The 56,878-nt window shown below is 72.0% G+C and carries 50 protein-coding genes and 1 riboswitch (1 of these 51 running past the window's edge); of the genes, 28 read left to right on the forward strand and 22 right to left on the reverse strand.

Features of this window, described 5'->3' with window-relative positions:
* The 3 genes from AB0D85_RS19100 to AB0D85_RS19110 form a co-directional block, all read left to right on the forward strand.
* Positions 1-64: the end of a HupE/UreJ family protein gene (locus AB0D85_RS19100; protein WP_362321466.1), read on the forward strand. Its footprint begins 1,307 nt before the window's first position; the window shows 64 of its 1,371 coding nt (coding positions 1,308-1,371); the start codon falls outside the window, past its left edge; its stop codon occupies positions 62-64.
* Positions 65-159: 95 nt separating this feature from the next.
* Positions 160-1,578 (forward strand): lamin tail domain-containing protein, encoded by a 1,419-nt coding sequence (locus tag AB0D85_RS19105; RefSeq protein ID WP_362321468.1) that lies wholly within the window; start codon positions 160-162, stop codon positions 1,576-1,578.
* A gap of 190 nt (positions 1,579-1,768) precedes the next feature.
* Positions 1,769-2,854, forward strand: coding sequence for a hypothetical protein (locus AB0D85_RS19110; protein ID WP_362321470.1), 1,086 nt, complete (start codon positions 1,769-1,771; stop codon positions 2,852-2,854).
* A gap of 30 nt (positions 2,855-2,884) precedes the next feature.
* Here AB0D85_RS19110 and AB0D85_RS19115 read toward each other — a convergent pair whose 3' ends face one another.
* A complete protein-coding gene (locus tag AB0D85_RS19115) occupies positions 2,885-3,514 on the reverse strand; it encodes a helix-turn-helix domain-containing protein (protein WP_362321473.1) in 630 nt (209 codons plus the stop codon).
* A gap of 146 nt (positions 3,515-3,660) precedes the next feature.
* Here AB0D85_RS19115 and AB0D85_RS19120 point away from each other — a divergent pair, with 146 nt between their 5' ends.
* From AB0D85_RS19120 to AB0D85_RS19135, 4 genes are all read left to right on the forward strand, one after another.
* Positions 3,661-4,395 (forward strand): SDR family NAD(P)-dependent oxidoreductase, encoded by a 735-nt coding sequence (locus AB0D85_RS19120; protein ID WP_362321475.1) that lies wholly within the window; start codon positions 3,661-3,663, stop codon positions 4,393-4,395.
* Between the two features lie 26 nt (positions 4,396-4,421).
* Positions 4,422-4,616 (forward strand): hypothetical protein, encoded by a 195-nt coding sequence (locus AB0D85_RS19125; RefSeq protein ID WP_362321477.1) that lies wholly within the window; start codon positions 4,422-4,424, stop codon positions 4,614-4,616.
* A complete protein-coding gene (locus AB0D85_RS19130; RefSeq protein WP_362321479.1) occupies positions 4,613-5,281 on the forward strand; it encodes a DsbA family oxidoreductase in 669 nt (222 codons plus the stop codon). Before AB0D85_RS19125 ends, AB0D85_RS19130 begins: the two co-directional genes overlap by 4 nt.
* Before the next feature lie 117 nt (positions 5,282-5,398).
* On the forward strand, positions 5,399-6,424 hold the full coding sequence (locus tag AB0D85_RS19135; protein ID WP_362321481.1) for an alcohol dehydrogenase: 1,026 nt from the start codon (positions 5,399-5,401) through the stop codon (positions 6,422-6,424).
* On the opposite strand, the gene AB0D85_RS19140 is transcribed toward AB0D85_RS19135, so the two are convergent.
* Positions 6,411-8,156 (reverse strand): SpoIIE family protein phosphatase, encoded by a 1,746-nt coding sequence (locus AB0D85_RS19140; RefSeq protein ID WP_362321483.1) that lies wholly within the window; start codon positions 8,154-8,156, stop codon positions 6,411-6,413. The genes AB0D85_RS19135 and AB0D85_RS19140 overlap by 14 nt on opposite strands.
* A gap of 215 nt (positions 8,157-8,371) precedes the next feature.
* Here AB0D85_RS19140 and AB0D85_RS19145 point away from each other — a divergent pair, with 215 nt between their 5' ends.
* On the forward strand, positions 8,372-12,481 hold the full coding sequence (locus AB0D85_RS19145; protein ID WP_362321485.1) for a bifunctional nitrate reductase/sulfite reductase flavoprotein subunit alpha: 4,110 nt from the start codon (positions 8,372-8,374) through the stop codon (positions 12,479-12,481).
* A gap of 18 nt (positions 12,482-12,499) precedes the next feature.
* On the opposite strand, the gene AB0D85_RS19150 is transcribed toward AB0D85_RS19145, so the two are convergent.
* Positions 12,500-13,585 carry a helix-turn-helix domain-containing protein gene (locus tag AB0D85_RS19150; RefSeq protein WP_362321487.1) on the reverse strand — a complete coding sequence of 362 codons (1,086 nt, stop codon included), beginning with the start codon at positions 13,583-13,585 and terminating at the stop codon, positions 12,500-12,502.
* Between the two features lie 225 nt (positions 13,586-13,810).
* On the opposite strand from AB0D85_RS19150, the gene AB0D85_RS19155 reads away from it, so the two are divergent.
* Together AB0D85_RS19155 and AB0D85_RS19160 are read left to right on the forward strand one after the other, a co-directional pair.
* The gene (locus AB0D85_RS19155) at positions 13,811-15,868 is read left to right on the forward strand and encodes a molybdopterin cofactor-binding domain-containing protein (protein ID WP_362321977.1); all 2,058 of its coding nucleotides are present in this window, start codon (positions 13,811-13,813) and stop codon (positions 15,866-15,868) included.
* Positions 15,869-15,916: 48 nt separating this feature from the next.
* Complete coding sequence (locus AB0D85_RS19160; RefSeq protein WP_362321489.1) at positions 15,917-16,375, forward strand: (2Fe-2S)-binding protein; 459 nt, start codon at positions 15,917-15,919, stop codon at positions 16,373-16,375.
* Between the two features lie 15 nt (positions 16,376-16,390).
* On the opposite strand, the gene AB0D85_RS19165 is transcribed toward AB0D85_RS19160, so the two are convergent.
* Positions 16,391-17,365 carry an alpha/beta hydrolase gene (locus tag AB0D85_RS19165; RefSeq protein ID WP_362321491.1) on the reverse strand — a complete coding sequence of 325 codons (975 nt, stop codon included), beginning with the start codon at positions 17,363-17,365 and terminating at the stop codon, positions 16,391-16,393.
* A gap of 205 nt (positions 17,366-17,570) precedes the next feature.
* Between AB0D85_RS19165 and AB0D85_RS19170 the strand changes: the two genes are divergently transcribed.
* Positions 17,571-18,452 (forward strand): LLM class F420-dependent oxidoreductase, encoded by an 882-nt coding sequence (locus AB0D85_RS19170; protein WP_362321493.1) that lies wholly within the window; start codon positions 17,571-17,573, stop codon positions 18,450-18,452.
* Between the two features lie 58 nt (positions 18,453-18,510).
* On the opposite strand, the gene AB0D85_RS19175 is transcribed toward AB0D85_RS19170, so the two are convergent.
* Entirely contained in the window at positions 18,511-19,068 is a 558-nt protein-coding gene (locus AB0D85_RS19175; protein ID WP_362321495.1) for an NAD(P)H-dependent oxidoreductase, read from the reverse strand.
* A gap of 102 nt (positions 19,069-19,170) precedes the next feature.
* On the opposite strand from AB0D85_RS19175, the gene AB0D85_RS19180 reads away from it, so the two are divergent.
* The 3 genes from AB0D85_RS19180 (at position 19,171) to AB0D85_RS19190 (ending at position 22,532) form a co-directional block, all read left to right on the forward strand.
* Positions 19,171-19,851, forward strand: a complete 681-nt coding sequence (locus tag AB0D85_RS19180; protein ID WP_362321497.1) for a helix-turn-helix domain-containing protein — start codon at positions 19,171-19,173, stop codon at positions 19,849-19,851.
* 75 nt (positions 19,852-19,926) lie between these two features.
* Positions 19,927-20,973 (forward strand): LacI family DNA-binding transcriptional regulator, encoded by a 1,047-nt coding sequence (locus tag AB0D85_RS19185; protein ID WP_362321499.1) that lies wholly within the window; start codon positions 19,927-19,929, stop codon positions 20,971-20,973.
* Positions 20,974-21,095: 122 nt separating this feature from the next.
* Positions 21,096-22,532, forward strand: a complete 1,437-nt coding sequence (locus AB0D85_RS19190) for a benzaldehyde dehydrogenase (protein WP_362321501.1) — start codon at positions 21,096-21,098, stop codon at positions 22,530-22,532.
* 27 nt (positions 22,533-22,559) lie between these two features.
* Here AB0D85_RS19190 and trxA read toward each other — a convergent pair whose 3' ends face one another.
* The gene (gene trxA, locus AB0D85_RS19195; protein WP_362321503.1) at positions 22,560-22,940 is read right to left on the reverse strand and encodes a thioredoxin; all 381 of its coding nucleotides are present in this window, start codon (positions 22,938-22,940) and stop codon (positions 22,560-22,562) included.
* A 134-nt stretch (positions 22,941-23,074) separates the two neighbouring features.
* On the opposite strand from trxA, the gene AB0D85_RS19200 reads away from it, so the two are divergent.
* A complete protein-coding gene (locus tag AB0D85_RS19200; RefSeq protein WP_362321505.1) occupies positions 23,075-24,502 on the forward strand; it encodes an NAD(P)/FAD-dependent oxidoreductase in 1,428 nt (475 codons plus the stop codon).
* Positions 24,503-24,590: 88 nt separating this feature from the next.
* On the opposite strand, the gene AB0D85_RS19205 is transcribed toward AB0D85_RS19200, so the two are convergent.
* A complete protein-coding gene (locus AB0D85_RS19205) occupies positions 24,591-25,235 on the reverse strand; it encodes a peptide deformylase (RefSeq protein ID WP_362321507.1) in 645 nt (214 codons plus the stop codon).
* Between the two features lie 123 nt (positions 25,236-25,358).
* Here AB0D85_RS19205 and AB0D85_RS19210 point away from each other — a divergent pair, with 123 nt between their 5' ends.
* The 3 genes from AB0D85_RS19210 (at position 25,359) to AB0D85_RS19220 (ending at position 28,210) form a co-directional block, all read left to right on the forward strand.
* Complete coding sequence (locus tag AB0D85_RS19210) at positions 25,359-26,771, forward strand: PepSY-associated TM helix domain-containing protein (protein WP_362321509.1); 1,413 nt, start codon at positions 25,359-25,361, stop codon at positions 26,769-26,771.
* A gap of 95 nt (positions 26,772-26,866) precedes the next feature.
* Entirely contained in the window at positions 26,867-27,283 is a 417-nt protein-coding gene (locus tag AB0D85_RS19215) for a BlaI/MecI/CopY family transcriptional regulator (protein ID WP_362321511.1), read from the forward strand.
* Between the two features lie 6 nt (positions 27,284-27,289).
* Positions 27,290-28,210 (forward strand): M56 family metallopeptidase, encoded by a 921-nt coding sequence (locus AB0D85_RS19220; RefSeq protein WP_362321513.1) that lies wholly within the window; start codon positions 27,290-27,292, stop codon positions 28,208-28,210.
* 48 nt (positions 28,211-28,258) lie between these two features.
* Here the strand turns inward: AB0D85_RS19220 and AB0D85_RS19225 are convergent, their stop codons facing one another.
* From AB0D85_RS19225 to AB0D85_RS19250, 6 genes are read right to left on the reverse strand one after another with little or no spacing between them, the layout of a single operon-like run.
* Positions 28,259-28,606 carry a tetratricopeptide repeat protein gene (locus AB0D85_RS19225; protein ID WP_362321515.1) on the reverse strand — a complete coding sequence of 116 codons (348 nt, stop codon included), beginning with the start codon at positions 28,604-28,606 and terminating at the stop codon, positions 28,259-28,261.
* A 53-nt stretch (positions 28,607-28,659) separates the two neighbouring features.
* Complete coding sequence (locus AB0D85_RS19230) at positions 28,660-29,508, reverse strand: STM4011 family radical SAM protein (RefSeq protein ID WP_362321517.1); 849 nt, start codon at positions 29,506-29,508, stop codon at positions 28,660-28,662.
* A gap of 10 nt (positions 29,509-29,518) precedes the next feature.
* The gene (locus AB0D85_RS19235; RefSeq protein WP_362321520.1) at positions 29,519-30,865 is read right to left on the reverse strand and encodes an STM4012 family radical SAM protein; all 1,347 of its coding nucleotides are present in this window, start codon (positions 30,863-30,865) and stop codon (positions 29,519-29,521) included.
* Positions 30,862-31,677 (reverse strand): STM4013/SEN3800 family hydrolase, encoded by an 816-nt coding sequence (locus tag AB0D85_RS19240; RefSeq protein WP_362321979.1) that lies wholly within the window; start codon positions 31,675-31,677, stop codon positions 30,862-30,864. The genes AB0D85_RS19235 and AB0D85_RS19240 overlap by 4 nt, the downstream gene beginning before the upstream one ends.
* Before the next feature lie 7 nt (positions 31,678-31,684).
* A complete protein-coding gene (locus AB0D85_RS19245; RefSeq protein ID WP_362321522.1) occupies positions 31,685-32,887 on the reverse strand; it encodes an STM4014 family protein in 1,203 nt (400 codons plus the stop codon).
* Positions 32,888-32,898: 11 nt separating this feature from the next.
* Positions 32,899-33,858 carry an STM4015 family protein gene (locus AB0D85_RS19250; protein WP_362321524.1) on the reverse strand — a complete coding sequence of 320 codons (960 nt, stop codon included), beginning with the start codon at positions 33,856-33,858 and terminating at the stop codon, positions 32,899-32,901.
* 217 nt (positions 33,859-34,075) lie between these two features.
* Between AB0D85_RS19250 and AB0D85_RS19255 the strand changes: the two genes are divergently transcribed.
* Complete coding sequence (locus AB0D85_RS19255) at positions 34,076-34,921, forward strand: chitosanase (RefSeq protein WP_362321526.1); 846 nt, start codon at positions 34,076-34,078, stop codon at positions 34,919-34,921.
* A 56-nt stretch (positions 34,922-34,977) separates the two neighbouring features.
* Here AB0D85_RS19255 and AB0D85_RS19260 read toward each other — a convergent pair whose 3' ends face one another.
* Genes AB0D85_RS19260 through AB0D85_RS19270 form a run of 3 tightly spaced genes read right to left on the reverse strand, consistent with a single transcriptional unit; the run spans position 34,978 to position 36,969 of the window.
* The gene (locus tag AB0D85_RS19260) at positions 34,978-35,784 is read right to left on the reverse strand and encodes an SAM-dependent methyltransferase (RefSeq protein ID WP_362321528.1); all 807 of its coding nucleotides are present in this window, start codon (positions 35,782-35,784) and stop codon (positions 34,978-34,980) included.
* 52 nt (positions 35,785-35,836) lie between these two features.
* A complete protein-coding gene (locus AB0D85_RS19265) occupies positions 35,837-36,097 on the reverse strand; it encodes a DUF397 domain-containing protein (protein WP_362321530.1) in 261 nt (86 codons plus the stop codon).
* Positions 36,094-36,969 carry a helix-turn-helix transcriptional regulator gene (locus AB0D85_RS19270; RefSeq protein ID WP_362321532.1) on the reverse strand — a complete coding sequence of 292 codons (876 nt, stop codon included), beginning with the start codon at positions 36,967-36,969 and terminating at the stop codon, positions 36,094-36,096. The genes AB0D85_RS19265 and AB0D85_RS19270 overlap by 4 nt, the downstream gene beginning before the upstream one ends.
* A gap of 236 nt (positions 36,970-37,205) precedes the next feature.
* On the opposite strand from AB0D85_RS19270, the gene AB0D85_RS19275 reads away from it, so the two are divergent.
* Positions 37,206-37,646, forward strand: a complete 441-nt coding sequence (locus AB0D85_RS19275; RefSeq protein WP_362321534.1) for an ATP-binding protein — start codon at positions 37,206-37,208, stop codon at positions 37,644-37,646.
* A 247-nt stretch (positions 37,647-37,893) separates the two neighbouring features.
* Positions 37,894-38,109, forward strand: coding sequence for a hypothetical protein (locus AB0D85_RS19280; RefSeq protein WP_362321536.1), 216 nt, complete (start codon positions 37,894-37,896; stop codon positions 38,107-38,109).
* 106 nt (positions 38,110-38,215) lie between these two features.
* Here AB0D85_RS19280 and AB0D85_RS19285 read toward each other — a convergent pair whose 3' ends face one another.
* From AB0D85_RS19285 to AB0D85_RS19305, 5 genes are all read right to left on the reverse strand, one after another.
* Positions 38,216-39,913 carry an ABC transporter ATP-binding protein gene (locus tag AB0D85_RS19285; protein WP_362321538.1) on the reverse strand — a complete coding sequence of 566 codons (1,698 nt, stop codon included), beginning with the start codon at positions 39,911-39,913 and terminating at the stop codon, positions 38,216-38,218.
* Complete coding sequence (locus AB0D85_RS19290; RefSeq protein ID WP_362321541.1) at positions 39,910-40,836, reverse strand: ABC transporter permease; 927 nt, start codon at positions 40,834-40,836, stop codon at positions 39,910-39,912. Before AB0D85_RS19290 ends, AB0D85_RS19285 begins: the two co-directional genes overlap by 4 nt.
* Complete coding sequence (locus tag AB0D85_RS19295) at positions 40,833-41,792, reverse strand: ABC transporter permease (protein ID WP_362321543.1); 960 nt, start codon at positions 41,790-41,792, stop codon at positions 40,833-40,835. Before AB0D85_RS19295 ends, AB0D85_RS19290 begins: the two co-directional genes overlap by 4 nt.
* Positions 41,793-41,795: 3 nt before the next feature.
* The gene (locus tag AB0D85_RS19300; protein ID WP_362321545.1) at positions 41,796-43,415 is read right to left on the reverse strand and encodes an ABC transporter substrate-binding protein; all 1,620 of its coding nucleotides are present in this window, start codon (positions 43,413-43,415) and stop codon (positions 41,796-41,798) included.
* A gap of 206 nt (positions 43,416-43,621) precedes the next feature.
* Positions 43,622-43,795: a putative leader peptide gene (locus tag AB0D85_RS19305; protein WP_362321547.1), complete on the reverse strand. Its 174-nt coding sequence runs from the start codon at positions 43,793-43,795 to the stop codon at positions 43,622-43,624.
* Positions 43,774-43,887: riboswitch (SAM riboswitch) on the reverse strand. Its footprint overlaps the gene before it by 22 nt.
* Before the next feature lie 392 nt (positions 43,888-44,279).
* Between AB0D85_RS19305 and AB0D85_RS19310 the strand changes: the two genes are divergently transcribed.
* The 5 genes from AB0D85_RS19310 to sbnA all read left to right on the forward strand — a co-directional run bounded on the left by AB0D85_RS19310 (position 44,280) and on the right by sbnA (position 53,392).
* Positions 44,280-46,844 (forward strand): Pls/PosA family non-ribosomal peptide synthetase, encoded by a 2,565-nt coding sequence (locus AB0D85_RS19310; RefSeq protein WP_362321549.1) that lies wholly within the window; start codon positions 44,280-44,282, stop codon positions 46,842-46,844.
* A gap of 13 nt (positions 46,845-46,857) precedes the next feature.
* Positions 46,858-50,148, forward strand: a complete 3,291-nt coding sequence (locus AB0D85_RS19315; RefSeq protein WP_362321551.1) for an amino acid adenylation domain-containing protein — start codon at positions 46,858-46,860, stop codon at positions 50,146-50,148.
* Positions 50,149-50,234: 86 nt separating this feature from the next.
* Complete coding sequence (locus AB0D85_RS19320; protein WP_362321553.1) at positions 50,235-51,239, forward strand: TauD/TfdA family dioxygenase; 1,005 nt, start codon at positions 50,235-50,237, stop codon at positions 51,237-51,239.
* Complete coding sequence (gene sbnB, locus AB0D85_RS19325; protein ID WP_362321555.1) at positions 51,236-52,306, forward strand: 2,3-diaminopropionate biosynthesis protein SbnB; 1,071 nt, start codon at positions 51,236-51,238, stop codon at positions 52,304-52,306. The genes AB0D85_RS19320 and sbnB overlap by 4 nt, the downstream gene beginning before the upstream one ends.
* A gap of 36 nt (positions 52,307-52,342) precedes the next feature.
* Positions 52,343-53,392 carry a 2,3-diaminopropionate biosynthesis protein SbnA gene (gene sbnA / locus AB0D85_RS19330; RefSeq protein WP_362321557.1) on the forward strand — a complete coding sequence of 350 codons (1,050 nt, stop codon included), beginning with the start codon at positions 52,343-52,345 and terminating at the stop codon, positions 53,390-53,392.
* Positions 53,393-53,527: 135 nt separating this feature from the next.
* Here the strand turns inward: sbnA and AB0D85_RS19335 are convergent, their stop codons facing one another.
* Complete coding sequence (locus AB0D85_RS19335) at positions 53,528-54,295, reverse strand: hypothetical protein (protein WP_362321559.1); 768 nt, start codon at positions 54,293-54,295, stop codon at positions 53,528-53,530.
* Between the two features lie 885 nt (positions 54,296-55,180).
* Here AB0D85_RS19335 and AB0D85_RS19340 point away from each other — a divergent pair.
* Both AB0D85_RS19340 and AB0D85_RS19345 read left to right on the forward strand, forming a co-directional pair.
* Complete coding sequence (locus tag AB0D85_RS19340; protein ID WP_362321561.1) at positions 55,181-55,756, forward strand: helix-turn-helix domain-containing protein; 576 nt, start codon at positions 55,181-55,183, stop codon at positions 55,754-55,756.
* A gap of 34 nt (positions 55,757-55,790) precedes the next feature.
* Entirely contained in the window at positions 55,791-56,759 is a 969-nt protein-coding gene (locus AB0D85_RS19345) for an alpha/beta hydrolase (RefSeq protein ID WP_362321563.1), read from the forward strand.
* Positions 56,760-56,878: the final 119 nt, after the last annotated feature.

Here is a 56,878-nt window from a genome sequence, read left to right on the forward strand (position 1 = left end):
GCTCCGGATGGCCGTCAGCCGTGGCCACCCGCGTCGATCTTGGCGTTTCGCTCACCGTTCATAACGCCCTCACCTGCGCGAAGGAGGTTGTTCGGGAGGCGTAGGAAAGGTCCTGGCGGCCTGTCAGAACGAAGCCCCAGGAACCCCAGGACGGATTTCGTGACCGAATCACGCGTACGCCGGTGGCGCCGCAGCCTCCGTGTCCTGCTCGTCGCCGTCGCCGGACCGACGCTCGCCGTCGGTGCCCTGACCGCGTCGCCCGCCCACGCGGCGGCGGCCGACGACATCCGGATCAACGAGGTGGTGACCACCGGGAGCGTCAACGACTCGGTGGAGCTCTACAACAAGGGCACCGCCTCGGTCGACCTCTCCGGCTGGATCCTCAAGGACGACAACAACAGCTCGAAGTACGCGATAGCCTCCGGGACCACCCTTGCGCCCGGCGGCTTCGTGGCCTTCGACGTGCACAACGCCTTCGGTCTCGGCTCCTCCGACCAGGCGCGCCTCTACCTCGCCGACGGCACCACCCTGGTCGACAGCTTCGGCTGGACCCAGCACTCCGCCCCCTCGTGGTCGCGCTGCCCCGACGGCACCGGCGACTTCGGCTCGGCCGCCGTGACCCTCGGCGCCGCCAACGACTGCGGCAGCGGCGGTGTCTCGGCGACGGCGTGGCCGGGCGGCAGCTCGATCGCCACCGCCGACACCAAGAACGCCTTCGGCTCGGACATGAGCGGCCTCTACCAGGAGGGGAGCGTGATGTGGGCGGCACAGAACAGCGGCAAGCTCTGGCGTCTGGTGCCGAACGGCACCACCGCCTGGAAGGCCGACACCAGTAACGGCTGGACCTCCGGCAAGACCCTCAAGTTCCCGAGCGGCTCCGGCACGCCCGACGACGAGGGCGTCACCCTGACCGGCGCCGGCTCCGCCGGGGGTGTGTACGTCAGCAGTGAGCGCAACGCGGACTCCTCCGGCACCAGCCGCCTGTCCGTCCTGAAGTACGACGTGAGCGGCACCGGCACCACGATCAACGCCACCACCGAGTGGAACCTGACCTCCGACCTGCCGGCCGTGGGCTCCAACCTCGGCCTGGAAGGCATCACCTGGGTCCCCGACGCCACCCTGACCGCCGCCGGATTCAAGGACGCCTCCACCGGCGCCGCCTACAACCCGAGCGGCTACGGCTCCCACACCGGCGGGGTGTTCTTCGTCGGCGTCGAGGGCACCGGCATGATCTACGGCTACGTCCTCAAGGACGACGGCACCTACACCCGTATCGCCTCCGTCAGCAGCGGCATGGCCGGTGTCATGGAACTCCAGTGGGAGCCGCAGGCCGCCCGCCTCTGGGTCGTCTGCGACGACACCTGCTCAGGACAGCACCGCACCCTGGGGATCAACTCGTCCGGCGTCTTCGCCACCACGGCGATCTACAACCGCCCGGCCGGCATGGACAACTTCAACAACGAGGGCTTCAGCGTCTCCGGGTCCGACGCGTGCAGCGGTGGCACCAAGCCCGTGTACTGGTCCGACGACAGCAACGACAACGGTCACGCACTGCGCCGGGGCACGATCACCTGCTGAGACCGGCGGACACCCGCCGAGACCGCGCATTCCGGCGCGGCCGGACGCGCTGTATCGTACCCGCGGCACCTCACGCACCACCGGAACACGCGTCAACTCCCGTACCGGCACGTCGAGTTCATCGGCGTGCCGGTTCCTTTCGCCGCTCCCCGGAGGAATCGTGGCAACAAGCCGCCCGCACCGTTCCCGTGTGCCGCTCACCCGACGCAGATCCCTCGCCCTGGCAACCGGCCTCGCCGCCGTCTGCTGCCTCGCCCTCACCCGGCCCGCCCCCGCGCACGCGGCCACCGCCGACGACCGCGCCGCCCTCGCCCAGTGGTGGGCCCCCGTCAACTTCCAGGACGTCGACTCCACCGGCGAGACCGCGCTCGGCGGCAAGTCCGACTACATCACGTCGTACGACTACGACGGCGACCTCAACGGCCGCAACAACTGGGAGAACACCAGCCAGTTCCCGCTCGCGGCGCATGTCTACTACTCGGTCGTCCAGACCCCGTCCTTCTCCTACCTGCTGTACATGTACTTCCACCCGCGCGACTGGTCGGACGGAATCCTCGACAACTACCAGGAGGACCTGACCGAGCACGAGAACGACGCCGAGGGCGTGCTGGAAGTCGTGGCCAACGACGGTTCGGAACACGGCCGGTTGAAGGCCGCCATCACCGTCGCGCACAGCAACTTCTACTCCTGGGTGCCCTCGGGCAGCGACTTCACGAGCGGGCAGGAGAGCGTCGACGGCACGCTCAAACTGCAGGGCGACCCGCACGACGACGGCCACGGCCGCCCGTTCACGACCCAGCAGCCCAACACCCATGCCGCGTGGGCCGAGGGATACCTGTCCAAGGAGCGCGACCAGTACGCGAACGGCGACGGCATCGTCTACTACCCCGGCTCCACCGCCGAGGTGCCCGACGGCTCCGACGACCGTGATGTGCAGTACACGCTGACCGACATCTTCGCCCCGAACGGGATGTGGGCCAACCGCACTCTGACAACGTTGTTCGCGACCCCCGACAACTTCGCCGGCGACGACAGCTCCAACCCCTACGGAGCAGCGTGCGGCGCGGGCGGCGTCCTCGGCCCCGCCTACGGCGCCTGCGACACCGACGCGGCCAACCCGCCCTGGGCCTGGGACGACGCCGACGACCTGCCCGGCCGGGGCTACCTCGCCACCAACCCCGCCGAACTCGTCTGGGACTACTTCGACTGGACCGGAAAGCCCTCCGCGCCCGACCTCGCCTACACCTGGGACCAGTACAACGGCATCACGTCCTGACCGGTCCGGGCCGACCGGTCCGGACACCCCCTAGGACGCCCCGGTGAGGTCGGTCATCACCTGGCTCAGCTGCTCCTCCGACAGGGCAGCCGCCGGCAGCGGATGGGCGGCCGCCGTGCGCAGGCCGTCGAGCATGAAGGCGACCCCCCGGCGCCAGGCGTCGGGGGCGGAGTCCTGCACGGCCCGGGCCAGCAGGGCGTTGGTGCCGAAGAAGTACAGCAGGTCCGCGTGTCTGAAGTCGGGGCGCAGCGCGCCGGCCTGCTGGGCGCGCTCGATGATCCGCGCGGCGGCGGCATGCGACCGCTCGCAGACGGTCATAAGGCGGGTGGCGTCCGGATAGCGGCCGGTGACCACGTCGCTGATCGCGGGATCCGTGACCTGCAGCTCGCAGATCGTCTCGATGTAGTACGCGAAGCCGTCCCACGCGTCGTCGTGGGCCAGGGCCTGCTCGGCGGCCTCGTCGAGCCGGCTCGCGGCCAGCTCGGTGACCACCTCGTCGATGAGCGCCTCGCGGGTGCCGAAGAGGTTGTAGAGGGTGCCGTGGCTGACGCCGGCCCGGCGGGCGATCTCCTTCAGCGGGGCCTGGAGGCCGCGCTCCTGGAAGAGCTCGGCCGCCGCTGCCCGCAGCTTCTCCGCGTTGCGTTGCGCGTCGGCCCGCATCCGGCGCTCCTCCTCGTCGTGTGGTCGGTGTCCATGGTCCCATCTCCGTCGCGCGCCATAACTTGACCCTCGGGTCAAGTTATGTGTTACGGTCGCCAGGAAACTTGACCAGAGGGTCAAGATAGTTCTGTGCGAGGAGCAGCCCCATGTCCAAAGTGATCGCCGTCTTCGGCGCCGGTACCGGTCTGGGCGTGTCGGTCGCCCGCCGCTTCGGCAAGGAGGGCTTCCGGGTCGCCCTGGTCGCCCGCCGCAAGGAGCGGCTGGACGACCTCGTCGCACGCCTCGCCGACGAGGGCATCGAGGCCGCCGCCTTCCCCGCCGACCTGTCCGACCCGACGGGCGTGCCCGCCCTGGTCGACGCCGTCCGCGCCCGCTTCGGCAGGATCGACGTCGTCGAGTATGGCCCGATCGGCGCCGACGCGGCCTTCACCCCGGCCGCCGAGCTGGACGCGGCCACCCTGGAGAGGTTCGCCCGGGTGCTGCTGTTCACCCCCGTCGAGCTGTTCCGCACGGTGCTCCCGGAGCTGACCGGGCGCGGCGACGGCGCCCTGCTGATGACCACCGCCCTGACCGCCGTACACCCCACGCCCCGGCTCAGCGGTCCCGGTCCGGTGATGGCCGCGGCCCGCAACTACCTGTACTCCCTCCACGGCGAACTCGCCGGCACCGGCGTCTACGCCGGCACCCTCACCATCGGCGCCATGATCACCGGCAGCGAGGCGGCCGAGCGGGTCGCCGAGACCCAGGTCGAGGACGACATCCGGGACGCCGGCATGGCGACGCCCGCTGTCCACCCCGACGAACTGGCCGAGCACTACTGGGACATGTACACCCGCCGCGACCGCGTCGAGCAGGCCCACCCCGCTGCCGCCGCCGTATGAGCACCCCTACGACGAGGAGACCCCTCATGCCCGACTCCCCACGGCGGGACGAGACCGCCCCCGACGTCCTCCCGGAAGGCGTCCTCCCGGAAGACGACCTTGCGGAAGACGCCCGTTCGCACAGCCGCCTTCCGGAAGCCGAGGAGGCCGCCGTCCCCGCCCTCACGGTCCTCGGCTCCGGGGCCGCCGCCGTCTGCACGGACGGGGTGTGTGCCCTGTGAGTACGCTCCGCACGCTCCGGGTGGACGTCTGGTCCGACGTCGTCTGCCCGTGGTGCTACATCGGCAAGCGGCGCCTGGAGGCGGCGCTCGACCGGTTCGGGCACGCCGACGAGGTCGAGGTGCACTGGCACAGCTTCCAGCTCGACCCCGCCCACCCCCGGGGCGAGCGCCGGCCCGTCTTCGAGACGCTCGCGCAGAAGACCGGGGCACCGCCCGCCCAGGTCCGGGCCATGACCCGCCAGGTCACCGAGCTCGCCGCCGCCGAGGGGCTGCGCTACGACCTCGAGCGTGCCGTCGCCGTCAACACGATCGACGCCCATCGCCTCGGCCACCTCGCCGAGGCGCACGGCCTGGGCGCCCGGATGCACGAGCGGCTGCTCCGCGCCCACCTGGGCGAGGGCGAGGTCGTCGACGACCCCGACACGCTGGTGCGGCTCGGCACCGAGGTCGGCGTGCCCGAGGACGAGATACGGCGGATGCTCGCCGGCGACGCGTACGCGGACGCCGTCGAGGCCGACATCCGCGAGGCACGCCGCTACGGCGTCACGGGCGTGCCGTTCTTCGTCCTCGACCGCACCTACGGCCTCTCCGGCGCCCAGCCCGCCGACACCTTTCTCTCCGCCCTGCGCACCGCCCACGCGGACGCCGCCTCCGCCCAGCGCTGAGCGCCCGGGGGCTCGACGCGCGCGATCGCCCCGGAGCTGGTGTGCTGGGTGAAGGGGTTCCGAACCGTTCCCGTGGCACCAGCTCCGGGAGATTCCGGAAGATTCCGGGAGAGACGCATGAGTACCTACCGAGTCGCGCAGGTGACCACCGCAGGCGGGCCGTTCGAGATCGTCGAGCGGGAGGTGGCGCGGCCGGGCCCCCGTCACGCGCGGGTCGCCGTGGAGGCCTGCGGCGTCTGCCACAGCGATTCCCTCTTCGTGAACGCCGCGGTACCGGGCATCACGTTCCCGGTGGTGCCCGGACATGAGATCGCCGGGCGGATCGATGAACTCGGCGAGGGCATCGACGCCTGGGGCTGGCGGGTCGGCGACCGGGTGGCGGTGGGCTGGTTCGGCGGCAGCTGCGGCCACTGCACGCAGTGCCGGCAGGGCGACTTCATCGTCTGCCAGAACCTGAAGACACCCGGCTGGAGCTACGACGGCGGCTTCGGCGAGCAGGTGATCGCACCGGTCGACGCCCTGGCCCGGATCCCCGAGGGGCTGACCGCGGCCGACGCCGGGCCCATGGCCTGCGCGGGTGTGACCACCTTCAACGGGCTCAGGCGCAGCCCGGCCGAGCCCGGTGACCTGGTCGCCGTCGTCGGTCTCGGCGGGCTCGGCCACCTCGGCGTGAAGTACGCGGTGGCCATGGGCTTCGAGACGGTGGCCGTCGCCCGCGGCGCGGAGAAGGCCGACTTCGCCAAGCAGCTCGGCGCCCACCACTACGTCGACTCCACGGCCGCGACCCCGGTCGCGGAGGCGCTCCAGTCGCTCGGCGGCGCCAAGGCCGTGCTCGCCACCGCGGGCAACTCCCAGGCCATCACCGCGGCCGTCGATGGGCTGGCACCCCGGGGCGAGCTGGTGGTGATCGGCGCCGACCCCGAGCCGCTCGGGATCAGCCCGCTCCAGCTGCTCATGAGCGGGCGCGTGGTCCGCGGCCATCCGTCCGGCACCGCGCAGGACGTGCAGGACACCATGGAGTTCAGCGCCCTGCACGGGATCCGCCCGACGATCGAGACCGTACCGCTGGAGCAGGCGGGCGAGGCCTACCAGAAGATGATGTCCGGGGGCGCGCGCTTCCGGATGGTGCTCAGCGCGGACTGACGCCCGCTGCTTCGTTGACGCCGGGTGGCACCGCACGCGCCGCGAGCAGCGCGATGTCGTCCTCGGAGCCGGTCGCGAGGCGGGCCAGGACCGTGTCGAGGATCTTGTCCAGCGGGTCGGTGGGGCACAGGGACAGTCCCAGCAGGCGCTCCAGACCACGGTCGATGTCCTCGCCGCGCCGCTCCACCAGCCCGTCGGTGTACAGGAGCAGCACACCCCCGCGTTCCGGGAAGACCCGCTGCTCGTACCGGCCCAGACCGCTGCCCAGCGGCGGGCCCACCGGCACCGGGACCAGTTGCATCCTGCCCTTGGGACTGAGCCAGGCCGGCGGCAGGTGGCCCGCGCTGGCGTACGTCAGGGTGGCGACGTCCGCGTCGCCGAGCACGAGGAAGCAGGTGGCCACCCGGTCGAAGCCGGAGTCGGCGACCATCCGGTCGGCGTGCTGCAGGATACGGCGCGGCGACAGCCCCGCGAGGGCCAGGGCACGCAGCGTCGAACGGTAGTGGGTCATGGCCACCGCCGCCTCCACGCCGTGACCCATCACATCCCCGATGACCAGCATCGTACGGCCGTCGGGCAGGGCCAGGACGTCGTACCAGTCGCCGCCGATCAGCGAGCCGTCGTCGGCGGGGCGGTAGCGTGCGATGGTCTCCACACCGGCGCGCTGCTGCAGCTGGCCCGGTTCGGCCAGCAGGGCCCGCTGGAGTTCCAGGGCCATGGTGTGCTCGCGCTCGAAGCGGACCGCGCGGTCCAGGGCGCGCGCGGCGCGGGCGGCGAGTTCGCGGGCCACGGTGGCGTCCTCGTTCGAGAACGGCGCCGAGTCCTGGGCCCGGGCCAGCATCAGGATGCCGAGGACGCGGCCGTCCGAGACCAGGGGGGCGAGGAGCACCGAGTGGACACCCGCCGTCAGGCACGCGCGGGCCGGCGGCCAGCGCGGGATCAGCGACCGCCACTGCGCCGCGGTGATCCCGCTGCGCCGCCAGACCCGGCCCGCCGCCAGGTTCCGCCGGGTCCCGGCGCCGCGCGGCCATCCGACCAGCTCCCCGCGCGCGTCGAGCGCCGCGAGACCGGTGACCAGCCCGGGACGCGTGGCGTACGCCATGAGCCGGGTGGGCGTCCGCCGCGCCGACACCGTGTCCGTGGCACCGAGCTCCACCCCGGCCGCGTCCGCCAGCTCCGGTACGACGAACTCCGCCAGCTCCCGGCAGGTCTCGGCGACATCGGTGCCCGTCCCGATCCGGGACGCGGCCGAGTCCAGCAGCGCCAGCCGCCGGTGGGCGCGCTCCAGCTCGTACACGTACTGCTGTGGCTCACTGATCTCCAGGCCCACCCCGGCGACCCCCACGACCTTGCCCGTGCTGTCCACCATCCGGTGGTACATGCACCGCCACTCCCGGACCTGGTACGGCGAGTCCGCCCAGGTCCGCCCGGTCACGACGATCTCGCGGGGCCGTCCGTCGCGCAGGACGTCCCGCAGCACCTCCTCCGACCGCTGGATGTGCGGAAGCACCTCGTGCAGCTTGTGGCCGATGTACGCGGCGGCGGGCAGGCCCGTCATCTGGGCCATGTGCGGATTGACGTACAGATAGCGCAGCTCGGTGTCGAGGACGACGAACGCGGCGGCCGAGTCCTCGACCAGGCCGCGCAGCAGATCCACGTGGCCGAGGTCCATCGCCGGTGCGGACGAGGAGGGCGGTGCGGACGGTCGTCGCGAGGAGGTGTCCCTGTCCACCCGGACCTCCTCGCCTGCCCCCTCCCACGGCCGCCCTCATCGTGCCCCAGGTCGCCGGGCGGCGCATCTCGGACGGTCCCGCTCACATCGCCCGGGGCGGGTGTGTGCGGTGGCCTTAACCCCCGTTGATCAGGAGCGGTGACGCCGACGTAATCACCTGTACATACGGTCGAGGTCGGATGGAAGAGGCTGACCAGCAAGAACAGGGGGCGCCCGTGGCCGCGCCGGACTCGCGCAGCAAGGACACCGGCAGGGTGCGGACCGTCTGCTCGTACTGCGGAGTCGGCTGCGGCATGGTCCTGGACATCGGCACGGGCCCGGACGGCCGCCGTACGGTCCTCAAGGCGTCCGGCGACAAGGAGCACCCGGCGAACTTCGGGCGGCTGTGCACCAAGGGCGCCACTACCGCCGACATGCTCGCCGCGCCCGGCCGGCTGACCACCGCGCTGCTGCGGCCGGAGCGGGGCGAGGAGGCCGTCCCCTCGGCCGTGGACGCGGCGGTCGCCGAGACCGCGCGGCGGCTGCGCGCGATCGTCGACGAGCACGGCCCGGACGCGGTCGCCCTCTATGTCTCCGGGCAGATGAGCCTGGAGGCCCAGTACCTGGCGAACAAGCTCACCAAGGGCTATCTGCGCACCAACAACATCGAGTCGAACTCCCGGCTGTGCATGGCCAGCGCCGGCACCGGCTACAAGCTCTCCCTCGGCGCCGACGGCCCGCCCGGCTCCTACGAGGACCTCGACAAGGCCGACGTCTTCCTGGTCATCGGCGCCAACATGGCCGACTGCCACCCGATCCTCTTCCTGCGCCTGATGGACCGGGTGAAGGCGGGCGCGAAGCTGATCGTCGTCGACCCGCGCCGCACCGCCACCGCGGCCAAGGCCGACCTGTTCCTGCAGGTCAGGCCGGGCACCGACCTCGCCCTCCTCAACGGACTGCTCCACCTGCTGCACGAGAACGGGCACACCGACCCCGACTTCGTCGCCGCGTACACCGAGGGCTGGGAGGCGATGCCGGAGTTCCTCGCCGACCACCCGCCCGCCGCCGTCTCCGAGATCACCGGCATCCCCGAGGCCGACCTGCGCACGGCGGCCCGGCTGATCGGCGAGGCGGGGGAGTGGACCAGCTGCTGGACCATGGGCCTCAACCAGTCCACGCACGGCACCTGGAACACCAACGCCCTGGTCAACCTGCACCTCGCGACGGGGAAGATCTGCCGCCCCGGCAGCGGTCCCTTCTCCCTCACCGGCCAGCCCAACGCGATGGGCGGACGCGAGATGGGCTACATGGGACCCGGGCTGCCCGGCCAGCGCTCGGTCCTGGTCGACGCCGACCGTGCCTTCGTCGAGGACGTGTGGGGACTGGAGCCCGGCACGATCCGCGCCGACGGGGTCGGCAAGGGCACCGTGGAGATGTACCGGAAGATGGCCGACGGCGAGATCAAGGCCTGCTGGATCATCTGCACCAACCCGGTCGCCTCCGTCGGCAACCGCAAGACGGTCATCGAGGGCCTGGAGGCCGCCGAGCTCGTCGTCACCCAGGACGTCTTCACCGACACCGAGACCAACGCCTACGCCGACGTCGTGCTGCCCGCCGCCCTGTGGACCGAGACCGAGGGCGTCCTCATCAACAGCGAGCGCAACCTCACCCTCGCCCGCCCCGCCGCCGACCCGCCCGGCGAGGCCACCGCCGACTGGCGCCTGATCGCCGCCGTCGCCCGCGCCATGGGATACGAGGACGGCTTCGGCTACGACAGCGCGGAGGAGATCTTCGAGGAGATCAAGCGCTTCCACAACCCGGCAACCGGCTACGACCTGCGCGGTGTGACCTACGACCGGCTCCGCGAGACCCCCGTCCAGTGGCCCGCCGCCACCGCCGACGGCCCCGACCGCAACCCGATCCGGTACGTCAACGCCGACGGCACCCTCACCTTCGCCACCGCCTCCGGACGCGCCGTCTTCCACGCCCGCCCGCATCTGGACCCCGCCGAGATGCCGGACGACGACTACCCGTTCGTCCTCAACACCGGCCGTCTGCAGCACCAGTGGCACACCCTGACCAAGACCGCCAAGGTCGCCAAGCTCAACAAGCTCAACCCCGGTCCGTTCGTGGAGGTCCACCCCGAGGACGCGGCGGTCCTCGGCCTCACCGACGGCGACTCCGTCGAGGTCGCCTCGCGGCGCGGCCGGGCCGTGCTGCCGGCGGTCGTCACGGACCGGGTGCTGCCCGGGGCCTGCTTCGCGCCCTTCCACTGGAACGACCTGTTCGGCGAGTACCTCAGCGTCAACGCGGTGACCAGCGACGCGGTCGACCCGCTCTCCTTCCAGCCCGAGCTGAAGGTGTGCGCGGTGTCGCTGACCAAGGTGTCCACACCGGTGACCGTGCAGACGCCGGGTGCCGAGGAGAGCCCGGCCACCGCCGTGATACCCGCCGCGCCGGTCGTCGCTCCCACCGCCGTGCTGCCCTCCGCCGCCTCCGTCTTCGGCCTGGAGCCCACCCCACCGCCGGTCCTCACCGCGGGCGAGCGGCAGTACCTGGTCGGCTTCCTCGCGGGCATCCAGGCCGGCGTCCCCGGCGTCCCCGTCCTGCCGCCGGACGCGCCCTTCAGCCCCGAGCACGCCCTGTGGGTCAACGGCACCCTCGCCGGCATGTACTCCCGGTCCGCCGCGGCGACCGTGCCGGCACCGGCGCCCGGCCGCCACGTGGTCGTCCTCTGGGCCTCGCAGACCGGCAACGCCGAGGACTTCGCCGCCACCACCGCCGAGCGCATCACCGCGGGCGGCCACGCGGCCTCCCTCGTCGCCATGGACGAGGCCGACCCGGACGCCCTGCCCGCGGACGCCGACCTGCTGCTGATCACCAGCACCTTCGGCGACGGCGACGCCCCCGACAACGGCGCCGGTTTCTGGGACGGCCTCGCCGCCCTCGACTCCGGCCGGCTCGCGGGCCGCCGGTACGCGGTCCTGGCCTTCGGCGACTCCAGCTACGACGACTTCTGCGGGCACGGACGGCGCCTGGACAGCCGTCTGGACGAACTCGGCGCCGTCCGGCTCGCCCCGCGCACCGACTGCGAACCGGACTACGAGCCCCAGGCGCAGGCCTGGCTGGACCAGGTGCTGACCGCCCTCAAGGACGAGCCGGGCGCCCTCACGGAAAAGCAGACCGTAGCTCCTGCCCCGACCGCCGCGCCCGCCGGGTCCCGGCGCCCCGCCCCCGTCACCGCCCGGCTCGTCGGCAACCAGCTGCTCAGCCTGCCCGGCGCCGGCAAGGAGGTCCGCCGCTTCACCTTCGACACCCGCGACAGCGAGACCCCGCTGGTCTACGAAGCGGGCGACGCGCTCGGGGTGCGGCCCCTCAACTCCCGCGATCTGGTGGCCGAATGGCTGACCGTGACCGGAGCGGACCCCGCAACGGGCGTCACGGTCAACGGAGTCGGTGAAGTCCCCTTCTCCGAGGCGCTGTTGCGGCATCTGGACATCACCCGGATCTCCCCGGACCTGCTCCGCTTCGTCGCCGAACGCGCCCGTGACCCACGCGAGTTGCGCAAGCTGCTGCGCCCCGACAACAAGGACGAGCTGGCCAAGTGGTCCTGGGGACGGCAGGCGGTCGACGCGGCCGCCGAGTTCGGGATCCGCGCCGAGGCCGGAGAGTGGGCCGGCGTGCTGGGCAGGCTGCAACCGCGCCTGTACTCCATCTCGTCCAGCCCGCTCACCGACCCCCACCAGGTCTCCCTCACCGTCTCGGTCGTCCGCTACGAGAACCTGCGCGGCAGGCCCCGGCAGGGCGTCTGCTCCCCGTTCCTCGCCGACGCCGAGCCCGGCACCGAGGTCCCGGTGCACGTCCAGCGCTCCCCGCACTTCCGCCCGCCCGCCGACCCGGCGACCCCGATGGTGATGGTCGGCCCCGGCACCGGCGTGGCCCCGTTCGTCGGCTTCCTGGAGGAGCGCCGGGCCCGCGGCCACCGAGCCCCCAACTGGCTGTTCTTCGGCGAGCAGCACCGGTCCAGCGACTTCTACTACGAGGAGGAGCTCACCGCGCTGCTCGCCGAGGGCACCCTGAGCCGCCTGGACACGGCCTTCTCCCGCGACCAGCGCGCCAAGGTCTACGTCCAGGACCGGATGCGCGAACACGGTCCGTTGCTGTGGTCCTGGCTCCAGGACGGCGCCCACTTCTACGTCTGCGGCGACGCCTCCCGCATGGCCAAGGACGTCGACCGCGCCCTCAAGGACATCGCCACCGTGCACGGCGGACTGACCGAGGGCGAGGCGACGGTCTACGTCAAGCAACTGGCCACGGACAAGCGCTACGTCCGGGACGTCTACTGATCCCGCCGCCGGACGCTCTTATTGATTCCTCGTCAGATGGCGCATGGTGAGGGCGAGTTGCAGCCGGAACCGGCCCTGCGGGGTGCGCACCGGCCAGCCCAGCAGATGTTCCGCGTGCGTCAACCGGTCCTGGAGCGTGGAGTGATGGACGTTGATCTCGACGGCCGCCGCCCGCAGACTCGCCGTGGCCGCGACCGCGTGCAGGGTGCGCAGCATCCAGGGCGCGTCCGCCGCCGCGGCCTCCACGGCACGGACGTCCGGCGCCGGTTCGGCACCGGGTACGGCGAGACCGGCGAGCAGCGCGACATCGCCCAGGTCGTCGCTGTGCACGACGGGCCGGCCGCCCGGCTCCTGCGTGTCGCCGTCGGAGGCGAACCGCAGCGCGACGCGGGCCGCCGCCCAGGAGTGGGGGAGATCCGCGACAGCCACGGCCGGCCCCACACCCGCGCGCTCCACCGACGACACCGGACGCCCACCGCCCACGATCCCGTGCGTGCCGTCCACCGTGGTCCGGGGCCGACCGTCGCTCGCGATGCGGGGCGCACCGTCGGTCACGATGCGGGGCGGGCCGTCCGCCGTCGCCACCGCCCGGAACCGCGCCGCCGGGTCGCCGGTGCCGAGACCGAGCCGCCGGGCCGCGTGCAGCCGGGCCGGTAGCGGGGCGTCGGCGTCCAGAACCGTCTCCACCAGCGCGGGATCGTCCGTCCGCGGCGCCGGGGCCCGCCCCCGGGTGCGGTCGAGCACGGATCGTACGGCCGCCGAGGCCCGCTCCAGGATCACCGCGTCCACGACGCTCGGCCCGGCGTCCTCGGCCCGCTCCAGCCAGAGCGCGGGCGGCCCGTCCGGCACCAGCGAAACGCTCGGCCAGCCGGGCTCGGGCAGTCCCTCGCCGTCCTTGCGCCGGCCGTCCGGCTCCACCCGCAGCCAGACCCGCCGCTCCTCGTCGGCCAGCCGCGCCGGACACCCGGCGAGCACCGCGGCCCCGCGCACCAGCGCCTCCAGACCGGCCCGGGTCTCGACCAGCCGGTCGAAATAGGCGATCACCGCGACGGCGGCCCCGGCATCCGGGTCCACCGCGGCCAGCCGCCCCGCCAGCTCTTTCATACGGCCATGATGCGCCATCCGGCGGTACGGCGAGGAGGCACGCAACCGATGCGGGCGCTCACCCCTCATAGCTGTCGAGACACAGCCACCCCACAGGCACGCGACCACAAGCACTCGCCACAGGTGCTCGGCCACAGGCACTCGGCACACGCATCGACCGACAGGAGCCCTCGCTTGGACCGCAACGAGCCCGTGCGGGCCGCCGGACCGTCCCGCCGGAGATTCATGGTCTACACGGTGGCCGCGGCCACCCTCACGGTCGCCGCCCCGCTCGGCTGCGACACCTCGCGGGCCGACGGCGCCACCCGGGCCTCCGACGTCCTGGTCACCGGCACCGACGAGGAGATGCTGGTCCTGGAGGTCACGGCCGCCAACAAGGTCGTCGTACGGCTGCCCCGCGTCGAGGTCGGCCAGGGCATCACCACCGCCGTCGCCATGATGATCGCCGAGGAGCTGGACGCCCGCCTCGCCGATGTCCAGGTCCCGCTCGCCGACGCCCGCAGCAAGGGGAACCAGTACACCGGCGGCTCCAGCTCGGTCAGGTCCCTGTACGACCCCGCCCGGCAGCTCGCCGCCACCGCACGCGCCCGGCTGATCACCGCGGCCGCCCGCCGCTGGAAGCTGCCCGCGCACTCCCTGCGGACCTGGAACACCCTGGTCGTCGCCCCCGACGGCCGGACGGCCACCTTCGGGTCGCTCACCGCGAGCGCCGCCCGGATCCGCACCCCGGACGTGTCGGCCAAGCCCAAGCCGGCCTCCCGGCACCGGGTGATCGGGAAACCGACGACGAGGATCGACGCCCGGGACATCGTCACCGGCGCCGCGAAGTACACGGGGGACCTGGCGGTGGCCGGGGCCAAGCCGACCGTGGTGGCCAGGCCGCCGACACTGCGCGGCAGGCTCGTCTCCCTCGACGACACGGCGGCCCGCGCCCTGCCCGGAGTACAGGCGGTCGTCAAGATACCCGGCGGGGTCGCCGTCGTGGCCGACACCTTCCACCACGCCTTCCAGGCCCGCGACGCGTTGAAGATCACCTGGGCCCCGGGCCCGCTGGCAGCCCTGTCCGACAAGGAGATCCGCGCCCGGCTGCGGGCCGCGGTACCCCGGCACGGCACTCCGCCGCGCGGATCGACGCAGGTCGAGGGCGAGTTCGCGTTCGCCTTCGTCAGCCATGCCCCGATGGAGGTGCTGACCGCGATCGCCGACGTCCGCTCCGACCGGGCCGAGATGTGGTTCTCCACGCAGACGCCGATGGACGCCCGGGACACGATCGCCGATCTGCTCGGGCTGGCGAAGTCGGCCGTACACGTCCATGTGATGCGCGGCGGCGGCTCGTTCGGGCGGCGGCTCGAATTCGACGCGGCGATCGAGGCGGCGCTCATCTCCCAAGCGGCCCGCAAACCGGTGAAGTTGATGTGGAGCCGCAACGACGACACCCGGCACGGCCGGATGCGCCCCGCGAGCCACCACCGGATCCGGGCCAGCGTCGCCGGCGGCCGGGTGGTGGCCTTCGAGCACATGATGGCCTCGGTGGGCGAGTCGTCCGACGGCGGCACCGGCCCGACCGCGCAGAACCGCGGGGTCCGCCCGCTGCCCAGTGACAGCGGGCTCTACAACTTCGGCCGCGTGGGCGGCGATTCGGGCGGTATCGAGCTGGCGATCCCGCTGGGTGCCTGGCGCTCGGTGGACTCCGGGACGATGCGCACGGCGGAGGAGATCGTCGTCGACGAGGTCGCGCGAGGCCTGCACCAGGATCCGGTCGCCTTCCGCCGCACCACCCTGCGCGGCAAGACGGTGAAGGCGGTCCTCGCCAAGGCGGCCGCCGCCGGGCACTGGGGCCGCCCCATGCCCGCCGGAACCGCCCAGGGCGTGGCCGTCCACGAGGAGTACGGGTCCGCCGTCGCCTGCCTCGCCGAGATCGACGCCACCGATCCGAAGAACCCCCGGGTCACCAAGGTGGTGATGGCCGCCGACGTCGGTACGGCCGTCAACCCGCGCGGCCTTCAGGCCCAGCTCATGGGCACCGCCGTCGACGGCATCTCCACCGTGCTGCGGGCCGGGCTGCACATCGACCGGGGCGCGGTGCGCGAGGGCAGCTTCGCCGACTTCCACTACGCCCGCCAGCGGCACGCCCCGCTGGAGTTCGAGGCGCACATCCTTGCGTCCGGCCGGGAACCGGGCGGCGCCGGCGAACTCGGCGTCCCCGCGGCGGCAGGCGCGGTCGCCAACGCCTACGCCCGCGCCACCGGCACCGCGCCCCGCAGTTTCCCCCTCGACTTCTGAGCTCCTTTTCCGATCCCCTTGCAGGCCGCCGACTCCCAGAAGGCACCGATGCGTTCGTATTCCTTCGTCCTCAACGGCAAACCGGTCACCGTCGAGGCCCCCGCCGACATGCCCCTCCTGTGGGTCCTGCGCGACCTGCTGGGGGTCACCGGCCCCAAGTACGGCTGCGGGGTGGGCGTCTGCCGCGCCTGCACCAGCCACCTCGACGGCGAGGAGATCCAGCCGTGCACGGTCCCGGTCGCCGACTGCGCGGCCCGGACGGTCACCACCATCGAGGGCCTGGCCGACGGCGACACCCTGCACCCCGTCCAACAGGCCTGGCTGGACTGCGACGTGGCCCAGTGCGGCTTCTGCCAGCCCGGCCAGATCATGGCGGCGGCCGCCCTTCTCCAGCGCACCCCGCACCCGACGGACGCCGACATCGACCGCATCGAGAACGTCTGCCGCTGCGGCACCTACTCCAGGATCAGGGAGGCGATCAAGAAGGCGTCCGCGACGGGGAGTTGAGAGCGCCTCGGCGCCTCAGCGGGCCAGCAGCCGTCGCAGCCAGTCCAGATGGGCCGCCCGCGCCGACTGGGACAGGGCCGCCTGCGGGGCGAAGCCGTCGAAGCCGTGGAAGCCGCCCGGCCAGACGTGGAGTTCGGCGATGCCGCCGGACTGCCAGATGCGGGAGGCGTAGGTGATCGTCTCGTCGCGGAAGGTCTCGGCGGAGCCGACGTCGAGGAAGGCCGGCGGGAGGTTGGTGAGGTCGGTGGCGCGGGCGGGGGCCGCGTAGGGGGAGACGTCGGGGCCGCCCCGGGCGGTGCCGAGGAGAGCGGTCCAGCCGGTCTCGTTGGACGTGTGGTCCCAGACGCCGAGGCCCTTCATCTGATGGCTGGAGGGTGTGTCGTTGCGGTCGTCGAGCATCGGGCACATGAGCATCTGGCCGATGACCGACGGACCCTGACGGTCCCTCAGGAGCAGGGCAAGGGCGGCGGTGAGGCCGCCGCCCGCGCTGGCGCCGGCGATCACGATCCGGTCCGGGTCGCCGCCGATCTCCTTCGCGTGCTCCGCCGTCCACAGCAGCCCGGCGTACACGTCCTCGACCGGCGCCGGATGCGGGTGCTCGGGCGCCAGCCGGTACTCCACCGACACCACCACCGCGCCCAGCTCCTTCGCCCAGGCCAGCGGGACGTCCACGCCCACCCGGTTGTTGCCGATCACCATGCCGCCGCCGTGCACGTGGTAGATCACGGGCAGCGGAGCAGAGGCCTCGGAGGCGACCGGACGGCAGATCAGGAGCGAGATCTCCGGCGCGTCCGCCGGGCCGGGCACCGTGCGGTCCTGCACCTCGAACGCCCCGTCCATGGTGAGGTCCAGCTCGGCGAGCAGCTGGATCCCCGCACCCTGCCGGATCGTGGCGATGTCCTCCATCGTGAACGACGGAGAGATCACATCCTTGATCAGCTCCAGGGCGGCGGAGAGTTCGGGGTCGAACGGGGGCGGTACGGAAGTCATGGCTGCTCCTCGCGGCGGTGTACTGCGGCTCGTACGCCCATGATCCGCGCCGCCGTACGCGCACCGGGGGCCGCCGTACGGCGGAAGCTCCCCGCCATCCGGCGGGTGCCCGGTCCGGAACCCGCGCCGCGGCTTGACTTCGAGCGCGCTCGAAGATCTAGCGTCGGTGGGGCAGACGACCATCCGGGCGGAACGGAGAACGGCCATGCGCGTGGGCGTGCACATCAACCGGTTCAACCACCCCGGCGGCGGGCCCGCCCTCGGCGCCGAACTCGCCGCCGCCGGTGCCGCGGCCGAGGCGGCGGGCGTCAGCTGGGTCTCGGTGATGGACCACTACTTCCAGATGGAGTTCAACGGCGGCGCCGAGGACCCGATGCTGGAGGCCTACACCACCCTCGGCTACCTCGCCGGCCGCACCTCCACGGTCCGGCTCGGCGCCCTGGTGACCGGAGTGACGTACCGCCACCCCGGACTCCTCGCCAAGATCGCCACCACCCTCGACGTGGTGTCCGGCGGCCGGGCCACGCTCGGCATCGGGGCCGCCTGGTACGACCGTGAGCACCACGGTCTCGGCGTGCCGTACCCGCCGCTCGCGGAGCGCTTCGAGCGGCTGGAGGAGACCCTCAGGATCTGCTTGCAGATGTGGGACCCGGAGAACAACGGTCCGTTCGAGGGCAAGCACTACAGGCTCGCCGAGACGCTCTGCGTACCGGCGCCGGTCAGCCGGCCGCACCCCGAGATCATGATCGGCGGGGGCGGGGAGAAGAAGACCCTGCGGCTGGTCGCCCAGTACGCGGACGCCTGCAACCTGATCCCCGGCTCCCCGGAAGAGCTGCGGCACAAGCTGGAGGTCCTGCGCGGCCACTGCGACGCCGTCGGGCGCGACTACGACACCATCCGCAAGACCATCGCGTACGGGGCCGAGCCGGCCACCGAGGGTGACCTGGACGCCTTCACCCGGGACATCGAGGGGTACGCGAAGCTGGGGCTCGACACCGTCATCCTGTCGCCGCGCCTGGGCGAGACCTCGGGGTGGATGGAGAGCTTCGTCGCCCCGGCCGTCGAGCGGCTCGCCGGGATCGAGTGACCGACGGGACGCGAAAGGGGCCGGAGCGCAGAGCTCCGGCCCCTCTTCACGGGGTGCCTCAGGCGGCCACGCCCACGTTGCCGTGCAGCCGCGCGACGACCTCGGCCAGGTCGGCGGCGACCTCGGCGTCGTCGGCCGGGTGGGTCTCGGCGAAGCGGACCACGGAACCGGCGATGGACAGCTTGACGTCCTCCAGCACCTTGCCGCCGGCGATGCCCACGGCCTTGCGGGTCTCGTCCTGCGCCCACACGCCACCGAACTGGCCGAACGCGGTGCCGACGACGGCGACCGGCTTGCCGCCGAAGGCGCCGGCGCCGTACGGGCGGGACAGCCAGTCGATGGCGTTCTTCAGGACGGCCGGGATCGTGCCGTTGTACTCGGGGGAGAACAGCAGGAACGCGTCGGAAGCCTGGGCGGCCTCACGCAGCTTCGCGGCGGCGGCCGGGACGCTGCCCTCGACGTCGATGTCCTCGTTGTAGAACGGGATGTCGGCGAGGCCCTCGAAGAGGACCACCTCGGCACCCTCGGGGGCGAGCTTGACGGCCGCCTCGGCGAGCTGGCGGTTGTGCGAACCGGCGCGGAGGCTGCCGACGAGCGCAAGGATGCGGACAGACATGGGAACTCCAGGGGGGCTGTTAACACTGCTGTAGCAAATCCGGACCGGGGTCCGGTTGAATTTCTAACATCCTAAGCGGACCGCGGTCCAGTTTTGTTCCCGATGCTTTACGCTGTCTTCATGTCCAGCGCCCTGCCGCCCTTCCCGCAACCCCAGGAGCCCTTCGACACACCGCAGTTGCTCGAAGTGGGCACCGGCCCCGAAGAGCCGTGCCTGCGTGCCGATGCGGCCCGCAACCGTGCCCGACTGCTGGAGGCCGCCGCCCGGCTGATCGCCGAGCACGGGGTGGACGGGGTCACCATGGAGGCGGTCGCGGCCGCGGCCGAGGTGGGCAAGGGCACGGTCTTCCGCCGCTTCGGCGACCGCACCGGCCTGCTGTCGGCGCTCCTCGACCACTCGTCGCGGCAGCTGCAGGCCGACTTCCTCGGCGGACCGCCCCCGCTGGGCCCCGGCGCCCCGCCGGTCGAGCGGCTGCGGGCGTTCGGTACCGCCGTGCTCTACCGCACGGCCGAGCAGCTGGACCTGCGGCTGGCCGCCCAGCCCGAGCCGAACCGGCGCTACTCCCACCCCTCGGTCCTCGCGCTGCGGACCCATCTCACGGTGCTGCTGCGCCAGATCCAGCCGGACGCGGACTGCGATCTGCTCGCGCAGACGATGCTCGCCTATCTCGACCCGGCGCAGATCCACCATCTGACCAAGCAGTGCGGGATGCCCATGGAGCGGCTGGAGGCCGGCTGGATCGACCTGGTCGCCCGCGTCACGCGCACGGAGCCGCCCCGCTGACGACCGCCGGGCCCAGTTCGTCCAACCGTGAACCATCTTGCCCCGCCGGTCCCCCCTTCCCGGCCTTCTGCCAAGATGCGGTACGTCATGGTGCAGATACCGAAACCGCCCTCGGCGGCGTCGCCGACACCGCACTCGGTCCCCACGAGTGCCGATGTGGCCCGTCTGGCCGGCGTCTCCCGCGCGACCGTCTCCTACGTCCTCAACAACACCAGCGCCGTACGGATCAGCGAGCCCACCCGCCGCCGCGTCCGCCAGGCCGCCAAGGAACTCGGGTACGTCCCCCATGCGGCCGCCCGCAGCCTGCGCGCCGGGCACAGCCGGATGGTCCTGATGTCCGCCCCGGCCATCGCGATGGGCGAGCTGTACGGCCGGTTCATCAACGACCTCCAGTGGGCCCTGAGCCGCCTCGACTACACGGTCGTCCAGTACAGCACCGCGGGCCTGCGCGGCGACGAAGCCGCCCGCGCCTGGGCCGAGTTGAGGCCGGTGGCCGTGCTGGTCCCGGACGTCGAGGTCGGTTCTGAGGGCGTCGCCGTCCTCAAGCGGGCCGGTGCCCGCGCCGTGGTCACCTTCGGCCCCGAGCGGGTCGACGGCGCCCACGCCCTGCTGATGGACCACGACGCCGTCGGCCGCTGCGCCGGCGCCCATCTCCACGCCCGCGGCCGGCGCCGCATCGGCGTGGTCGTCCCCGAGGAGACCGGCCTGGACACCTACTCCCGGCCCCGCGTCGAGGGCCTGCGCGAGGCCCTGCGCGGCACCGACGCCACGGTGACCGAGCTCCCGCTCGCCTGCACGGAGGAGTCGGCGGCCGAACTCGCCGCCCGCTGGCCGGAGTTGGGGATCGACGGGGTGTTCGCGTACAACGACGAGTACGCGATGCTGTTCATGCGCGCACTCCAGGACGAGGGCGTCCGCATCCCCGAGGACATCGCTGTGGTCGGCGCCGACGACCTGATGCTCGGCCGGCTGCTGCGGCCCCGGCTCTCCACCGTCCATATCGACCTGCCGTCCGGCCGTGACCTCGCCGAACTCGTCGACCGCGCGGTGCGCGACTCGGGCGGCGAACCGGAGACGCACAAGGTGCTCGGCGCCTCGGTGGTCCAACGCGACTCCAGCTGATGGGTCACCCTGGTCGGGGGCGGTGCATTTCCGGACCCCCTGGCTAGGATGTTGCGCGCTCAACCAAACGGCTCATGGGTGCCTTGGGCCGCGCAACCCCGGTGATCGATCGGAGAGCCGTCATGCCGTTGCTCGACCCGAAGACCTGGCAGGCAAGCACCCTGTCCGGCCCGCAGTACGCCGTCACCGAGCCCGCCACCGGCGACACGCTCGGCACGGTCGTCCTCGCCGCCCCCGCCGACGTCTCCCGGACCGCCACGGCCGCCCGTGCCGCACAGCGCGACTGGGCCCGGACACCGCACTTCGTCCGGGCCCAAGTGCTGCGCAGGGCGGGCGACCTGTTCACGGAGCACGCCGACGAACTGCGGGAGTGGATCGTCCGCGAGTCCGGCTCGATACCCGGCAAGGCGGACTTCGAACTGCACGTCGCCGCCCAGGAGTGCTACGAGGCCGCCGCCCTCGCCTCCCGCCCGGCCGGCCAGGTACTGCCCAGCGAGGCGCCCCGGCTGTCGTACACCCGCCGGATCCCGGTCGGCGTGGTCGGGGTGATCTCGCCGTTCAACGCGCCGCTGATCCTGTCCATACGATCCGTCGCGCCCGCCCTCGCCCTGGGCAACGGGGTCGTCCTGAAGCCGGATCCGCGCACCGCCGTCTGCGGCGGCCTCGCGCTCGCCGCCGTGTTCGCCGAGGCCGGGCTGCCCGACGGGCTCCTGCACGTGCTGCCCGGCGGGGCCGACGTCGGTGCCGCCCTGGTCGAGGACCCGCGGGTGCCGGTCATCTCCTTCACCGGCTCGACCGCGGCCGGCCGCGCGGTCGGCGAGGCGGCGGGCCGCCATCTCAAGCGCGCCCATCTCGAACTCGGCGGCAACTCCGCCCTGATCGTCCTGGAGGACGCCGACCTCGACGCGGTCATCTCCACGGCCGCCTGGGGATCCTTCTTCCACCAGGGCCAGATCTGCATGACCACCGGACGGCACCTGGTGCACGACTCGCTGGTGGAGGAGTACGTCGAACGCCTCGCCGCCAAGGCCGACTCGCTCGCCGTCGGAGACCCGTTCCGCGAGCAGGTCCACCTCGGCCCGATCATCGACAGCGGTCAACTCGCCAAGATCCACGGCCTGGTGGAGTCGAGCACCGCCCACGGCGCACGACTCGCGGCCGGCGGCACCCATGAGGACCTCTTCTACCGGCCCACGGTCCTGACCGTCGTCGACGACCGGACACCCGCCTACGCGGAGGAGGTCTTCGGACCGGTCGCGCCGGTCCGCGCCTTCGCCGACGCGGACGAGGCCGCCGCGCTCGCGGCCGACAGCTCCTACGGCCTCTCCCTCGGCATCGTCACCCGGGACACCGCACGCGGACTCGACCTCGCCGAACGCATCCCGACCGGCATCGTCCACATCAACGACCAGACCGTGAACGACGAGGCCGTGGCCCCCTTCGGCGGAGTCGCCGCCTCCGGCACCGGAGTCCGGTTCGGCGGCGAGTCCAACCTGGAGGCCTTCACCGACGTGCGCTGGACGACCGTACGCGGAGACGTGGCGCCGTACCCCTTCTAACCCCGGTTACAAGGTGTCACTCGCGGGTCACTCGCCCTGGGCGCCGGCCTGCTGTGCGGCGATGCTCTTGCGGACCTCGTCCATGTCCAGCTTGCGGGCCTGGCCGATGACGTCCGCCAGGGCGGCCTCCGGCAGGGCGCCCGGCTGGGCGTACACGGCGACCTGGTCGCGGACGATCATCAGGGTCGGGATCGACTGGATGTCGAAGGCCGCGGCCAGCTCCGGCTGGGCCTCGGTGTCGACCTTGGCGAAGACCAGGTCGGGGTTGGCCTCCGCCGCCTTCTCGTAGACCGGGGCGAACATCCGGCACGGGCCGCACCAGGACGCCCAGAAGTCGATGAGAACGAACTCGTTCTCGGTGACCGTCCGGTCGAAGTTCTCCTTGGTGAGCTCCACGGTGCTGCTCATGCGTGCTTCCCTCTTCCTGATGTGGGGGCGACCCGGTGTGGGGCGAAACCGCTGGCGACAACATGTCCGGCCGGGCAGGTATTCCGCCCCCTACCCGTGTGGCCCGAGCGCACACCACCCGCAAGACTGACCCCATGACGGAAACGGAATCCATCGCTTACGACGTCGTGGTGCTCGGGGCCGGGCCCGTGGGGGAGAACGTGGCCGACCGCACCCGTGCGGCCGGTCTCACCACCGCGGTCGTGGAGAGCGAACTCGTCGGCGGCGAGTGCTCGTACTGGGCGTGCATGCCCAGCAAGGCCCTGCTGCGCCCGGTCATCGCCCAGTCCGACGCCCGCCACCTGCCCGGCCTCGGCCAGGCGGTCCAGGGCCCCCTCGACACCCCCGCGGTCCTCGCCCGCCGCAACTACTTCACCTCGAACTGGAAGGACGACGGCCAGGTCGCCTGGCTCGACGGCATCGGTGCCGACCTCCACCGCGGCCACGGCCGCCTCGCCGGCCCCCGCACGGTCACCGTGACCGGCCCCGACGGCACGCTCACCACGCTCACCGCCCGGCACGCGGTCGCCGTCGCCACCGGCACCCGCGCCCTGCTGCCCGACCTGCCCGGACTCGCCGAGGTCAAGCCCTGGACCAGTCGCGAGGCCACCAGCGCCCAGGAGGCACCCGGACGGCTGATCGTCGTCGGCGGCGGTGTCGTCGCCACCGAGATGGCCACCGCCTGGCAGGCCCTCGGCTCCCAGGTCACCCTCCTGGTCCGTGGCAAGGGCCTGCTCAACCGCATGGAGCCGTTCGCCGGCGAACTCGTGGCCGACGCGCTCAAGGAGGCGGGCGTCGACGTCCGCACCGGTACCTCCGTCCGGTCGGTGACCCGCGAGAACGGCACCGTCGTGGCCGTGACCGACAGCGGCGACCGTATCGAGGCCGACGAGATCCTCTTCGCCACGGGGCGCGTTCCGCACACCGACGACATCGGCCTCGACACGGTCGGTCTGGAGCCGGGCTCGTGGCTGTCGGCCGACGACAGCCTGCTGGTCGAGGGCACCGACTGGCTCTACGCCGTCGGGGACGTCAACCACCGGGCGCTCCTCACCCACCAGGGCAAGTACCAGGCCCGGATCGCGGGCGCCGCCATCGCCGCGCGCGCCGCGGGTACGCCGCTGCTGGACGCGCCGTGGGGTGCGCATGCGGCCACCGCCGACCACGGCGCCGTGCCGCAGGTCGTCTTCACCGACCCCGAGGCGGCGGCCGTCGGGATCTCCCTCGCGGAGGCGGAGCAGGCCGGCCACCGGGTGCGGGCCGTCGACGTCGAGTTCTCGTCGGTCGCCGGAGCGGGGCTGTACGCCGACGGGTACAAGGGGCGCGCCCGCATGGTCGTCGACCTGGACTCGGAGACCCTGCGCGGAGTCACGTTCGTGGGGCCGGGGGTGGGCGAGCTGATCCACTCGGCGACGGTCGCCGTGGCCGGTGAGGTGCCGATCAGCCGGTTGTGGCATGCGGTGCCGTCTTATCCGACGTTGAGTGAGGTGTGGTTGCGGCTGCTTGAGGCGTATCGGGGGTAGGGCCGAAGGGGGGATGGGGCGTGGGTTGTCTGCGGGCCGGTGGGGGCTGGTCGCGCAGTTCCCCGCGCCCCTGGCGGGGCGCTGCAGCTCACGGCAGTTCGAAGCCCAGCTCCTCTGCTGCCGCCTTGGGAGTCGGCTCGGTCCAGCGCCTCGCCATTTCCTCGGTGGACGACAGTGAGCGCAGTTCCGCGCGGTCCAGGTACAGCATGCCGTCGAGGTGGTCGGTCTCGTGCTGGACGATGCGGGCAGGCCAGCCCGTGAACAACTCGTCCACCGCGCCGCCGTGTTCGTCCTGGCCGCGCAGTCGTACCTCGGCGTGCCGGGCCACCACCGCCTGCCAGCCCGGCACGCTCAGGCAGCCCTCGAAGAAGGCGGCGCGGGTGGTGCCCACGGGCTCGTAGGCCGGGTTGACCAGCACCCGGAAGGGCTGCGGGACCCGGCCCCGGGCCACCGCCACCTCCTCCGGCACCGGTGCAGGGTCCTCGATGACCGCGATCCGGAGCGGGACGCCGACCTGGGGCGCCGCGAGGCCCACGCCCGGTGCCGCGTGCATGGTGACGCGCAGCGCCTCGATGAAACGGGCCAGCAGCTCGGGGCCCAACTGGCCGTCGTACGGCTCGGTTCCGCGCCGCAGGACCGGGTCGCCGGCCGCGACGATGGTCAACGGGCCGTCGACGGCGAGGAGTTGCTCGACCCGCTCGGCAAGGGGTGCGCGATCACTGGGGGATGCCATCGCGCAAGCATGACACGGCGGAGAGTGTGACGCGGGTCACTTCGGCTGCCGGGAACTCGGTCCCTGCACCTCCCGACTACTGGACCGTCACCGCTCAGCCCCGAGTCCCCGGAGAACCCCGCCATGTCCACCGCTCCCTCGACTGCCACGGACGAGGCCCCGCAACCCACCGCCCCGGCCGTGTCGCCGAGCCGCTGGGCCCCGCTGCGCCCCCTCGTCCTGCGCCTGCACTTCTACGCCGGCGTCCTGGTCGCCCCCTTCCTGCTCGTCGCCGCCGTCACCGGCCTGCTGTACGCCTTCTCCTTCCAGGCCGAGAAGCTGGTGTACGCCCATGAGCTGACCGTCCCGGTGGGGAAGACCGAGCTGCCGATCTCCGAGCAGGTCGCCGCGGCCCGCAAGGCCCACCCCGAGGGGACCGTCTCCGCGATACGGCCCGCTCCGGAGGCGGATGCGACCACCAGGGTGCTGCTGTCGGGGGTGAAGGGCGTCGCCGCGGACCACACCCTCGCCGTGTTCGTCGACCCGTACACCGGCAAGGTGCGCGGCGCGCTCGAACAGTACGGCTCGACCGGCGCGCTGCCGCTGCGCACCTGGATCGACGAACTCCACCGCGATCTCCACCTCGGCGACACCGGCCGGCTCTACAGCGAGTTCGCGGCCAGCTGGCTGTGGGTGATCTCGGGCGGCGGCCTGGTGCTGTGGTTCTCCCGGCGGCGGGCGCTGCGCACGGTGCGCGGCACCAGCGGGCGGCGGCGCACCCTCGGTCTGCACGGCAGCGTCGGCGTCTGGGCGGCGGCCGGGTTCGTCTTCCTGTCGGCGACCGGCCTGACCTGGTCCACCTACGCCGGCGCCAACATCGACGAGCTGCGCACCTCCCTCGGCCAGGCCACCCCGTCCGTGTCGGCGGCCGCGAGCGGCGGCGAGCACGCGGGCCACGACATGGCGTCCATGACCGGCGGCGACGCCGAACACGGGGTCGGCCTCGACAAGGTGCTGGCCGCCGCCCGCGCGAAGGGGCTGGGCGACCCCGTCGAGATCGTCCCGCCCGCCGACGCGAACAGCACGTACGTCGTGAAGCAGGTCCAGCGGAGCTGGCCCGAGAAGCAGGACTCGGTCGCCGTCGACCCGAACACCGGCAAGGTGACCGACGTGCTCCGCTTCGCCGACTATCCGGTGCTCGCCAAACTCACCCGCTGGGGCATCGACCTGCACACCGGCATCCTCTTCGGCATCGTCAACCAGCTCGCCCTGGCCCTGCTCGCCCTCTCCCTGATCCTGCTGATCCTGTGGGGCTACCGCATGTGGTGGCAGCGCGGCCGCGGCTCCGCCTTCGGCAGGCCGATCCCGCGCGGGGCCTGGGCGGAGGTCCCGCCGTACCTCCTCGTCCCGGCGATGGCGCTGATCGCGGTACTGGGCTACTTCGTCCCGCTGCTCGGCATCCCGCTGGCCGCCTTCCTCGCCGTGGACATCGTGCTCGGCGAGATCGCGCACCGCCGCGGACAGCGGACGTACGGGGGCCGGGCCGGCGTGAAGTAGCGTGGTCAGACACGCCCTGGTGCGTGTCAGCACACGCGTACACCGACTGCGGCGCCCCGGAGGCGAACCGAGCCCAGGAAAGGGGAGACGGGACTATGGAGCGCGCCCGGCGCGGGCAGGGGGAGCTGGAGGGGCAGGTGCTCGGCGCGCTGCGGGAGGCCGACGGTCCCGTCACCGCAGCCTGGGTGCAGGAGCGGCTCGGCGGCGACCTCGCCTACACCACCGTGGTGACCATCCTGACCCGGCTGCTCGCCAAGGACGTCGTCGCCCGCGAACGGCAGGGCCGCTCCTTCCTGTGGACGCCGACCGCCGACGTGGCCCGGCTCGCCGCCCTGCGGATGCGCCGGCTCCTCGACGGCGAGCGGGACCGCGAGGCCGTCCTGGCGAGCTTCGTCACCGCCCTGCCGCCCGGTGACGAGCGGGTGCTGCGGGCCCTGCTGGATGCCGCCGGACCGGGCCCGGTGACCACCCGGAACACCGCGGCCACGGACCACGGCGGTACGGAAGACTGACGGTTCATGGGGGTCTTCGTCTTCCTGCCGCTGGTCCTGCCGCTGACCGCCTGGCCCGTCGCCCGGCTGGCCGAGGGGCGGCTGCACCCGCGCACCGCCACCCGGCTGCTCACCGCGGTGGCCCTGGTCATGGCCGTGTGCAGCACGCTCTGCCTGGCGCTGCTGATGGTGGTCGGCACCGCCCAGCTCCCCGGCAATCCCCTCCCCGACGGCTGGTCCGACCCGGAGGTACGGGCCGCCGTCCCGCACGACGAGATCGTGGGGCGCGCCGCCATCCCGGCGCTCGGCACGGTCGCCGTACTCGGCGGCCGCACCCTCCACCGGCACCGCCGGGTCACCCGGCTGGCCCGCCGGGCACTGACCGGACTGCCCGGCCGGGCGGTCTCCGTGCTGCCCGACAGCGCGCCCTACGCCTACGCGCTCCCCGACCGCATCGTCGTCACCACCGCGCTTCTCCACGGCCTCGCACCCGGCGAACGCCGGGCCCTGTTCGCCCATGAACGCGCCCATGTCGCCGCCCGGCACCACCGGCATCTGCTCGCCGTGCACCTGGCGGCCCGCGCCAACCCCTTCCTGCGGCCGTTGCGCACCGCCGTCGTCTACACGGCCGAGCGCTGGGCGGACGAGGAGGCGGCCCGGACGGTGGGGGACCGGCACACGGTGGCGCGGGCCATCGGCAAGGCGGCGCTGCTGTCGACGGGCACCCCGGCCCCGACCCTGGCCGCGCTGGCCGCCACCGGCCCGGTGCCGCGCCGGGTCGCCGCGCTGCTGGGCCCGGCCCCGACGGCCCACGACTGGCCGTCGGCTTTCACCGCGGCCGGCCTCGCCGTCTGGGGCGCGGCCGCGGGCGCCCTGGTATCGGCGATGTCCTCGGCGAACTCGGCGGTCACCCTGTTCCTGATCCTGCAGGCGGCCACGCCGTTGTGACGGCCGAAGGGCCCCGGACATGTCCGGGGCCCTTCGGCGGACCGCTGCTCACTCCTGGGGGAAGTCCCCGGCGAGCGCCGAGGCGATCCGCAGATGCGGCTCCGCCTCCTCGTGCCGGGCCTGCCGCTGGAGCGTCCGGCCCAGCATCAGCCGGGCGTAGTGCTCCACCGGGTCGCGCTCGACGATCTCGCGCAACTCGGCCTCCGCGCGGCGCAGTTGGGCCGAGTGGTAGTAGGCGCGCGCCAGCAGCAGCCGGGGTCCGGTCTGCTCCGGCGCCTCCTCGACCAGCCCGGCGAGCACCCGCGCGGCGCCCGCGTAGTCCTTGGCGTCGAAGAACAGCTGAGCACGGTCCCAGCGCTCGGCGGCGGTTCCCTGCTCGTAGTACGTCGTGTCCACTCGTGACCTCCTTCGGTGTCGCCAACGGAACGTGGTGATTGAATATTCCACTACTACTCGAGGGATGCCGGGATGCGCTCCAGGACTCCGCCCGCGAACACGTCGTACAGCGGCAGCGTCTCCAGATGGACATAGCCGATATGGCAGTCGCAGCTGGTCAGCGGGCAGCCGCGGGGGCGCAGGGCGGCGCGGTAGGAGCCGTCGTAGAGGTTGCCGAGCGGGGCGGGGACGAAGTGGCAGCGGCGGACCGTGCCCTCGCCGTCCACGGAGACGACCGACTCGCCGGTCCGGCAGGGCAGCCCCGCGCTGGCGTGCGGATGGCGGCTGTACGGGAAGAGCGGGTCGAGGTCCGTCCACAGGCCGGCCTCCGGATCCGTGTAGCTGTGTCCCTCGGCCGCGTTGACCCAGAGATAGACGTCCTCGGGCAGGTCCGCGCGCAGCCGCCGGGCCGCCGCGAGGTGCTCGGGGAGACCGACGATCCCCACGCTGAAGCGGATGCCCCGGTCGGCGAGGTCACGGCACTTGCCGAGGAAGCGGTCGTAGGGGGTCTGGCCCGGGTGGTAGGTGCACCACAGGGCGAGCGTGGCCGGGTCGGCGTCGGCGAGCCAGTCGGTGCGGCAGCTGAGGTTGGTCTGGATCGCCACCCGGCGGATGTGCGGGAGCCGGGACAGCTCGGCGAGGGTGCGCCGGTACCAGGAGCGGACCAGGCCCTCGCCCCAGGGCGTGAACAGGATCGAGAGCCGGTCGTCGGTCCCCCGCCGCGCCCAGTCCGCGAAGCGGGCCAACGCGGCACGGTCCGCGCGGAGTTGGTCCACGCTGTCGCGCCGCTTGGCGAACGGGCAGTACGGGCAGTCGTAGTCGCAGGAGGCGAGCGGGCCCCGGTAGAGCAGGGTCAGGTCCATGGCCGGGCCGTCACTTCCGCTCGTAGGCGGCCATCGCGGCCCGGACCGCCGGGGAGAACAGCTCGGGGCCGATCGCGTCGGAGTGCGCGAGGCCCTCGGGAGTGAGACGGAGGACGGTGGTGTCCTCGGCGAGCCAGCCGCGGTCGGCGAAGCGGCCGAGTTCCGGGCCGAAGTGGTCGGCCGGGGCGGCGCCGAAGCGGGCGCGGTAGTCGTCGTGGCGCAGGCCCTCCGCCTGGAGCAGGGACTGCAGGAGATGCCGGCGCCGGGCCTCGTCGCCGTCGACACGGCGGCCGATCTCGGCGTACCCGAAGTCCCCGGCCGGGCGGGAGACATAGTCGTCGATGATCCCGCGTATCTCGTGCATGTCCACGGCGTAGTCGAACGAGTAGTGCAGACCCGAGGTGTACGACCGGGCGCCGCAGCCCAGTCCGATCATGCCGTCCGTCTGGCAGGCGTAGTCGTCGGCACCCTGCGGCGGGGCGTCGGCGCGGCGGAACATGCGCATCGACTGCTGGGTGTAGCCGTGGGCGAGGAGATGGTCGCGGCCGGTCCGGTAGAGGCGCAGGCGCTGCGCGTCCCAGGCCGGGTCGGGGTCCGTGGCGGTGCGGCGGCCGAGTCCGGTGAGGGGGCGGACGTAGAGGGGGTAGAGGTACAGCTCCTCGGGGTGCCAGGCGAGGGCCGCGTCCAGCGAGCGCAGCCAGGTCTGCTCCGTCTGGCCGACGATGCCGTAGATCAGGTCGATGTTGAGCACGGGGATACGGGACTCGCGGACCCGGGTCAGGGCGGCCTCCACATCGGCGCGGCGCTGCGGTCGTACGGCCGCCCGTGCCTCGGAGTCCACGAAGCTCTGCACGCCGATGCTGAGCCGGGTGGTGCCGCGCTCGGCGAGCACCGCGAGCCGGTCGGCGGTCGCGGTGGCGGGCGAGGCCTCCACCGACAGCGGCACGGCGCGCAGGTCGGCGCCCATCCGCTGTTCCGCGATGTCGCAGAGCCGGGTCAGTTCCGCGGCGGTGAGGAAGGTCGGGGTGCCGCCGCCGAAGGCCGCCGTGGCGAACCGCACCTCGTCCCCGCCGCCGAGCGCCTCGCGCACGGCGGCGGCCTGGCGCTCCAGGGCGTCCAGGTAGGCGCCGGTCAGGCCGTCGGGGGCGCCGATGCGGGTGAACAGGTTGCAGAAGCCGCAGCGGACCTCGCAGAACGGGATGTGGAGATAGAGGGAGAGCGCGTTCTTCGGCTCGGCGGCCCACAGGTCGCGCAGCGCGGGGCGGTCGGGCAGGCGGCGGTAGGCGGTCTTGTGGGGGTACGCGTAGACGTAGCTCTGGTAGGGGCTCGCCGCGGTCGCGGTGGTCGCTGTGGTCATCGGGCGGCCTCCGCCGGGTCCAGGAAGAAGTGGGCGTACGGCACGGTCCACACGGACTCGTGGCCGAGGCGATGGCCGGTGTAGCCGTCGTCGCCGTAGGCGGTGCCGTGGTCGGAGCAGACGATCGCGAAGCAGCGGCGCCTGCTGCTCGCGGCGGCGAACAGGCGGCCGATGTGCCGGTCCACGTACTCCAGGGCGGCCGCGTGGGTGGCCCGGCTGTCGCCGGCCTCGCGGGTCGCGCCGGGCAGATGGAACCAGTTGGGCTGGTGCAGGGCCGAGACGTTGACGAAGAGGAACAGCCGCTGTTCGTGGGGGAGTTCGCGCACGATCTGTTCGGCGCGGGTCACCTGGTTCTCGAAGGAGTGCGGTGAGGTGACGCCGAACTCCGGTGCCCAGTGCGCCTCGTGGAACAGTCCGGGCAGGACGGAGCCCAGCGGGCCCTGCTGGTTGAAGAAGCCGACGCCGCCGATGCACACGGTGCGGTAGCCGGCCTCGGCGAGGCCGGAGACCAGGTCCGGGGTGTCGTACACGAAGGTGCGGGTGGCCGTGGTCTCGCTGCCCGCGAAGCTCGCCGCGAACAGGCGGGGGTGCGGGCCGGGGGCGGCCGGGGTCGGCAGGAAGCCCGCGAAGATCGCCTGGTGGGAGGCGTAGGTGAAGCTGCCCGGGGCGTGCCGCTTCTCCCAGACCCCGCCGGGGAGATGGCGGGTGAGATGGGGGAGACGGCCCTCGGCGGCGAGTTCCGCGGCGACGTCGTGGCGCAGGGTGTCGAGGGTGACGAGGAGCAGGTCGTGGCTGCCGACCACCTCGTTCATGTCCGGCTCAGCGGCCGGGGCGGGCGAACGCATGCGGGGTTCCTTCTGAGTACGGGTGGTGCGGGTGGTGCGAGGGGGCGAAGCGGCGCAGGGCGGCGCGGACTTGTGCGGCGTAGGTGTCCAGGCCCTCCGCGCCGCTGCCGGGCAGACCGGTGAGGCGGGGGAGCAGGTCGCCGAAGGCGTTCACCTCGCCGACGGCCGCCCGGCGCCAGCCGACGGCCGGGAGCAGATCGACGCCGACGCACAGGGTGCGCGGGAAGCAGGCGGCGGCCCGCTCGCACACGCCGAGCACGTCGGACCAGCGGGCACCGGCCGCCTCGACCGCCTGCCGGGCCGCGTCCAGGTCCCCACGGCGGCCGCCGAGGTGCAGGTTGGTCAGCGGGGAGCGGCTGGTGCGGACGACCGCGTGCGTGGCCCGGCCGCCGACCACGACGACCCGCAGATCGGCGGCCCGCCCCTGCTGGGCGGCCTTCGGCAGCCACCGCTCCAGGTGCAGCCCGTCCGGTGCGAGCGTGTCGACGATCGCGGCGATCTCCGGCTCGCGGTCGTAGCGGCGCACCTTCAGGGAGTTGTGCAGCGTGCCGTCGGCCGCGCGCTCCACCGAGGTGGTCGCCCGGATCCGGCCGCCGCCCGCCGACTCCACCGCGAGCACCCCGGACGCGGACGAACCGTGCGCGGGCTTGACGAACAGCCGGGGCATCCGGTGCTCCCGCATCAGCGCCCGCACGTCGTCCCAGCCGCGCACCGGTGCCGCCCCGGGGCCCGAGGTGGGCGAGGCGGGCACCGGTATTCCGGCCGCGTCCAGGACGGCGTGGCAGCGGCGCTTGTCGAACAGCACGGCGAGGTCGTCCGGGTCGTCGAGGCGCAGGCCGCCGCGCAGGGTGCCCAGCGCGGCGACGAGCCCGGCGTACCAGCGTGCCGATCCCGTCACCCGGGTCGGCTCGCCCGCGCCCCGCAGCAGCCGGTCGACCTCCGTGTTCTCCCCGGGCGAGTCGATCCGGACGATCTCGCCGGCGCCGAACCCGGCCCCGCCGTCGCGCAGTACGTCCCGCCAGGCGACCACCCGGGGCCCGGGAAGCCCGGCGGCCCGGACCGCGTCCGCGAAGAGGGTGACCCGGCGGTTCTCGGGATTGCCGACGACCGCGAACCGCGCGCCTGCCTCAGCGGCCGGTCCCGGACGACCGCCGGGCTCTGCCGGGGTGTTCGGCATGCGTCCGTCCGTCACTCGCCGATGGCGACGTACCGCCACACCGTGCCGTCGTCGTCCTTGTCCTCGTCGGCGTCGTCGCGGTCGAGGTCCACCTCGACGCCGGCGGGTATCAGGGTCGCGCGGACACGGTCCTGGAGCGGCTCGGTCAGGTAGTTGTGGTGGAGGTCGAGCTTCTTGAGGTGGGTGAGCGGACGCCCGTCCAGGAGCGCGGTGGCCCCCTCGTCGGTGAGGACGCCCATGGACAGGTCCAGCACCTCCAGCCGGTCCAGGACCGGGGAGTCGGCCACGGCGGCGGCCACGTCGTCCTGCATCTCGCTGTTGCGCAGGGCCAGATGACGCAGACTCGGCAGCCCGGCGCCGGACAGGATGCCCGCCAGGTCGGCCACCTCGCTGTCGCCGCCGTAGTCGGGGGTGCCCAGCCACAGGTCGAGGCGTTCGAGGGCGGGCAGGTCGCTGGCCCCCACCCCGCGCACCACCTCGGCGGGCAGCCCGCCGGCCTCCATGGTCAGCCGGCGCAGCGCGGTGTGCCGCAGCCCGGTGAGGCGCAGTCCGGAACCGCCGCGCACCCCGAACTCCTCCAGCTCCGGGAAGCCTTCGAGCAGCGGGGTCACATCGGTCTGGTTGATCCAGGAGATCTCGCACTCCTCCATCACCATGTCGCCCAGGAACAGCGCGCGCAGTGCCGGGAGCCGGTCCCGCGCGGCCAGCAGCGCCTCGACCACGGCGGACGGATCGGTGTCGTACGCCTCCTGCCAGGCGCCGACTATCAGCGCCCGCACCCGCGTGGTGTCGACGGCGGTGACGAAGCGGGCGAACGCGTCCGCCCAGTCCTCGTCCGCGTCGTACACGTCACTGGTGATCCGCCAGGCGACGGACTCGGCGTCGGGCAGGTCGCCGGCCGGCGCACCGGGACCGGGAAAGGTGTGCGCACGCAGCCGATACAGGGTGGAGAGGTGCTCATGGATGGTCATACGGCTGCTCCTGTGACGGAATCGAGGGCGCTCGGTGATGATCGCAGTTGTACCAAGCGGCACTGACAACGCGGCGTCCGGCCGGTGAAACCCGTCTTGTTCGACCCTACGAACTTTCTGTGCGACGACTACACAACACCGCCCATCACTGGTAGGAAACCTTCCTATCAGTGAGTGTGCGTCAACTGCCCACCCCCCACCACCTTCTGGAGCCCCCGTGAGGCAACCGAACAACGCCACGACGAACCCCGTCCTGACCTCCCGCCGCACCCTGCTCGCCCTGCTCGGCGCGTCCGCGGCCGGAGCCGTGCTGCTGCGCCCCGCTCATGCCGCCGCCTCCACCGCCGCGAGCTGCGCGGGCCTCGACGACCCGGCGAAGAAGGAGATCGCCATGAAGCTGGTGTCGAGCGCGGAGAACTCCTCGCTCGACTGGAAGGCGCAGTACAAGTACATCGAGGACATCGGCGACGGCCGCGGCTACACCGCCGGGATCATCGGATTCTGCTCCGGCACCGGCGACATGCTCGACCTCGTCCAGCTCTACACCGACCGCAAGCCCGGCAACGTGCTCGCCAAGTACCTGCCGGCGCTGCGCCGGGTCAACGGCAGCGACTCGCACGACGGCCTCGACCCGAACTTCCCCAAGGACTGGCGCAAGGCGGCCCAGGACAGCGCGTTCCAGCAGGCGCAGAACGACGAGCGGGACCGGGTGTACTTCAACCCGGCCGTGAGCCAGGGCAAGACGGACGGGCTGGGCACGCTGGGCCAGTTCACCTACTACGACGCCATCGTCATGCACGGCGACGGCGACGACGCCACCAGCTTCCGCAACATACGCAAGCGCGCCCTGAACAAGGCCAAGCCGCCGGCCCAGGGCGGCGACGAGACGACGTACCTGAACGCCTTCCTCGACGCCCGGGTCTGGGCCATGAAGCAGGAGGAGGCGCACAGCGACACCACCCGGGTCGACACCGAGCAGCGGGTCTTCCTGCGCAAGGGCAACCTGTGCCTGAACACCCCGCTGGACTGGAAGGTCTACGGGGACAGCTACCACATCGACTGACCGGGTCCGGGCTGTCGTACCGTCACGTCACCGTGCGGTACGACAGCCCGCCCGAGCTACGGCTTGATGCCCACCCCGGTCCACAGGCTGACCTCCGCGTCGGTGGCGGTCGGTTCGGCGTCCGGGCGCCAGCGGTGGCCGACGGAGACGCCCGGGTCGAGCAGTTCGAGCCCGTCGAAGAAGCGCTCCACGTCCCCGCGTGAGCGGAACTGCACCGGAGTGCCGGCGCCGTTGTAGATGTCGGTGACCTTCTGCCAGGTCGCCGGGTCGAAGTCGGGCGTGCAGTGGCTCAGCGCGAGCGCGCTGCCCGAGGGGAGCACGTCCAGCAGCCGGGCGACGATGCCGTACGGGTCCTGGGCGTCCGTGACGAAGTGCATCAGGGCGTTGAGGGACAGCGCCACCGGCCGGTCCAGGTCCAGGACCTCGGCCAGCTCGGGGGCGTCCAGCAGCGACTGCGGGTCGTTGACGTCCGCCTCTATGTAGGTGGTGCGGCCCTGCGCCGTGCTGCGCATCAGACGCTCGGCGTACTTGAGGACGAGCGGGTCGTTGTCGGCGTACACCACCCGCGCCTCGGGCACCACGGACTGGGCCACCTGGTGCAGGTTCGGCTCGGTGGGGATGCCGGTGCCGATGTCGAGCCACTGCCGGATGCCGTGCTCCCGGGCGAGGACGCGGGTGGCGCGGTGCATGAAGGCCCGGTTCTCGCGGGCGCAGACGAAGATGCCCGGGTAGGCGGCCGCCACGGTCTCGGCCGCCTTCGTGTCGATGTCGAAGTGGTCCTTGCCGCCGAGGTAGTAGTCGTACATACGGGCGGAGTGGGGCCTGCTGGTGTCGATGTCCCGCGCCGTGTGCGAGGTGCTCATCCTGAACCTTTCAGAGGGGGAGGTGGGGGAGGAGTGGGGAGGGCGGAGGCGGTCAGCCAGTGGTCAGATGGTCGGCGAGGCCCCGTTTGACCCCGGCGACGAACGCCGTGATCTCCTCCGGGGTGTAGATCAGCGCGGGGCCGGCGGGATCGGTCGACTGGCGGAGCGCCACCCGGCCGTCGGCGAGCTGCTTCGTCTGCACGCACTGGCCTCCGTTGGGGCCGCTCCAGGGAGACTCCCAGCCCTGCTCACCGAGGTCCGAGGCGGGCATGCCGTTGTACACGTCGTGGGCACTGCCGTCCATGATGGTCATGCGTACTCCTTGCGCATGCGGTTCAGGAGCGCCGTGCTCTGTGCGTCGGAGGTCAGCAGGGACATGCGGTTGTGCGCCTCGAGATGGGCGACGACGTCGGAGCGCTGGTCCAGGTACATCGCGCCGGAGAGGATCTCGCTGTAGACGACGTCCGGAAGCTCGGGCTCCTCGAAGCGGAAGTAGGTGAACGGGGCGCACGCGCCGACATGGGCCCCGGCGGTGAACGGGACGACGTCGACGCTGACGTGCTCCAGCTCCATGACCTCCAGGAGCCGTTCGATCTGCGCCCGCATCACCTCGGGGCCGCCGACCACCCGGTGCAGGACGGCCTCCTCCATGACCACCCACAGCGTGGGCGCGTCCGTCCGCTCCAGCAGGGCCTGGCGGTGCAGCCGCAGGTTCACCCGCCGTTCCAGGTCCTCGTCACGGTCGTTGGGGAAGCCGCCGCCGAGCACGGCGCGCGCGTACTCGCGGGTCTGCAGCAGTCCCGTGACGTAGTGCGGCTCGTAGGTGCGCAGGGTCTTCGCCCCGGTCTCCAGGCTCACATAGGCGCTGAACCAGGTGGGCAGCACATCGCGGTAGGTGTGCCACCAGCCGGGCTCGTTGGCCCGCTCGGCGAAGGCGACGAACTCCTCCGTCTCCTGCCGGTCGGCGCCGTAGGTCTCGAGGAGCTTCTCCACGTAGAGAGGCTTGAGCGCCACCTCCGCCTTCTCCAGGCGGCGGATGGTCAGCGGGGCGACCCGAAGGGCCCGTGCGGCGTCCTCCAGTGACACGCCCGCTTCCTGGCGCCGCTCCTGGAGCCTGCGGCCCAGGATCATGCGCAGCACGGTGGGCGCACTGCCGCTGCCCGCGTTCGACCGGCCTTCGCTCACGCCCTACCTCCTGAAGGACTGTCACCAGGACGAGTGTGACAGGCACTTGATGATGCGACCACACCGACACCGGCATTCTGAAATTATCAGGGAGTGTGTTGCAGGTTGAACTTGGGTGCGCGCATAGTTACTTGAGCAATTCGCGTGCACGACCCCGGGCAACGTCCGGCCCCCGTCGGGATGTTGTCCAGCTCTGCCTGCTCGCCGCCGCGTCCGCCTCACGGAAGGCAACCACCGTGTCCCCCCACACGACGTCCCCTCTCGACCTGTTAGACGTAGTCGACCCCGACCAGGCCCACTGGATCGAGCTGCCCTCGCACCGCTCCAGCGTCAGAGTCGCCCGCCGCTCCGTGCGGGAGCGGCTCACCGCCTGGGGGCTGCCCGGCGAGCTGTGCGAGGACGCGGTGCTGCTCGTGTCCGAGCTCGCCACCAACGCCGTCCGGCACACGTTCAGCGTGCGCATCCTGTGCGGCATGGGCATGGTCGCCGACGGCTGTCTGCGGCTGGAGGTCCATGACCACGACTACTCGCGCCGGAGTCTGCTCCGGCGCGAACCCGGCCCCGACGACGAGGGCGGCCGGGGACTGCTGCTCGTCGAGCAGCTCGCCGACTCCTGGGGCGTCGACCGCTCCAGGCTCACCAGCGGCCACGCGGTCTGGGCCACACTGACGGCCTGAGACGGCGCCGGGCACCCAGGGGGTTTGATCGGGTGCCGGTCGGGCGGGCATGGGGGGCTCGCCCGGACCGTCCCTGCGGGCAACCGCCAGGGACGGCGCCGGCCCGGGTGGGCACGGTCGCCCCTTAGGGGGAGGGACGACCGTGCCCGCGCCGCGGTGGACATCACCACATACGCACGTGCCCGGCGCTCGTCGATGTACGCGCGTAGACCTGCATGAGCCGCCCTGTCGGGGGCATCTGGTAGGTATGGAAGGCGCGCCTGTGATCGTGCAGCCGCCGGGCGCTGACGGTGGCCGGCGGGTCACCATCCGTGGCGAGTACGTGGGTACTGCGTACCACCTGCTCGACGTCGTGGAGTTTCTGCGCGTGGCGGGCCTGCCCGAGTCCAGTACGACGGTCGACGACCCCGATCTGATCGAGTGGCGGGGCATGGGACCGAGGGCCTGGACGGCGGCGGGCTGACCCGGACACTCCGGGCGGTCAGGGCAGGTCGAACCGGTGACGCGGCACCGACCGGTCGGCCGCGTCGCGGTAGCGCTGCCGGACGCTCGGCCGCGGTGGCCAGCGCTCATGCGACGCCGGTCCTCGACTCGTCAGCTCGTCGTTTGGGCGGCGGGGCGGGGACGCCACCGCCGGGGATGGCCGCGAGCAGCTCGCGGGTGTACTCGTGGCGGGGGCTGGTGAAGAGCTCCTCCGGCGGGCCCGTCTCGACGATCCGGCCGGCCCGCATCACCGCGACCTCGTGCGCGATCTGCCGTACGACGGCCAGGTCGTGGGAGATGAACAGGTACGCCACGCCCGTGTCGGCCTGCAACTCGGCCAGCAGGTCCAGGACTTGGGCCTGCACGGACACGTCGAGCGCGGAGACCGGCTCGTCGCAGACCACCAGGTCGGGGGAGAGCGCGAGGGCACGGGCGATCGCCACCCGCTGTCGCTGCCCGCCGGACAGCTCCGCCGGCCGGCGCTCCAGCATCGTGGCCGGAAGGGCCACCCGGTCGAGCAGCTCGCGGGCCCGGACGAGCCGGGACGCACGGTCGCCGACCTTGAAGGCGCGCAGCGGCTCGGTGACGACCTCGCCGACGGAGAAACGCGGATCGAGCGAGGCGTACGGGTTCTGGTAGACGAGCTGGGCGCGGCGGCGCAGCTCCCTTTCGGGGGCGCCCTTGACGTGGGTGACGTCGGCGCCGTCGAACAGGACCTGCCCGGCGGTCGCGTCGGCGAGCCGGAGCACCAGGCGGGCTGTGGTGGACTTGCCCGAGCCCGACTCGCCGACCAGGGCGAGGGTCCGGCCGCGGTGCAGGGTGAAACCGACGTCGTCGACCGCGCGGAGGGTGCGGGGGCCGTCGCCCGTGCGGGGGAGCCTGAACTCCTTGACCAGACCGCGTGCTTCGACCAGGGGCGCGGTGTCCGCCTTCGGCGCGGGGACGGCGGCGCGTGGCCGGGCGGCGGTCAGGCTGGGCGCGCGGGCCAGCAGGCGACGGGTGTACTCGTGCTGGGGATCGGCCAGGATCTCCCGGGTGGGGCCCGCCTCGACCACCCTGCCCTGGGACATGACGACCAGGCGCTGGGCCCGGTCGGCGGCGACCCCGAGGTCATGGGTCACCAGCAGGATGGCGGTGCCCGACTCCTCGGTGAGGCGCTGGAGACGGTCGAGGATGACCCGCTGCACGGTGACGTCCAGCGCGCTGGTCGGCTCGTCGGCGATGATCAGCTCCGGCTGCGCGGCGACGGCGATGGCGATCAGCGCGCGCTGCCGCATGCCGCCGGAGAGTTCGTGCGGGTACTGGCGGGCCCGGACGGCCGCGTCGGGCAGCCCGGCCCGGTCCAGGACGGCGATCGCCTCGGCGGGGGCCGAGCGGCGGGTCGCGAGACCGTGGATGCGCAGCACCTCCGCGACCTGTTCGCCGATCCGCTTGACGGGGTTGAGCGACACCGTCGGGTCCTGCGGGACCAGCCCGATCCGCGCCCCGCGCACGGTGCGCAGCTCCGCCTCCGACAGCGCGGCCAGATCGTGCCGGCCGAAGCGGACCGTGCCCGCGTCGACGGCGCCGTTGCCCGGCAGCAGCCGGGTGATCGCGTGCGCGGTGGTGCTCTTGCCGGAGCCGGACTCGCCGACCACCGCCGTCACCTGCCCCGGCCACACGTCGAGGTCCACGCCCCGCACGGCCGCCACCGGGCCGCCCCGGGTGCGGTACGACACGGACAGGCCGCGTATCTCCAGCAGTGGTGTGGTCACGTCCTCACCGTTCTCATGTTCGTCGGTCATCGCTGCCGGGACCATTCGCCGTCCAGTGCCCGGGCGACGCGGTTGGCGGCCAGTACGGTCGCGGCGATCGCCAGCCCGGGCAGCGCGGTCAGCCACCAGGCGTTGGCCAGGTAGTTGCGGCCGTCGGAGATCAACGTGCCCCACTCCGGGGCCGGCGGCGGCGCCCCGTAGCCGAGGAAGCTCAGCGCCGACACCGCCAGGATGGAGGAGCCGAAGTCGAGGGTGGCCAGCACGACCACCGGGCCCGCGGCGTTGGGCAGCACATGCCGGCCGAGCACCGAGTACCAGCGGGCCCCGCTCGCGCGCGACGCCTCGACGAACACCGCCTGCCGCACCCGGAGTACCTCCGAGCGGGCCACCCGGGCGAACGAGGCGACACTCGCGATGCCGACCGCGACCGCCACCTTCACCGTGCCGTAGCCGAGCGCGGTGACGATCGCCAGGGACATGAACAGCGCCGGGATGGACAGGAGGACGTCCACGAACCGCATCAGCACGTCGTCCACCCAGCGGCCCACGAACCCGGCGACCACCCCGAGCAGACCGCCGACGACGAACGCGACCAGCACCGCGATCAGTGTGGCCTTCAGGGAGAGCTGGGCGCCGTGCACCACGCGGGAGAAGACGTCTCGGCCCAGCTCGTCGGTGCCGAACCAGTGTGCGCCGCTCGGGCCGCGGAAGTTCTGGGCCGGCACCCCCGTCAGCGGGTCCTGCGAGGTGAACAGGTCCGGCCGGAAGGAGGCCAGCACCACGAGTACGACGATCAGGACCGACAGCAGCAGACCGGGGCGGCGCACCACGAAGCGCAGCAACCGCCGTACGTCCACGCGGCGTTCCGGCTCCGGTCCCGTCCCGACGGGCCGGGCGGGGCCGAGCGCCGCCTCGGCCGCGTCGGCCGTGCCGTCGGCAAGGCTCCGACTCATGCGAGCGCCGCCTTTCTCTCCGGGGCCACCACGATCCGCGGATCCAGCAGCGGGTAGACGAGGTCGACGACCAGGTTCGTCGCCACGAAGATCAGTGCCCCGAACACCACCACCCCCTGGACCAGCGGGATGTCCTGAGCGGTGACGGCCGCGGCGGTCACCCGGCCGAGGCCGTCGCGCGAGAACACCGTCTCGACCACCACAGAACCGGCGATCAGCTGCCCGACCAGCAGGCCGACGACCGTCAGCGCGGGCAGTGAGGCGTTGCGCAGCGCGTGCCGCAGATGGACCCGCCGGCGGCCCGCGCCCTTGGCCCGCGCGGTCTCCACGTACGCCTGGTCCAGCGCGGTCAGCAGGCTCTTGGCCAGTACCTGCGCGACCTGTGCGCCGGTCGGGACCGCCAGGGTCAGGGCCGGCAGGATCAGGCCGCGCAACCCGTCGTTGCCGAACGCCGGGAACCAGTGCAGGCGGAAGGAGAACGCCTCCACCAGCAGCAGACCCACCCAGAACGTGGGTACCGACACCCCCAGCGGCGGTAGCGACAGCAGGAACTGCCGCAGCCAGCGCCGGGAGGTGTACGTCGCCACCACGGCCAGCCCGCCGCCGAGGACCACCGCGAACAGCAGCGCGGCAGCGGTCAGTTGGAGGGTCTGCGGCAGCGCGTCGGCCAGCGTCGAGGTCACCGGCCTGCCGGTGGACACCGAGTCGCCGAAGTCCCCGCGCACCGCCCGGCCGAGGTACTCCGCGTACTGCACGAGCACGGGCTTGTCGAAGCCGTACTCGTGCCGCAGGGCGGCCAGCTGCTTCGGATCGACCTGCCCCGAGTCCATCCCGGCACTGGCCATCGCAGTCACCGGATCACCCGGCAGGTAGTCGAGGACGAGGAACGACACCGTGTACGCCGCCCACAGCACCCCGACCGCCTGCGCGAGCCGCTTGATCACATACCGGCGCACGGTCTAGCCGATCCAGGTGTCGTGCAGCCGGATCCGGCTGGAGGCGTCGAAGTCCAGGTCGTGCACCTTCTTCGCGATGCCAAGCTGGGTCTGGAGCTCCACCACCGGCGCGTAGTAGGCGTTCTGCACGATCAGCTTCTGCGTGTCGTCGACCAGTTGCCCGCGCTGCACCGTGTCGGTGGTGGCCGCCTGACCGGCCACCCGGGTGTCGAGCGGGCCCGCCGGGATGCGGTACCAGTTGGCCAGCCGGGTGGAGAAGGAGCTGCGCAGGATGTCCGGGTCGGCCCGGGTCACGTTGCCCCACGCCGCGTCGAAGTCACCCGACTGCAGGGTCGGGGCGAACCGGGTGAGCTGGAGTTGCTTGAGGACGACGTCGACACCGACGGCCTTGAGCTGCTGCTGGATCAGCTCCAGCGCGGGCTGGTTGGTGGCCGCGTTGGGGATCCAGTCGATGGTCAGACTCAGCTTCTTGCCGCCCTTGGTCCGGATGCCGTCGCCGCCGGTCTTCCAACCTGCCTGGTCCAAGAGGGACTTGGCCCTGGCCGCGGCGAAGGGGAGATCCGCGGCGAGGTCCGTGTAGTCGGGCGTGGTGTGCGCGAGGATGCTGGTCGCGGCCTTGGTGCCGGTCGGGAAGACGGTGTCGGCGATCTGCTGCCGGTCGATGGCGAACAGGATCGCCTGCCGCACCCTGGCGTCCTTGAGGACCGGGCGTGAGTTGTTGAAGCCCAGGCCGAACACCACGCCGGGGTTGGCCCGACTCCGCAGGGCGACCTGGCCGCCCTTGAGCGCCGCCTCGTCGGCCCTGCCCACGCTGCTGATGGCGTCCACCTGGCCGGACCGGAGACTGCCGGCCCGTACGCCGGCCTCGGGCACGACCTTGAACACCAGCTTGTCCAGGTACGCCTCGCCCTTCTTGCTCCACAGCGAGGAACCCCAGTCGTACCCGGTGCGCCTGGCCAGGGTGACCGACTGGTTCTGCACGTACTGCTTCAGCACGAAGGGACCGGACCCGATCACCCCGTCGCTGCACTTCTGCTGCGGGGTCCTCTGCACGCTCGCCGAGGACTCGATACCCAGCGAATGCGTCGAAGTAGTTTGCAGGAACTGGGCGTTGGGCTGCTGGAAGGTCACCTCGACGGTGAGCGGGTCGACCACGGTGGTGGATTTGACGCCGCTCAGGTAGCCCTCGGCCAGGGTGCCCAGCGCACCGAGCTTCGGCACCGCGTCGAAGTTGTCCTTGACCACCTGCGCGGTCAGCTCGGAGCCGTCGCTGAAGGTGACACCGGACCGCAGGTGGAAGGTGAACGTCGTGGCGTCGGAGCTGATGTCCCAGCTCTTCGCCAGCCACGGCACGATTTTGCCGGTCTTCGGATCCTGGTCGGTAAGGGAGTCCACGGTCTGGCGCACCGAGTAGATGGTGTCGTTGCTGGCGACCTGCTGCGGATCCACGCAGCCGGCGTCCGACCCCACCGCGAAGGTCAGGGTGCCGCCGGACTTCGGCCGGCCGCCGCCGGAACCGGAATCGTCGCCGCTCGATCCGCAGGCGGTCAGCAGCACGCTGGTGGTCAGGAGGGCGGTCAGGGCGGTCCAGCGGGAAAGTCTGAGATCCGGAAGTGCGGTCACGGAAGGGGTTCTCCTGCTCGTGTCACCAGGCACCGGGTGCCGTGCGGGCACGGCCGTGCCTGGGCGTGCGGCCCCGGTCGGCGTGCCGCCGGTCACGGGGGAGCGCTGTTCGGACGGGGGTCAGGTGGATGCCACCGCGCACGGTGGCGGGAGGTGCCTGCGGCCGCGGCCGGTGACTCGACGTCAGCCGGTGGCGCGCAGACTCGTCAGACCTGACAGAGACAGCTGGTCGAGCGCTGCAGATCGATGTGGCGCCGACGCGAGAGCCGGGAGAACACCGAGACGACGGCGAAGGAGGCAGTCGGGTCACCGCTGTGCCGCATGCCGGTCCCTCCCCGTCTCCGGCCCCGCTCACGGGGCCACGCGCTTGCGGGGATCATCGGTGATCCCGCCGGGCTTTCACCTGGAGCACCCCACCGCGCGGGAGGGTTGCCGGTCAGCGAGCCAGGGCTTGACGCTGACACTCAATGCCGGACGCGATCGTACGGAGCGGTTTTGGCGTACGTCAATGGCGAACCGTCCGGCACACGGCGGCAGGGGCGTACGGGAGCACTGTCGCGGACCGGTACGACCGCCGCGCCCGGCGTACCCCGGGACTGAGCCGTACACCGGCTGCGGCCGGGTGGGGGCTGAGCGCGCAGTTCCCCTCGCCCCTTGCGGGGCGCTGCCCCGCTGCCGGCCGGGGGACCGCCATGCGGGTGATTCGTGGTCCCCGTCCCGGTGCGAAACCCGGGGAATACGGCGCGCTGGATCAGTCCTCCGGCACGGCCGAGCAAGGGACATAAGTGGCATGCGGTCCACTGCCTGGACAAACTGAATCCGCCGGTTCGTGATCAGGAACATCCACGTTCTCGAGGAGATCGCATGATGGAGCAGTCCTCCGAGGTCGTGTCGGTGCCGGACGGACCTTCGGTCGTCCCGAGTCACACCGGCGGCAGGGGAGCGGAGACCGAGCGGGAGCTGGCGCAGGCACTGGCCGAACTCCTGAGCACCGAGCACGTTCCGGCCGACAGCAACTTCTTCACCGACCTCGGCGCCAACTCCCTGGTCATGGCCCAGTTCTGCGCCCGAATACGCAAGCGGCCGGACCTGCCGTCCCCGTCCATGAGGGACATCTACCGGCACCCCACGATCCACAGCCTGGCGGCGGCGCTCGGCGAGGCCGCCCCCGTTCCCGCCGAGCCGGTGAGCGCCCCCTCGGCGCCCGAGCGGCCGCGCGGCAACCGGTGGAGCCATCTGCTCTGCGGCACGCTCCAGTTGCTGGTCTTCCTCGGCTACTCCTTCGTCTCCGGTTTCGCCACCGCCGTGGGGTACGAGTGGATCGCCACCGGCAAGGGCGTGGCAGACATCTATCTGCGGTCCCTGCTGTTCGGAGGCATCGGCTTCGTGGCGCTGTGCGCGTTCCCGGTCGTCGCGAAATGGCTTCTGGTGGGCCGCTGGAGACCGGGCGAGTTCCCCGTCTGGGGCCTGGCGTACGTGCGCTTCTGGATCGTCAAGGTGCTGCTGCACGCCAACCCGATGGTCCTTCTCACCGGAACCCCGCTGTACGTGCTGTACCTGCGGGCCCTCGGCGCGCGGATCGGCAAGGGGGTCACGATCCTCTCCCACTCCGTCCCGGTCTGCACCGACCTGCTGACGATCGGCTCCGGCACGGTCATCCGCAAGGACTCGTTCCTCCTCTGCTACCGGGCCCACGCGGGACACATCCAGACCGGCCGGATCACCCTCGGCACGGACGTCTACGTCGGCGAGAAGACCGTCCTGGACATCGACACCGCCATGGGCGACGGTGCCCAACTCGGCCACTCCTCCGCCCTCCACCGGGGGCAGGCGGTCCCGGACGGCGAGCACTGGCACGGCTCCCCGGCGGAACCCACCCGGACCGACTACCTCAGGGTCGCCCCGGCCCGCTGCGGCACCCTGCGACGGGTCTGGTTCGGACTCGGCACGCTGGTCCAGCTGTTCTTCCTGTACCTACCGCTGCTCGTCGGCGGAATGTACATGCTGTTCACCGAGGTACCGGCGATCGGCAGGCGACTCGACCCGGCGACGGCCGCACTGACCCCGTCGCAACTCGTGCCCGACGCACTGGTGCTGTCCCTCGTGCTGTTCTTCGGGTTCGTCGTCCTGGGGCTGCTGGCCCTGTGCACCCTTCCGCGGCTGGTGGGTCTGGTCGTCAAGCCCGACAGGACGTATCCGCTCTACGGATTCCACTACGCGCTGCACCGGGCCACGGCCCGCATGACGAACATCAAGTTCTTCGCCTGGCTCTTCGGCGACAGCTCCTACATCGTGTACTACCTCCGCGGAATCGGCTACGACCTGTCACGGGTCGAGCAGACCGGATCGAACTTCGGCACCGAAGTCCAGCACGAGACACCCCTGCTGGTCTCCGTCGGCAGCGGCACGATGGTGGCCGACGGCCTGTCCGTGGTCAACGCCGACTACTCCAGCACATCCTTCCGGGTGGCCAGGGTGGCGATCGGGCCGCACAACTTCCTCGGCAACAACATCGCCTATCCGGCGGACGGCAGGACCGGCGACAACTGCCTGCTCGCGACGAAGGTGATGATCCCCCTCGACGGCGAGATCAGGGAAGGCGTGGGGCTCCTCGGCTCACCGTGCTTCGAGATCCCCCGCTCGGTGGACCGTGACGCACGCTTCGACCACCTCAGGTCGGGCGACACCCTCCGCCGCCGGCTCGCCGCGAAGAACCGCTACAACCTCCGCTCCATGCTGATCATGCTGTTCGTGCGCTGGCTGCACACCTTCGCGCTCACCCTGTTCGGCCTCGTCTCCGCGGACCTGTACGGCACGGTCGGACATGTGGTGATCGCCGGGTACCTGGCGTTCACACTCGCCTTCTCCACCGTGTACTTCGTCCTGGTGGAGCGCTGCATCGGGTCCTTCCGTGCGCTGAGCCCCCGGCTGTGCTCCATTTACGACCCGTACTTCTGGTGGCACGAACGGCTGTGGAAGGTACCGGACCACTTCCTCGAGATCTTCAACGGAACCCCCTACAAGAGCCTGGTCTGGCGACTGCTGGGCGTGCGCATCGGCCGCCGGGTCTTCGACGACGGCTGCTACCTGACCGAGCGGACACTCGCCACCATCGGCGACGACTGCACCCTCAACGTCGGCAGCAAGATCCAGTGCCACTCGCAGGAGGACGGCACCTTCAAGTCCGACGCCACCACGCTCGGCGCCGGCTGCACGCTGGGCGTCGCCTCCCATGTGCACTACGGCGTGACCATGGGCGACGGTTCGGTGCTGGCACCCGACTCCTTCCTCATGAAGGGCGAGGAAATGCCCCCGAACGCACAGTGGGGCGGCAACCCGGCGGTGGACATGCCGGAGACCGGCAGCCGGTCCACCGCCAACGGCAGGGTCACGTCCAAAGCCAACGCCACCACGGCGACCGTGAGTTGAGGAAGGCCATTCGATGGGAACGCGCGTGGAAGCGGACCGGGAGTTCTGGAGCCGGGTACTGACCGCCGGCGGTGTCACCACCGTGCCCCGGTGGGTCCGGGAGCCGGCAGCGGGAACGGCCGAACACGAGATACCGGTGCCGGACGACGTGACGGCGGCGGTGCGGGAACTGGCCGGGCGCCAGGGCCTGCCGGCCGACGCGCTGATGCTGGCCGCGCACCTCAAGGTGCTGGCCGTGCTCTCCGGCGAGCCGGACGTGGTCACGGGGTACACCACCGGTACGCGCGGCGAGCCGCTGCCCTGCCGGACGGCCCTCCCCCCGGGGCCCTGGCAGGCACTCCTCACGACCGTCGGACACGCCGAGGCGGAGGTGCTGGCGCACCGCGACTTCCCGGTGGAGAAGCTGCGGCGGGAACTGGGGCTGACGGAGCCGCCGTACGAGACCGTGTGCGGTCCCCTCGGCGCCGACGAGCCCCACGCCGACGACGGTGTCCTGCACGTGCGCTGGTCCGACCACGGGGGACGGCTGACACTGCGGCTGCGCCACCGCACGGACGTACTCGACGCCACGGCCGCGGCCCGGATCGGCGGCTACCACCTGACCGCGCTGCGGCTGCTGACGGCGGACCCCGACGCCGACCACACCCGGCAGAGCCTGCTGTCGGCCGAGGAGGAACGGGAGCAGCTGGACGGCCTGGCCGGACCCCACCGGCCGCTGCCGGACGCCCGGGCACACGAACTGTTCGAGCAGCGGGCGCGGGCACATCCGGAGGCCGTGGCCGCCGTGCACGGCGGGCGCGAGTGGACGTACGGCGAACTCGACCGGCGCGCCAACCGGCTGGCGCGGGCCCTGCTGGCGCGGGGCCTGGGCCGGGAGGACGTCGTCGCCGTCGTCACCGAGCGCAACCTCGACTGGCCGGCCGCGGTGCTGGCGGTGTTCAAGGCGGGCGGCGTCTACCTGCCCATCGAGCCGCACTTCCCGGCCGGCCGCATCCGGGCGACGCTCTCGCGAGCGGGCTGCCGGCTGGTCCTGACCGAATCCGGCAGCACCGACACCCTCGACCAGGCGCTGGCCGGCCTGCCGGACGTCGAGAAGCTGCTCCTCGACACGGCGTACGCCGAATCGCACGCCGACGACGACCTCGGCATCGAGGTGGACCCCGGCCAACTCGCCTACATCTACTTCACCTCCGGCTCCACCGGTGAGCCGAAGGGCGCGATGTGCGAACACGCGGGCATGCTCAACCATCTCCACGCCAAGATCGACGACCTGGCGATCGGCGAGGGGTCCGTGGTGGCGCAGACGGCCCCGCAGTGCTTCGACATCTCCCTGTGGCAGCTCATCGCCCCGCTGCTGGTCGGCGGGCGAACCCTGCTGGTCGAGCAGGACGTGATCACGGACGTGGAACGGTTCGTCGACACCCTGGAGCACGGCCGGGTCGGCGTGGCGCAGGTCGTGCCGTCCTATCTGGAGGTCGTGGTCTCCTACCTGGAACGGCATCCGCGCCCGCTGCCCGACCTGCGATGTGTGTCGGTGACCGGCGAGGCCCTGAAACGGGAGCTGGTCCAGCGCTGGTTCGCGGTCCAGCCGGGCATCGGGCTCCTCAACGCCTACGGGCTGACGGAGACGTCGGACGACACCAACCACGAGGTCCTCCACGAAGTGCCCGACCGGGTGCTGCTCGGACGGCCCGTCAACAACGTGCGCGTCCACGTCGTGGACGAGCATCTGTCGCTGGTACCGCTGGGTGCCCCCGGGCTGATCGCGTTCTCCGGTGTCTGCGTGGGCCGGGGGTACGTCAACGATCCCGAGCGCACCCGGGAGGCGTACCGGACGGACCCGTACCGCCCCGGTGAACGGCTCTACCTGGGCGGGGACTGGGGACGCTGGCATCCCGGCGGCAAGCTGGAGTTCCTCGGCCGCCGGGACAGCCAGGTCAAGATCCGCGGCTTCCGCATCGAGATCGGCGAGATCGAGAACTCCCTGCTGCGGGTCGACGGAGTACGGGACGGCGCGGTGGTCGTCGCCGAACGGCCCGGCGGCGGCAAGCAGTTGATCGCCTTCTACGCCGGCGGGCGGCAGCGGCCGGAGACCCTGCGCGAGGAACTCGCCTCGGTCCTGCCCGCCTACATGGTCCCGTCGGCCTTCCACCGGCAGGACAGCCTGCCGCTGACCGCCAACGGCAAGATCGACCGGAAGGCCCTGACCGCACTGGCCCAGGAGTCGGCCCCGCGGCGGGAGGCGGAGCACGATCTCAGCCCGGCCGAGCGGCGGCTGGCCGCGGCCTGGGCCGAGCTGCTCGGGGTGCCCGAACGGCAGATCGGCCGCACGGACCACTTCTTCGACTCCGGCGGCACCTCCCTCACCGCGGTCAGACTCAGCCTCGCGCTCGACCGCGCGGTGTCCCTCAAGGACATCACCCGCCATCCGGTCCTCGCCGACCTCGCCGCCCTCCTCGACGGCAACGGCGGTGATGGTGACAGCGCCGGCGGTGGTGGTGCGGGTGCCGGTACGGCCCGGCGGCGCCCGGAGCTGCTGCTGTCCCTGTCCGGCGAGGGCGGTGTGCCTGAATGTGCCCTGGTGTGCTTCCCGTACGCGGGCGGCAACGCCGTCAACTACCAGCCGATGGCGAGCGCGCTGGCGGGCAGCGGTCTGGCGGTCCTCGCCGTGGACCTGCCCGGTCACAACCTGGCCGCGCCCCCCGAACCCTTCGCGCCGATCGAGCAGGTGGCCGAGCAGGTCGCCGCCGAGATCACGGCACGCGGCCTGACCCGCGTCATGCTGTGGGGCCACTCCTCCGGGACCGCACCGGCCGTCGAGACGGCCAGGAAGCTCCAGCAGCGGGGCGTCCAGGTGACGCGGCTCTTCCTCGGCGCGCAGCTGCTCGGCACCGCCGCCGAGCGGCAGACCGCCGTCGCCGACCTGGCCGGCCGCAGCGACGCCGAGCTCGCCGCCCGGCTGGCCACGGACGGCGGCCACACCGAACTCGCGGAACTCGACACACGGCACGCCGAACACATAGCCGCCGCCTACCGGCACGACTGCGTCTCGGCGCACCGCTACTTCCACGAGGCCCTGGCAGCCCCACCCCCGGTGAAGCTGTCCGCGCCGGTCACGGTGGTGGTCGCCGCCGACGACCCCCACACCCCCGGCCACGCCCTGCACCACCGGGACTGGCTGCTCCTGGCCGACCACGTCGAGCTCCACGAACTCGCCGACGGCGGCCACCACTTCCTCCGCACCCGACCGGCCGAGACGGCACGGGCCGTCCAGCCGGCCGTCGTACCACTCACCTCCTCCTGACCACCGTCGAGCTGATCACTCTCGAACCGATCACTCTCGAACTGACCACCGTCGAAACCCAGACGGTCGCCCGAAAGGAACCCGAGATGCCGTTCTCATCCCTGGCATCACCGCTCGATGTGCAGCTACGGCCGGACGGACCGGCACTCCTGCACGTCGATCCGCCCGACGACGCCCCGCGCTGGGCGGGCGAACACCGTGAAGCGCTGCGCGCACAGGTCGCGGAGCACGGGGCGCTGGTCGTCCGCGGCCTCGGTCTGCGGGACACCGGCCAGGTCGGTGCCGTCTTCGGGCGGCTGGCCGGTGACCTCATGACCGAGCGGGAGGCCTTCGCCCCCCGCGAGGCCCACGGCCGCGGGCTCTACTCCGCCACGCCGTGGCCTGCCAACCAGCCGATGTGCATGCACCACGAGCTGAGCTACCAGCTCCAGGTGCCCGGCCTGATGCTGTTCGCCTGCCTGACCGCGCCCGAGCAGGGCGGAGCGACGGCGGTGGCCGACGCCGAGGAGGTGCTGCGGGCCCTGCCCGGCGCGCTCACCGAACGGTTCGAGCGGGACGGATGGATCCTGACCCGCAGCTACAACGACGAGATCGGGGCGAGCCTGACGGAGTCGTTCGGCACCGGCGACCGCGCCGAGATCGAGCGCTACTGCCGGGCCAACGCCATCGACTTCCGCTGGCAGCCCGACGGCTCGCTGCGCACCGAGCAGCGCCGCAACGCCGTCGTCCGGCACCCGGCCACGGGCCGGCGCTGCTGGTTCAACCAGATCGCCTTCCTCAACGAGTGGACCCTCGCCCCCGAGGTGCGCGAGTACCTCGTGGACGTCTACGGCGCCGACGGCCTGCCGTTCAACACCCGCCACAGCGACGGCACTCCGATCGAGGAGGACGTCGTCCAGCTCATCAACTCCACCTACGAGGCACACACCCGGCGCGAACCCTGGCAGGCCGGTGACCTGCTGCTGGTGGACAACATCCGCACCGCGCACAGCCGAGAGGCGTTCACCGGGGAACGGCAGGTGCTGGTCGGCATGGCCGAGCCCGTGCGGCCGGCCGACGACTGCGCGGCGACGGAGGCGAGCGAGCGATGACCGATGTGCTGTCGTCGGCCGACCGTTCGGCCACGTCCGGGCGGGGTGGCGTACCGACCTTCGCGGTGATCACCGGTGAGCAGGTGCAGCGAGCGCTGAGCGGACGCGAGAAACAGCTCATGGAGCTGGTCGAGACCGTCTACCGGCTGCACGACGCCGGAGACTCGGTCAACCCGCCGTCGTACTTCCTGCGCTTCGCCGACCGCCCCACCTCACGGATCATCGCGCTGCCTGCCTCCCTCGGCGGACAGGTCCACGTGGACGGCCTGAAGTGGGTCTCCAGCTTCCCGGAGAACGTGAGCGCAGGGCTGCCGCGGGCCTCCGCGGTGCTCATCCTCAACGAGCACGACACGGGCTACCCGTTCGCCTGCCTGGAGAGCTCGATCATCAGCGCCACCAGGACGGCGGCGTCCGCGGCCCTGGCCGCCGACTGGCTCAGCCGCGGCCGGACCCGCCCCACCCGGGTCGGGTTCTTCGGCACCGGCCTGATCGCCCGCTACATCCACACCTTCCTGGCCGGCACCGGCTGGGACTTCGACGAGGTCGGCGTGCACGACCTGTCCGCCGACAGCGCCGCCGGCTTCAGCGGCTACCTGCGGGGGACCGGCACCGGCGCGCGGATCACCGTCCACGACAGCGCCGAGGACCTCGTCCGCGCCAGCGACCTCGTGGTCTTCGCCACCATCGCAGGCCGGCCGCATGTCACGGACCCGGCCCTGTTCACCCACAACCCGCTGGTCCTGCACGTGTCCCTGCGCGACCTCGCCCCCGAGGTCCTGCTGGCCTCGGCCAACTTCGTCGACGACGTCGAGCACTGCCTGAAGGCCGACACGTCGCCCCATCTGGTCGAACAGCTCACCGGCAACCGCGACTTCCTCAACGGAACCCTCGGCGACGTGATGGCCGGACGGGCCGCGCCGCCGGCCGACCGCCCGGTGATCTTCTCGCCCTTCGGACTCGGCGTCCTGGACCTCGCCGTCGGCAAGTACGTCTACGACGAGGTGACCCGGGCCGGAGACCTGCGTCTCATCGATGACTTCTTCCACGAACTGCGCCGGTACGGCTGAGACCGTCGTCCTCGGCCCGGCACCAGGAGGCCCGCCGTGCCCGTCATATCCGCCCCCCACGCCTTCAACGAGGGCGACCTCTTCGTCGACCTCGCGTCGATCTGCGGATACCCGCTGTATCTCAAGTGCGAGGCCTTCAACTTCGCCGGTTCCATCAAGTTGAAGGCCGCGAACGAGATGGTGGAGAGCGCCGAGCGGGACGGAATCCTGACCGCGGATTCCGTCCTCGTAGAGTCCTCGTCCGGCAACCTGGGCGTGGCACTCAGCATGATCGCCGCGAGCAAGGGCTACCGGTTCCTGTGCGTGACGGACTCCCGGTGCAACCTGTCGACCCGGCTCCTGATGGAGGCGCTCGGCAGCGAGGTGCACATCGTGGCCGACCAGGACTCCAACGGCGGGTTCCTCGGCACACGGATCGAGTACGTCCGCAACCTGTGCGCCACCGACGACCGGTACGTCTGGCTCAGCCAGTACACCAACGCCGGCAACTGGCTGGCCCACTACCGTACGACCGGCCCGGAGATCACCCGGCGGTTCCCCAACCTCGACGTCCTGTTCGTCGGGGCGGGCACCACCGGAACCCTGATGGGCTGCGCACGCTACTTCCGCGAGTACCACCGTCCGGTCCGGATCGTCGCCGTGGACGCCGTCGGCTCGGTGGCGTTCGGCGGCGAACCGGGCCGCCGGATGATCCCGGGGCTCGGGATGAGCATGCGCCCGCCGCTGCTCGACGAGTCCTTCGTCGACGAGGTGATCCGGGTGGAGGAGACGGACACCATCCGGATGTGCCACCGCCTGGCCAGACACGGCTTCCTGTTCGGCGGCTCCACCGGCACGGTGGTCAGCGGCGCCGCGGACTGGCTGTCCCGGCACGACACCAGTGACATCACCGCGGTCGCCGTCGCACCGGACCTCGGCGAGCGCTACCTCGACACCATCTACCAGACCAACTGGCTGCAGGACCTGTACGGCGACCAGGTGCTCGACACCGAGGAGACCGTACGGCCGAAGCCGAAGCCGAAGCCGCTGCCCCGGGAGGCCAAGCCGGCCTCACGACGCGCACCGGTCCGCAGACGCAGCCCCTGACAGCACCACGGCACCACGTTCCCTGCCGAAGGGAAGCCCCTCGGAGCCGCCGGCACGGCAGCACCCGAGGGGCGGGCCGTTCGGCCCCCGGAGCCCGGGGTGCGGCCGATCGCACTCGACGAGCCGAGTTCCCGGTCAGCCGGAGGCCGGGGGGCCGTCGGCCGTGTCGGTGGTGCGCAGCAGGCGCAGGAACGCCTTCACGCCCGCGATGATCTCCTGGTTGTCGGTGAGCCGGTTCACCGTGGACTCGAACTCCCTGCCCAGCGCCGCGATCCTGCGGTCCGCCTCCTCGGCCCGCTCGTACGTGCCCATCGCCAACGCGTCCACGGCGCGGCGCAGTTCGCCGAGGGCTCGGTACTGTTCCTCCGCCTTCTCCTCCAGGACCCGCGTGCCGGCCTCGGCGCGGTTCAGCCGCGCGTGCAGCTCGACGACGTCGTCCCGCGGATACGTGACGTCCTTCAGCAGGGTGCCGAGGCGCCGCCGGAGCTGGCCGAAGTACGCGCCGGCCGGGCGGAAGAAGGTGCTCAGCAGGAAGAACGCGGCGAACCAGTAGCCCGTGAACTCGCCCGTCGACCAGGTGACCGCCAGGACGACCGCCGCCGTCAGGAGGTGCCCCGCGACCGCTGCCCGGAGCATGGTGCGGGCGATGCGCGCGGCCTCGGCATCCCGGGTCGGCGAGACCTCGATCCCCTTCTCCCGGCTGACCGCGATCTCGGCGAGCACCGCATGCGCGCGGAAGTACAGGTTCCACGGCAGCGTGAGCAGGAGCAGCAGCCACAGCAGACTCAGCACGCCCGCCCCGACGCCGAACACCACCGCGGGCGGAGCCCCCGCCACGTATGCGAAGACCAGTGCCGCGGCCGCCGCCGCGACCGCTGCCACCGCCCCCAGAAATCTGCCCATGCCCCCGTCTCCTGTCCGTGCGCCGACACAGCCCATCGTCCCCGGCCCGGTGCCGGCCGGCATGAGTAGGCGTACTCAGCGGAGGTTGCGGCGCGCCCGCCGTTCGCCGGCGGAGTGCTCGTCGTACACCGGCGTCGTATACCGGGCCAAGTGGCCTGTCCCGGTACGAGGGAGTCGATACCTTGCACCGTCACCAGCTGGCCCGGTGACCAGCCCGGCCGACCTCTGGATCCGAACGCCTCGGCGAACTCGGCGTCCGCGAACAACTCGCCCAGCTCGTCACGGACCCGCATCGCCAACGGATACGGGCCCCGTGCTGCCAGCGCCCGCGCCACCTGCACGGTCAGCTCAGACACCTTCGGCCACGGCCTCGGCCGCATCGACATTCCACACCCCACCCGCGACCGGGAACGCCAAGACGGCCGCTGCTGCCCCATGAACGAGCCACCAGCACCGCTGGGGAGGTTCCGGCCTGTTACTCGAAGATGACCAGGTCCTCGATCCTGGCCTCGTCCAGGACGAGGTTCTGACAGTCGGTCGACTGCTGGTCGGTCGACACCCGTTTGTAGACCAGGTTGGCCATGCCGCTCCCCGTGTCTGTGGTCGCATTCGACCCTAGCTGTCAGCAAACCCTGTCATCATCCGCGATTGGATCCGATTGGATCGGCGCCGCCGTCGGGCCCCGGGAAGTCCGGATTCGTTGGACGCCCGCCGCGCCTGTCGGAGCGTGGTACTGCTGGTGACCGCGCTACCCCGGCGGCATGAGTTTTGGATGGGAAACATGCCTCCCGCACCGGCGGCCGGGCGGATGTCCCGGCATGCCTTCCGGCGTGCATGACACGAACTGGATTTACAAATATATCTTTAGGTGTTAAATGTGTAGCCATGCCGAAAGTTCCGTCCGCCCAGGTCGTACTCGACAGTGCCTACCGCTGCTTCTGCCGCAACGGCTTCCGCCGCACGACGATGTCCGACATCGTCGAAGAGGCGCAGCTGTCGCGTCCGACCGTCTACAAGTACGCCGGGACCAAGGACGCGGCATTCGCCAAGGTCGTCGAGGCGAGGCTGGAGCGGGCCTCCGTGGCGGCCGATGAGGCGGCGCACACAGCGGCCACGCCGGAGGAGAAGGTACTCGGCGTGCTCGCGGTGAAACTGGAGGTCGCCATCCGGCTGTGGAGCGACAGCCCCCTGCACGCCTACGAACTGCTGTCCGCCGCTTCCGTCCACACCCCCCATCTGGTCACCGCCTACACCGACCATCTGGCCGAGCTGGTCACCTCGGCCCTGGCCGCGGTTGTTCCCCAGACCGCCCCGCAGGCGGCCGACGTGCTGCTCACGTTCACCCGGGGCCTGGAGGACGACCTGCGCGACGCCGAAACGGCCCGCCGCGGCCTCAGGACCGGCGTGCAGATGATCACCCACGGGGCGCTGGGCTGCCCCGCTCCCTCAGTCCCCGCCTGACCCGCCAGCAGGCCGCAGCTGGAAGGCACCCGTCATGAGCACCACCTCCGCAACCACCCTCTACCGCGATCAGCAGGCATGGCGCGACCTCCAGGAGTTCCTGCCCGCCTGCCTGCGCCTGAGCGACGACACTGCACCCGAGGAGGAGTTCTGGGACTGGCGCGGACACCGCGTCCACCTCGACCGCTACCCGAACCCCGCCGCCAAGGCCAAGATCGTCCTGCACCACGGAGTCGGCACCAACGGCCGCCAGATGTCCCTCATCCTCGGCGCCCCGCTCGCCCGGCGCGGCTTCGAGACTGTCGCCCTGGACAACCTCGGCTACGGCCTCACCCAGGTCAAGCCGGGCATCACACCCTCCTACGACGACTGGGTCGACCTCGTCGTCGACTTCCTCGCCTTCGAGCAGTCCCGCGACGACCGCCCCATCGTCCTCTACGGGCTCAGCGCGGGCGGCATGCTCACCTACCACGTCGCTGCCAAGGCCCCCCGCAAAACCCTCGCCGGCATCGTCGGCATGACCTTCCTCGACCAGCGCAACCAGCAGGTGCGCGACGAGACCTCCCACGACAGGCTCACCGCACGTGCGGGCGTCCCCTTCATGAGCCTGGCGGCCAGGACCCCGGCCGCCAAGGCGAGGTACCCCATGAGCCTGGCCGGCAAGATGTCCGCCCTCGCCAACGACCCAGGCGCCATGAAAGTCTTCATGAAGGACCGCACCTCCGCCGCGAACTGGGTCAGCATCCGCTTCCTGGACCGCTACATGAACTACGCCCCGGCCGTCGAGCCCGAGGACTTCGACGCCTGCCCGGTCCTGCTGACCCAGCCTGCCGAAGACCGCTGGAGCCCCCGCCATCTGAGCCTCCCCGTGCTCTCCCGCATCACCAAGGTCCCCGTCACCACCTTCATGCTGGACAACGCCGGCCACTACCCTCTCGAAGAACCGGGCCTTCAGCAGATGCAGGACGCCATCGCAGACTTCACCACCGAACACACCACCTGACCCAAACCCGCTCGACTACGGAGCGTACTGGCCGACGAGGGGGAGGTTGCGGCGCCGGCTGCCGTCGTAGCAAACGATGCCGGGCTCACACCCTCGCGCACCCGCCATGACGCACACGG

The sequence above is a fragment of the Streptomyces sp. NPDC048277 genome (assembly GCF_040652235.1).
GTDB lineage: Bacteria > Actinomycetota > Actinomycetes > Streptomycetales > Streptomycetaceae > Streptomyces.

Coding starts and splice junctions, on each gene's coding strand:
- AB0D85_RS19115 (WP_362321473.1), bottom strand. CDS start 3,514: ATGCGGGCCGACGCGCAACGCAACGCGGAGAAGCTGCGGGCAGCGGCG.
- AB0D85_RS19120 (WP_362321475.1), top strand. CDS start 3,661: ATGTCCAAAGTGATCGCCGTCTTCGGCGCCGGTACCGGTCTGGGCGTG.
- AB0D85_RS19125 (WP_362321477.1), top strand. CDS start 4,422: ATGCCCGACTCCCCACGGCGGGACGAGACCGCCCCCGACGTCCTCCCG.
- AB0D85_RS19135 (WP_362321481.1), top strand. CDS start 5,399: ATGAGTACCTACCGAGTCGCGCAGGTGACCACCGCAGGCGGGCCGTTC.
- AB0D85_RS19150 (WP_362321487.1), bottom strand. CDS start 13,585: ATGAAAGAGCTGGCGGGGCGGCTGGCCGCGGTGGACCCGGATGCCGGG.
- AB0D85_RS19155 (WP_362321977.1), top strand. CDS start 13,811: ATGGTCTACACGGTGGCCGCGGCCACCCTCACGGTCGCCGCCCCGCTC.
- AB0D85_RS19160 (WP_362321489.1), top strand. CDS start 15,917: ATGCGTTCGTATTCCTTCGTCCTCAACGGCAAACCGGTCACCGTCGAG.
- AB0D85_RS19165 (WP_362321491.1), bottom strand. CDS start 17,365: ATGACTTCCGTACCGCCCCCGTTCGACCCCGAACTCTCCGCCGCCCTG.
- AB0D85_RS19170 (WP_362321493.1), top strand. CDS start 17,571: ATGCGCGTGGGCGTGCACATCAACCGGTTCAACCACCCCGGCGGCGGG.
- AB0D85_RS19175 (WP_362321495.1), bottom strand. CDS start 19,068: ATGTCTGTCCGCATCCTTGCGCTCGTCGGCAGCCTCCGCGCCGGTTCG.
- AB0D85_RS19180 (WP_362321497.1), top strand. CDS start 19,171: ATGCTTTACGCTGTCTTCATGTCCAGCGCCCTGCCGCCCTTCCCGCAA.
- AB0D85_RS19185 (WP_362321499.1), top strand. CDS start 19,927: ATGCGGTACGTCATGGTGCAGATACCGAAACCGCCCTCGGCGGCGTCG.
- AB0D85_RS19190 (WP_362321501.1), top strand. CDS start 21,096: ATGCCGTTGCTCGACCCGAAGACCTGGCAGGCAAGCACCCTGTCCGGC.
- trxA (WP_362321503.1), bottom strand. CDS start 22,940: ATGAGCAGCACCGTGGAGCTCACCAAGGAGAACTTCGACCGGACGGTC.
- AB0D85_RS19200 (WP_362321505.1), top strand. CDS start 23,075: ATGACGGAAACGGAATCCATCGCTTACGACGTCGTGGTGCTCGGGGCC.
- AB0D85_RS19205 (WP_362321507.1), bottom strand. CDS start 25,235: ATGGCATCCCCCAGTGATCGCGCACCCCTTGCCGAGCGGGTCGAGCAA.
- AB0D85_RS19210 (WP_362321509.1), top strand. CDS start 25,359: ATGTCCACCGCTCCCTCGACTGCCACGGACGAGGCCCCGCAACCCACC.
- AB0D85_RS19215 (WP_362321511.1), top strand. CDS start 26,867: ATGGAGCGCGCCCGGCGCGGGCAGGGGGAGCTGGAGGGGCAGGTGCTC.
- AB0D85_RS19220 (WP_362321513.1), top strand. CDS start 27,290: ATGGGGGTCTTCGTCTTCCTGCCGCTGGTCCTGCCGCTGACCGCCTGG.
- AB0D85_RS19230 (WP_362321517.1), bottom strand. CDS start 29,508: ATGGACCTGACCCTGCTCTACCGGGGCCCGCTCGCCTCCTGCGACTAC.
- AB0D85_RS19235 (WP_362321520.1), bottom strand. CDS start 30,865: ATGACCACAGCGACCACCGCGACCGCGGCGAGCCCCTACCAGAGCTAC.
- AB0D85_RS19240 (WP_362321979.1), bottom strand. CDS start 31,677: ATGAACGAGGTGGTCGGCAGCCACGACCTGCTCCTCGTCACCCTCGAC.
- AB0D85_RS19245 (WP_362321522.1), bottom strand. CDS start 32,887: ATGCCGAACACCCCGGCAGAGCCCGGCGGTCGTCCGGGACCGGCCGCT.
- AB0D85_RS19250 (WP_362321524.1), bottom strand. CDS start 33,858: ATGACCATCCATGAGCACCTCTCCACCCTGTATCGGCTGCGTGCGCAC.
- AB0D85_RS19260 (WP_362321528.1), bottom strand. CDS start 35,784: ATGAGCACCTCGCACACGGCGCGGGACATCGACACCAGCAGGCCCCAC.
- AB0D85_RS19265 (WP_362321530.1), bottom strand. CDS start 36,097: ATGACCATCATGGACGGCAGTGCCCACGACGTGTACAACGGCATGCCC.
- AB0D85_RS19280 (WP_362321536.1), top strand. CDS start 37,894: ATGGAAGGCGCGCCTGTGATCGTGCAGCCGCCGGGCGCTGACGGTGGC.
- AB0D85_RS19285 (WP_362321538.1), bottom strand. CDS start 39,913: ATGACCGACGAACATGAGAACGGTGAGGACGTGACCACACCACTGCTG.
- AB0D85_RS19290 (WP_362321541.1), bottom strand. CDS start 40,836: ATGAGTCGGAGCCTTGCCGACGGCACGGCCGACGCGGCCGAGGCGGCG.
- AB0D85_RS19305 (WP_362321547.1), bottom strand. CDS start 43,795: ATGATCCCCGCAAGCGCGTGGCCCCGTGAGCGGGGCCGGAGACGGGGA.
- AB0D85_RS19310 (WP_362321549.1), top strand. CDS start 44,280: ATGATGGAGCAGTCCTCCGAGGTCGTGTCGGTGCCGGACGGACCTTCG.
- AB0D85_RS19315 (WP_362321551.1), top strand. CDS start 46,858: ATGGGAACGCGCGTGGAAGCGGACCGGGAGTTCTGGAGCCGGGTACTG.
- AB0D85_RS19320 (WP_362321553.1), top strand. CDS start 50,235: ATGCCGTTCTCATCCCTGGCATCACCGCTCGATGTGCAGCTACGGCCG.
- sbnB (WP_362321555.1), top strand. CDS start 51,236: ATGACCGATGTGCTGTCGTCGGCCGACCGTTCGGCCACGTCCGGGCGG.
- AB0D85_RS19335 (WP_362321559.1), bottom strand. CDS start 54,295: ATGGGCAGATTTCTGGGGGCGGTGGCAGCGGTCGCGGCGGCGGCCGCG.
- AB0D85_RS19340 (WP_362321561.1), top strand. CDS start 55,181: ATGCCGAAAGTTCCGTCCGCCCAGGTCGTACTCGACAGTGCCTACCGC.
- AB0D85_RS19345 (WP_362321563.1), top strand. CDS start 55,791: ATGAGCACCACCTCCGCAACCACCCTCTACCGCGATCAGCAGGCATGG.